The sequence below is a fragment of the Bradyrhizobium sp. USDA 4341 genome (assembly GCF_054063755.1).
In genome coordinates this window covers 56,843-111,366 of the sequence record NZ_JBSSGO010000002.1, presented here as the reverse complement: position 1 = coordinate 111,366, position 54,524 = coordinate 56,843, and the positions used below count along the sequence as shown (strand labels likewise).

60 protein-coding genes (2 of these 60 running past the window's edge) are annotated in these 54,524 nt (G+C 64.7%); 33 read left to right on the top strand and 27 right to left on the bottom strand.

The window, feature by feature from the left end:
* The 3 genes in view from ACVIGB_RS06250 to ACVIGB_RS06240 are tightly spaced (at most 11 nt apart) and all read left to right on the top strand, a layout consistent with a single transcriptional unit that may run on beyond the window.
* A protein-coding gene (locus ACVIGB_RS06250) for a xanthine dehydrogenase family protein molybdopterin-binding subunit (RefSeq protein ID WP_456725229.1) crosses the window boundary here: on the top strand, positions 1-1,323 show its 3' end. Its footprint begins 1,452 nt before the window's first position; 1,323 of the gene's 2,775 nt are visible here — the last part of the coding sequence; its start codon lies off the left edge, out of view; the stop codon is at positions 1,321-1,323.
* Positions 1,320-1,844 (top strand): (2Fe-2S)-binding protein, encoded by a 525-nt coding sequence (locus ACVIGB_RS06245; protein ID WP_456723371.1) that lies wholly within the window; start codon positions 1,320-1,322, stop codon positions 1,842-1,844. Before ACVIGB_RS06250 ends, ACVIGB_RS06245 begins: the two co-directional genes overlap by 4 nt.
* 11 nt (positions 1,845-1,855) lie before the next feature.
* Positions 1,856-2,473, top strand: a complete 618-nt coding sequence (locus ACVIGB_RS06240) for an Isoquinoline 1-oxidoreductase subunit (RefSeq protein ID WP_456723372.1) — start codon at positions 1,856-1,858, stop codon at positions 2,471-2,473.
* Positions 2,474-2,487: 14 nt separating this feature from the next.
* Here the strand turns inward: ACVIGB_RS06240 and ACVIGB_RS06235 are convergent, their stop codons facing one another.
* The 5 genes from ACVIGB_RS06235 to ACVIGB_RS06215 all read right to left on the bottom strand — a co-directional run bounded on the left by ACVIGB_RS06235 (position 2,488) and on the right by ACVIGB_RS06215 (position 6,299).
* The gene (locus ACVIGB_RS06235; RefSeq protein WP_016843021.1) at positions 2,488-2,637 is read right to left on the bottom strand and encodes a hypothetical protein; all 150 of its coding nucleotides are present in this window, start codon (positions 2,635-2,637) and stop codon (positions 2,488-2,490) included.
* A gap of 154 nt (positions 2,638-2,791) precedes the next feature.
* Positions 2,792-3,610 (bottom strand): tetratricopeptide repeat protein, encoded by an 819-nt coding sequence (locus ACVIGB_RS06230; RefSeq protein ID WP_456723373.1) that lies wholly within the window; start codon positions 3,608-3,610, stop codon positions 2,792-2,794.
* Between the two features lie 32 nt (positions 3,611-3,642).
* Entirely contained in the window at positions 3,643-4,329 is a 687-nt protein-coding gene (locus ACVIGB_RS06225; protein WP_456723374.1) for a substrate-binding domain-containing protein, read from the bottom strand.
* A gap of 5 nt (positions 4,330-4,334) precedes the next feature.
* Positions 4,335-5,039, bottom strand: a complete 705-nt coding sequence (locus ACVIGB_RS06220) for a GrlR family regulatory protein (RefSeq protein WP_456723375.1) — start codon at positions 5,037-5,039, stop codon at positions 4,335-4,337.
* A gap of 225 nt (positions 5,040-5,264) precedes the next feature.
* A complete protein-coding gene (locus ACVIGB_RS06215; RefSeq protein ID WP_456723376.1) occupies positions 5,265-6,299 on the bottom strand; it encodes a glutamine synthetase beta-grasp domain-containing protein in 1,035 nt (344 codons plus the stop codon).
* Between the two features lie 541 nt (positions 6,300-6,840).
* Here ACVIGB_RS06215 and ACVIGB_RS06210 point away from each other — a divergent pair.
* On the top strand, positions 6,841-7,041 hold the full coding sequence (locus tag ACVIGB_RS06210; RefSeq protein ID WP_456723377.1) for a DUF2735 domain-containing protein: 201 nt from the start codon (positions 6,841-6,843) through the stop codon (positions 7,039-7,041).
* A 90-nt stretch (positions 7,042-7,131) separates the two neighbouring features.
* On the opposite strand, the gene ACVIGB_RS06205 is transcribed toward ACVIGB_RS06210, so the two are convergent.
* Complete coding sequence (locus ACVIGB_RS06205; protein WP_456723378.1) at positions 7,132-7,443, bottom strand: MliC family protein; 312 nt, start codon at positions 7,441-7,443, stop codon at positions 7,132-7,134.
* A 127-nt stretch (positions 7,444-7,570) separates the two neighbouring features.
* Between ACVIGB_RS06205 and ACVIGB_RS06200 the strand changes: the two genes are divergently transcribed.
* Positions 7,571-8,314, top strand: coding sequence for a tyrosine-protein phosphatase (locus ACVIGB_RS06200; RefSeq protein WP_456723379.1), 744 nt, complete (start codon positions 7,571-7,573; stop codon positions 8,312-8,314).
* A gap of 100 nt (positions 8,315-8,414) precedes the next feature.
* Here ACVIGB_RS06200 and ACVIGB_RS06195 read toward each other — a convergent pair whose 3' ends face one another.
* Both ACVIGB_RS06195 and ACVIGB_RS06190 read right to left on the bottom strand, forming a co-directional pair.
* Positions 8,415-8,621, bottom strand: coding sequence for a hypothetical protein (locus ACVIGB_RS06195; protein ID WP_038375209.1), 207 nt, complete (start codon positions 8,619-8,621; stop codon positions 8,415-8,417).
* A gap of 134 nt (positions 8,622-8,755) precedes the next feature.
* On the bottom strand, positions 8,756-9,475 hold the full coding sequence (locus ACVIGB_RS06190) for an SGNH/GDSL hydrolase family protein (RefSeq protein WP_456723380.1): 720 nt from the start codon (positions 9,473-9,475) through the stop codon (positions 8,756-8,758).
* A gap of 125 nt (positions 9,476-9,600) precedes the next feature.
* Between ACVIGB_RS06190 and fabG the strand changes: the two genes are divergently transcribed.
* Genes fabG through ACVIGB_RS06175 form a run of 3 tightly spaced genes read left to right on the top strand, consistent with a single transcriptional unit; the run spans position 9,601 to position 10,791 of the window.
* Positions 9,601-10,281 (top strand): 3-oxoacyl-ACP reductase FabG, encoded by a 681-nt coding sequence (fabG, locus tag ACVIGB_RS06185; RefSeq protein ID WP_456723381.1) that lies wholly within the window; start codon positions 9,601-9,603, stop codon positions 10,279-10,281.
* Positions 10,282-10,330: 49 nt separating this feature from the next.
* On the top strand, positions 10,331-10,540 hold the full coding sequence (locus tag ACVIGB_RS06180) for a hypothetical protein (RefSeq protein WP_456723382.1): 210 nt from the start codon (positions 10,331-10,333) through the stop codon (positions 10,538-10,540).
* Positions 10,537-10,791: a ParE family toxin-like protein gene (locus ACVIGB_RS06175; protein WP_456723383.1), complete on the top strand. Its 255-nt coding sequence runs from the start codon at positions 10,537-10,539 to the stop codon at positions 10,789-10,791. Before ACVIGB_RS06180 ends, ACVIGB_RS06175 begins: the two co-directional genes overlap by 4 nt.
* A 92-nt stretch (positions 10,792-10,883) precedes the next feature.
* Here ACVIGB_RS06175 and ACVIGB_RS06170 read toward each other — a convergent pair whose 3' ends face one another.
* Entirely contained in the window at positions 10,884-11,228 is a 345-nt protein-coding gene (locus ACVIGB_RS06170) for a GrlR family regulatory protein (RefSeq protein WP_092113555.1), read from the bottom strand.
* A gap of 138 nt (positions 11,229-11,366) precedes the next feature.
* On the opposite strand from ACVIGB_RS06170, the gene ACVIGB_RS06165 reads away from it, so the two are divergent.
* The 3 genes from ACVIGB_RS06165 to ACVIGB_RS06155 all read left to right on the top strand — a co-directional run bounded on the left by ACVIGB_RS06165 (position 11,367) and on the right by ACVIGB_RS06155 (position 12,764).
* The gene (locus ACVIGB_RS06165; RefSeq protein ID WP_456723384.1) at positions 11,367-12,050 is read left to right on the top strand and encodes a DUF2161 domain-containing phosphodiesterase; all 684 of its coding nucleotides are present in this window, start codon (positions 11,367-11,369) and stop codon (positions 12,048-12,050) included.
* Between the two features lie 16 nt (positions 12,051-12,066).
* Entirely contained in the window at positions 12,067-12,366 is a 300-nt protein-coding gene (locus tag ACVIGB_RS06160) for a putative quinol monooxygenase (RefSeq protein ID WP_176531724.1), read from the top strand.
* 89 nt (positions 12,367-12,455) lie between these two features.
* A complete protein-coding gene (locus ACVIGB_RS06155) occupies positions 12,456-12,764 on the top strand; it encodes a hypothetical protein (protein WP_050401418.1) in 309 nt (102 codons plus the stop codon).
* A gap of 81 nt (positions 12,765-12,845) precedes the next feature.
* On the opposite strand, the gene ACVIGB_RS06150 is transcribed toward ACVIGB_RS06155, so the two are convergent.
* Together ACVIGB_RS06150 and ACVIGB_RS06145 are read right to left on the bottom strand one after the other, a co-directional pair.
* Positions 12,846-13,469 carry an N-acetyltransferase family protein gene (locus ACVIGB_RS06150; protein ID WP_456723385.1) on the bottom strand — a complete coding sequence of 208 codons (624 nt, stop codon included), beginning with the start codon at positions 13,467-13,469 and terminating at the stop codon, positions 12,846-12,848.
* A gap of 139 nt (positions 13,470-13,608) precedes the next feature.
* Positions 13,609-14,010: a PaaI family thioesterase gene (locus tag ACVIGB_RS06145; protein ID WP_456723386.1), complete on the bottom strand. Its 402-nt coding sequence runs from the start codon at positions 14,008-14,010 to the stop codon at positions 13,609-13,611.
* A gap of 148 nt (positions 14,011-14,158) precedes the next feature.
* Here ACVIGB_RS06145 and ACVIGB_RS06140 point away from each other — a divergent pair, with 148 nt between their 5' ends.
* The gene (locus ACVIGB_RS06140) at positions 14,159-14,947 is read left to right on the top strand and encodes a cobalamin-binding protein (protein WP_456723387.1); all 789 of its coding nucleotides are present in this window, start codon (positions 14,159-14,161) and stop codon (positions 14,945-14,947) included.
* Positions 14,948-15,052: 105 nt separating this feature from the next.
* Here ACVIGB_RS06140 and ACVIGB_RS06135 read toward each other — a convergent pair whose 3' ends face one another.
* Both ACVIGB_RS06135 and ACVIGB_RS06130 read right to left on the bottom strand, forming a co-directional pair.
* The gene (locus ACVIGB_RS06135; RefSeq protein ID WP_456723388.1) at positions 15,053-16,330 is read right to left on the bottom strand and encodes an ArgE/DapE family deacylase; all 1,278 of its coding nucleotides are present in this window, start codon (positions 16,328-16,330) and stop codon (positions 15,053-15,055) included.
* Positions 16,331-16,386: 56 nt separating this feature from the next.
* Entirely contained in the window at positions 16,387-17,079 is a 693-nt protein-coding gene (locus tag ACVIGB_RS06130; RefSeq protein ID WP_456725230.1) for a pyridoxamine 5'-phosphate oxidase family protein, read from the bottom strand.
* Between the two features lie 106 nt (positions 17,080-17,185).
* Between ACVIGB_RS06130 and pdxR the strand changes: the two genes are divergently transcribed.
* From pdxR to ACVIGB_RS06115, 3 genes are read left to right on the top strand one after another with little or no spacing between them, the layout of a single operon-like run.
* Positions 17,186-18,700: a MocR-like pyridoxine biosynthesis transcription factor PdxR gene (gene pdxR, locus ACVIGB_RS06125; RefSeq protein WP_456749117.1), complete on the top strand. Its 1,515-nt coding sequence runs from the start codon at positions 17,186-17,188 to the stop codon at positions 18,698-18,700.
* A gap of 46 nt (positions 18,701-18,746) precedes the next feature.
* Complete coding sequence (locus tag ACVIGB_RS06120) at positions 18,747-18,896, top strand: hypothetical protein (RefSeq protein ID WP_165445530.1); 150 nt, start codon at positions 18,747-18,749, stop codon at positions 18,894-18,896.
* A gap of 11 nt (positions 18,897-18,907) precedes the next feature.
* A complete protein-coding gene (locus ACVIGB_RS06115; protein WP_456723389.1) occupies positions 18,908-19,150 on the top strand; it encodes a DUF6719 family protein in 243 nt (80 codons plus the stop codon).
* A 54-nt stretch (positions 19,151-19,204) separates the two neighbouring features.
* On the opposite strand, the gene ACVIGB_RS06110 is transcribed toward ACVIGB_RS06115, so the two are convergent.
* The 4 genes from ACVIGB_RS06110 to ACVIGB_RS06095 form a co-directional block, all read right to left on the bottom strand.
* Positions 19,205-19,612, bottom strand: coding sequence for a hypothetical protein (locus tag ACVIGB_RS06110; RefSeq protein WP_092113536.1), 408 nt, complete (start codon positions 19,610-19,612; stop codon positions 19,205-19,207).
* A gap of 39 nt (positions 19,613-19,651) precedes the next feature.
* Complete coding sequence (locus ACVIGB_RS06105; RefSeq protein WP_456723390.1) at positions 19,652-19,810, bottom strand: hypothetical protein; 159 nt, start codon at positions 19,808-19,810, stop codon at positions 19,652-19,654.
* A 414-nt stretch (positions 19,811-20,224) separates the two neighbouring features.
* Positions 20,225-20,479: a hypothetical protein gene (locus tag ACVIGB_RS06100; protein WP_171947545.1), complete on the bottom strand. Its 255-nt coding sequence runs from the start codon at positions 20,477-20,479 to the stop codon at positions 20,225-20,227.
* A gap of 13 nt (positions 20,480-20,492) precedes the next feature.
* Positions 20,493-21,053: a CreA family protein gene (locus ACVIGB_RS06095; RefSeq protein ID WP_456723391.1), complete on the bottom strand. Its 561-nt coding sequence runs from the start codon at positions 21,051-21,053 to the stop codon at positions 20,493-20,495.
* Positions 21,054-21,276: 223 nt separating this feature from the next.
* Here ACVIGB_RS06095 and ACVIGB_RS06090 point away from each other — a divergent pair, with 223 nt between their 5' ends.
* From ACVIGB_RS06090 to ACVIGB_RS06075, 4 genes are all read left to right on the top strand, one after another.
* On the top strand, positions 21,277-23,043 hold the full coding sequence (locus ACVIGB_RS06090) for a L,D-transpeptidase family protein (RefSeq protein ID WP_456723392.1): 1,767 nt from the start codon (positions 21,277-21,279) through the stop codon (positions 23,041-23,043).
* Between the two features lie 83 nt (positions 23,044-23,126).
* Complete coding sequence (locus tag ACVIGB_RS06085; RefSeq protein ID WP_456723393.1) at positions 23,127-23,696, top strand: glutathione peroxidase; 570 nt, start codon at positions 23,127-23,129, stop codon at positions 23,694-23,696.
* Positions 23,697-23,859: 163 nt separating this feature from the next.
* Entirely contained in the window at positions 23,860-24,846 is a 987-nt protein-coding gene (locus ACVIGB_RS06080; RefSeq protein ID WP_092113527.1) for a polysaccharide deacetylase family protein, read from the top strand.
* Between the two features lie 11 nt (positions 24,847-24,857).
* Entirely contained in the window at positions 24,858-25,424 is a 567-nt protein-coding gene (locus ACVIGB_RS06075; protein WP_092125578.1) for a dihydrofolate reductase, read from the top strand.
* 114 nt (positions 25,425-25,538) lie between these two features.
* Here ACVIGB_RS06075 and ACVIGB_RS06070 read toward each other — a convergent pair whose 3' ends face one another.
* Positions 25,539-25,991 (bottom strand): DoxX family protein, encoded by a 453-nt coding sequence (locus ACVIGB_RS06070; protein ID WP_050401433.1) that lies wholly within the window; start codon positions 25,989-25,991, stop codon positions 25,539-25,541.
* A gap of 101 nt (positions 25,992-26,092) precedes the next feature.
* Positions 26,093-28,402: an NADP-dependent malic enzyme gene (locus tag ACVIGB_RS06065; protein ID WP_456723394.1), complete on the bottom strand. Its 2,310-nt coding sequence runs from the start codon at positions 28,400-28,402 to the stop codon at positions 26,093-26,095.
* Between the two features lie 222 nt (positions 28,403-28,624).
* On the opposite strand from ACVIGB_RS06065, the gene ACVIGB_RS06060 reads away from it, so the two are divergent.
* On the top strand, positions 28,625-30,622 hold the full coding sequence (locus tag ACVIGB_RS06060) for a hypothetical protein (RefSeq protein WP_456723395.1): 1,998 nt from the start codon (positions 28,625-28,627) through the stop codon (positions 30,620-30,622).
* Positions 30,623-30,765: 143 nt separating this feature from the next.
* Here ACVIGB_RS06060 and aspS read toward each other — a convergent pair whose 3' ends face one another.
* Entirely contained in the window at positions 30,766-32,541 is a 1,776-nt protein-coding gene (gene aspS / locus ACVIGB_RS06055) for an aspartate--tRNA ligase (protein ID WP_456723396.1), read from the bottom strand.
* Positions 32,542-32,748: 207 nt separating this feature from the next.
* Here aspS and ACVIGB_RS06050 point away from each other — a divergent pair, with 207 nt between their 5' ends.
* Entirely contained in the window at positions 32,749-34,221 is a 1,473-nt protein-coding gene (locus ACVIGB_RS06050) for a protein adenylyltransferase SelO (RefSeq protein WP_456723397.1), read from the top strand.
* 100 nt (positions 34,222-34,321) lie between these two features.
* On the opposite strand, the gene ACVIGB_RS06045 is transcribed toward ACVIGB_RS06050, so the two are convergent.
* Positions 34,322-35,311, bottom strand: coding sequence for a zinc-dependent alcohol dehydrogenase family protein (locus ACVIGB_RS06045; RefSeq protein WP_456723398.1), 990 nt, complete (start codon positions 35,309-35,311; stop codon positions 34,322-34,324).
* Positions 35,312-35,430: 119 nt separating this feature from the next.
* On the opposite strand from ACVIGB_RS06045, the gene ACVIGB_RS06040 reads away from it, so the two are divergent.
* From ACVIGB_RS06040 to ACVIGB_RS06030, 3 genes are all read left to right on the top strand, one after another.
* A complete protein-coding gene (locus ACVIGB_RS06040) occupies positions 35,431-36,330 on the top strand; it encodes a LysR family transcriptional regulator (RefSeq protein WP_456725231.1) in 900 nt (299 codons plus the stop codon).
* Positions 36,331-36,826: 496 nt separating this feature from the next.
* Complete coding sequence (gene chrA, locus ACVIGB_RS06035; RefSeq protein ID WP_456723399.1) at positions 36,827-38,050, top strand: chromate efflux transporter; 1,224 nt, start codon at positions 36,827-36,829, stop codon at positions 38,048-38,050.
* A 69-nt stretch (positions 38,051-38,119) separates the two neighbouring features.
* Positions 38,120-39,274 carry an acyltransferase family protein gene (locus tag ACVIGB_RS06030; protein WP_456723400.1) on the top strand — a complete coding sequence of 385 codons (1,155 nt, stop codon included), beginning with the start codon at positions 38,120-38,122 and terminating at the stop codon, positions 39,272-39,274.
* A gap of 78 nt (positions 39,275-39,352) precedes the next feature.
* On the opposite strand, the gene ACVIGB_RS06025 is transcribed toward ACVIGB_RS06030, so the two are convergent.
* Complete coding sequence (locus ACVIGB_RS06025; RefSeq protein WP_456723401.1) at positions 39,353-39,745, bottom strand: hypothetical protein; 393 nt, start codon at positions 39,743-39,745, stop codon at positions 39,353-39,355.
* Positions 39,746-39,990: 245 nt separating this feature from the next.
* Entirely contained in the window at positions 39,991-41,175 is a 1,185-nt protein-coding gene (locus ACVIGB_RS06020; protein ID WP_456723402.1) for an OpgC domain-containing protein, read from the bottom strand.
* A 653-nt stretch (positions 41,176-41,828) separates the two neighbouring features.
* Between ACVIGB_RS06020 and rnd the strand changes: the two genes are divergently transcribed.
* Positions 41,829-42,977, top strand: a complete 1,149-nt coding sequence (rnd, locus tag ACVIGB_RS06015; RefSeq protein WP_456723403.1) for a ribonuclease D — start codon at positions 41,829-41,831, stop codon at positions 42,975-42,977.
* A gap of 351 nt (positions 42,978-43,328) precedes the next feature.
* On the top strand, positions 43,329-43,532 hold the full coding sequence (locus tag ACVIGB_RS06010; RefSeq protein WP_021079877.1) for a cold-shock protein: 204 nt from the start codon (positions 43,329-43,331) through the stop codon (positions 43,530-43,532).
* 89 nt (positions 43,533-43,621) lie between these two features.
* Here the strand turns inward: ACVIGB_RS06010 and purN are convergent, their stop codons facing one another.
* Together purN and purM are read right to left on the bottom strand one after the other, a co-directional pair.
* On the bottom strand, positions 43,622-44,272 hold the full coding sequence (gene purN, locus ACVIGB_RS06005; protein ID WP_456723404.1) for a phosphoribosylglycinamide formyltransferase: 651 nt from the start codon (positions 44,270-44,272) through the stop codon (positions 43,622-43,624).
* Positions 44,269-45,342, bottom strand: coding sequence for a phosphoribosylformylglycinamidine cyclo-ligase (gene purM, locus ACVIGB_RS06000; protein WP_456749116.1), 1,074 nt, complete (start codon positions 45,340-45,342; stop codon positions 44,269-44,271). The genes purN and purM overlap by 4 nt, the downstream gene beginning before the upstream one ends.
* Before the next feature lie 160 nt (positions 45,343-45,502).
* On the opposite strand from purM, the gene ACVIGB_RS05995 reads away from it, so the two are divergent.
* From ACVIGB_RS05995 to ppx, 4 genes are all read left to right on the top strand, one after another.
* On the top strand, positions 45,503-46,045 hold the full coding sequence (locus ACVIGB_RS05995; protein ID WP_092113493.1) for a CDP-alcohol phosphatidyltransferase family protein: 543 nt from the start codon (positions 45,503-45,505) through the stop codon (positions 46,043-46,045).
* 88 nt (positions 46,046-46,133) lie between these two features.
* Positions 46,134-46,811, top strand: a complete 678-nt coding sequence (locus ACVIGB_RS05990; protein WP_456723406.1) for a chromosomal replication initiator DnaA — start codon at positions 46,134-46,136, stop codon at positions 46,809-46,811.
* Between the two features lie 132 nt (positions 46,812-46,943).
* Complete coding sequence (locus ACVIGB_RS05985) at positions 46,944-49,148, top strand: RNA degradosome polyphosphate kinase (protein WP_456723407.1); 2,205 nt, start codon at positions 46,944-46,946, stop codon at positions 49,146-49,148.
* Between the two features lie 12 nt (positions 49,149-49,160).
* On the top strand, positions 49,161-50,663 hold the full coding sequence (ppx, locus tag ACVIGB_RS05980) for an exopolyphosphatase (RefSeq protein WP_456723408.1): 1,503 nt from the start codon (positions 49,161-49,163) through the stop codon (positions 50,661-50,663).
* A 110-nt stretch (positions 50,664-50,773) separates the two neighbouring features.
* Here the strand turns inward: ppx and ACVIGB_RS05975 are convergent, their stop codons facing one another.
* Together ACVIGB_RS05975 and ndk are read right to left on the bottom strand one after the other, a co-directional pair.
* The gene (locus ACVIGB_RS05975; RefSeq protein WP_092113482.1) at positions 50,774-51,613 is read right to left on the bottom strand and encodes a TerC family protein; all 840 of its coding nucleotides are present in this window, start codon (positions 51,611-51,613) and stop codon (positions 50,774-50,776) included.
* 110 nt (positions 51,614-51,723) lie between these two features.
* Positions 51,724-52,146 carry a nucleoside-diphosphate kinase gene (gene ndk / locus ACVIGB_RS05970; RefSeq protein ID WP_050425938.1) on the bottom strand — a complete coding sequence of 141 codons (423 nt, stop codon included), beginning with the start codon at positions 52,144-52,146 and terminating at the stop codon, positions 51,724-51,726.
* A gap of 350 nt (positions 52,147-52,496) precedes the next feature.
* Between ndk and ACVIGB_RS05965 the strand changes: the two genes are divergently transcribed.
* The 3 genes from ACVIGB_RS05965 to ACVIGB_RS05955 all read left to right on the top strand — a co-directional run.
* Positions 52,497-52,760, top strand: coding sequence for a sulfur globule protein precursor (locus ACVIGB_RS05965; protein WP_092125576.1), 264 nt, complete (start codon positions 52,497-52,499; stop codon positions 52,758-52,760).
* Positions 52,761-52,982: 222 nt separating this feature from the next.
* A complete protein-coding gene (locus tag ACVIGB_RS05960) occupies positions 52,983-53,159 on the top strand; it encodes a hypothetical protein (protein WP_456723409.1) in 177 nt (58 codons plus the stop codon).
* Positions 53,160-53,269: 110 nt separating this feature from the next.
* Positions 53,270-54,524, top strand: partial view of an ABC-F family ATP-binding cassette domain-containing protein gene (locus ACVIGB_RS05955; protein ID WP_456723410.1) — the 5' portion only. 608 nt of this gene lie beyond the right edge of the window; only the first 1,255 of its 1,863 coding nucleotides appear in the window; it begins with the start codon at positions 53,270-53,272; its stop codon lies off the right edge, out of view.

The following is a 54,524-nucleotide window of genomic DNA, read 5'->3' as shown; positions in this document are numbered from 1 at the left end:
CTGAAGCAGAACGGCCGGACCATGACCGGCAATCCCTATATCGTGTCGGTGCGCACGTCAGACATCCTCGACAAGCTCGAGAAGCATCCGATCTGGCAGCAGCGCGCCGCGTCCAAGCTGAAGGCATCGGAGGGACAGCTGATCGGCACTGGCGTCGCCTGCGTCACCAAGGATTACGGCGCGGGCGCGGATTGCTCGCTCGGCCGGGTCGAGATCGATCCCGAGGGACGGATCGCGATCTTCTGCGATCACGTCGAGATGGGCAACGGCATCGGCACGGCGCTTGCCAACCGCGTTGCCGGCCATCTCGGCACCGTCGCCGACGAGGTCGCCGTCTCCCGGGTCGACAGTTACGACGCGCTCGGGCTCGTCACCTCGGGCGACCCCTACACGATGGATCAGAAGACCCAGGATCTCGCCGAGAAGAATCCGCGCTGGGTACCCGCGATCAGCTCGGCGACGAGTGCGTCGATCGGAGCCCATGTCGGCACGCATTCGTCGGCCGAGGCGGCGCGCGTCATCTTCCGCTTCGGCCTGTGGCCGGCCGCGCTCGAGCTCTGGCGCATCGGCAAGACCGATCCGCGGGCCCGGCAATGGGACAAAGCGCGCTGGAATGATAGCCAGCTCGTGCTCGACGATCTCGCGCCGCTGCCGCTGCCAAAGCTTGCCGCGACCGCGCATGCGCGCGGCTTCGTCACCGGCGCCGTGGCGCACAGCTTCTCGCGCTGGGCCTGGTCGCGCGCGCGCTTCCCGCTGTCCGGCGAGCAATACCGCGCCGAGATCGACGCGCTGGCGATCCGCCGCGGCCGCGGCAGGTTTGAGCGGATCGATCGCGTCAGCGTGAAATTCCCGCCGACCGACAACAACCGGATCGGCACTGCCTATACCTCGATGTGCGGCACGCTGGTCCGCGTCGAGATCGAACGCGCGACCGGCATCCTGCGGATCGCCAAGGCCTACAGCGTGTTCGAATGCGGCCAGGCGCTCGTGCCCGAGGTGGTGCTCGGCCAGTCGCATGGCGGTTTTGCCATGGGCGTCGGCTACGCGCTGCTCGAAACCCTGCCGCCGTTCGAAGGCGGACCCGGCAACGGGCAGTGGAATCTCGGCCAATACCTGATCGCGCGCGGCTCCGACCTGCCGCTGCACGATCTCGAGATCGAGATGCTGCCGCCGCTGACGCCGGACGAACCGCCGAAGGGCATGGCCGAGGTGGTGATGATCCCGATCGTGCCGGCGCTGCTCAACGCCATCAATGATGCCACCGGCCACCGCTTCCGCTCATTGCCGGTGACAACGAGCCTGCTCAAGGGAGCGCTTGCGTGACGACGCTCAACCTCACCATCAACGGCAGGAAGCACGGCCCGGTCGAGGTCCGCGACGACCTCTCGATGAACGATTTCCTGCGGGAAATGCTCGGCATGACCGGCACCAAGTTCGGCTGCGGCGCCGCGCAATGCCTGAGCTGCGCTGTCATCATCGATAATCCCGACGGCACGAGCTACACCAGCCCGACCTGCGTGGTGCCGGCGGCCAATTTCGACGGCATGGCGATCCGCACCGTCGAGGGCCACGCCAAGGACGGCGAGCTCTCCGCGTTGCAGCGCGCTTTCATCGACCACTTCGCGTTCCAGTGCGGCTATTGCACGGCCGGTTTCCTCAACGAAGGCCAGGTGCTGCTCGAACGGCTGGCGAAAACGCCGGTGGCGCGGGACCAGCTCGAGACAATCATCGCTGAAGCGCTCGACGGCCATCTGTGCCGCTGCACCGGCTACATCAAGTATCACCAGGCGATGCGCGACGTGATCCTCGCCGATGCCAAACGCTATCTGACGGCCAACAAATGAGCCCGCGAGCGATGACATCGGAAACCCGGTTTCGGATCATGGCAGTGCTGACGGCGCTCGCGACCAGCCTGTGTGCCGGCTATGCGGCGTCGGAGAGCGCAAGCCATGCCCTCGCCTCGCCGGAAAGCTTTGCCGGTATAGAGAATGTCGAGCAGCGCTCCGCGGCGATCTTCACCGAGCTCGGCAAGGTGCTGACCCATCCGCGCTGCACCAACTGCCATCCAGCCGGCGACAGCCCGCGGCAGGGCGACATCAGCCGCATGCACCAACCACCGGTCACGCGCGGCGCCGATGGCCATGGCACCAACGCCATGCGCTGCTCGATCTGCCACCAGCACGCCAATTTCGATCCCGGCCGGGTGCCGGGTCACCCGGAATGGCACCTCGCGCCGCGCGAGATGGCCTGGGCCGGCAAGACCATCGGCGAAATCTGCGCCCAAATCCGCGACCCCGCGCGCAATGGCGGCCGCAAGGTCGAGGATCTGATCGAGCATATCGGCAAGGACACGCTGGTCGGCTGGGCCTGGCATCCCGGCTTCGGCCGCTCGCCGGCACCCGGCACGCAAGCAGAGGCCGGCGCCTTGGTCGAGGCCTGGGTCAAGACCGGCGCGGCCTGCCCGCCGCCCTAGCCGCAACGTCCGAACTAGTGGCGCTTGAAGTATTGCACGTCGCGCTCGTGCTTCTCTGCCGCCGCACGCGACTTGAAGGTACCGAGATTGCGGCGCTTGCCGGTCTTCGGATTGACCTTGCGGGAATACAGCCGATACTCGCCGGAACGCAGCTTGCGGATCATGACATCGCCTCGCCAGTGCCTTTCGCACGGCAACGACATGCAACCGCGAGCGTTCCTAGAGCTTCGGTTCTGAGTGAACCGGAACCGAAGCTCTAGATTCTTGTTTGACGTGTTTTCTTCACGCGAACCGGTGTCCACTTCGCTCGAAAACGCTTTAGAAGCAGAGATTGGTCACGGCATTGCCGCGCTTGTCCTTGATCACGTACGGACAGCGGGCGCGCTCCAGCGCCTTCTTGGCATCTTCATCGCCGAGCGCTGCCGCCCGTTCGTAATAGGCTTTTGCCGCATCGCTATCCTTCGGACCGCCGCGGCCGGCCTGCACGAAGGCGCCCATCCGCTCCAGCGCGCCCGGATGGTTCTGCGCCGCCGCCCTCTCGAACAGCGCCCGCGCGCCGGCATCGTCCTGCGCGCCGCCCTTGCCTTCGGCCAGCATCATGCCGAGCTGGTATTGCGCCTCCGCATTGGTCTCGGCAGATTTCGCCAGCAATTCGCGCGCGCGTGCCGGGTCGGATGCTACGCTGCCGCCGAGGGCGGCGAGATTGCTGACGCCGCGCGCGTTGCCGGCCTGTGCCGCGCGCTCGAACAATTTGCGCGCCTGCGCCTCGTCTTTGGCGACGCCGGTGCCATTGCCGTAGAGCACGCCGAGCTCGACCATCGCCGAGGTCGAGCCCTTGTCGGCCGCCTTGCGCCAGGCCGACATTGCTTCCGCGGTCTGCCGGTTGGCGGCATAGGCACGGCCGAGCTCGTACATCGCGCGGCGCGACGATTTTGCCGCCACCGCGCAATACTTGATCGCGGTCGCGATATCGGCCGATGCAATTTCGGGCACGCCCTTCACGTCAGCCGGCTTGTCGGGATCGGTGGGATCGGCGGCAAGCCGGTCGCACAGCACGAGGTCGGCCGATTGCGCGTGGGCTAGCACAGGTGCGGCCAGCGCCACGGCAAGGACGATTGCAGGGAGAGGTCTGAACATGACTGGCAGGTTGCGTCTCGGTGTGGACAAATTCAAGGCTCGAGCCCGGTCTCGCGCAGCACCGGCGCGACATCGGCCGACGCCAGGTAACGCAGCAGATGATCGGCGGCAGCTGCGCGTTGTGAGGCGACCATGCGGCCCGCGGAAAACACCGCCGGCGTCTGCAAGCCTAAGGGAATTGGCCCGACCACCTCGATGCCAGCGATCTGCTTCAACTCGCTGATCTGCTGGATCGCAAGGTCGGCTTCGCCGCTGACGAGCCGTTCCGCGGTGAAGCCCGCCGGAGTGATCACCGCCCGGGCGTTGATCGCCTCCGCAATGCCGAGACGCGCGATCAGCTGCGCGAACAGGATGCCGCTGGCGCCGAGCCGCGAATAGGCCACCGCCCGCGCGCCGAGCAGCGCCGCCCGCAATGCGGCTTCGCTAGCGATGTCGGGATGCGCATCGCCTGCCCTCACGGCGACGCCGACATAGGAGCGTGCGAGATCGACAACACTTTCCCGCGCAACGCGGCCCTCGCCGGTCATCTCGTCGAGGCCCTCGCGGGTCAGGATCACGAGGTCGGCGGCCTCGCCGCCGCGCAGGCGTTCGAGCAGCGCCAGCGTCGGCGCGAAATCGGCATCGATCCGAACACCACTTGCCGCCTCGTAAGCCGCAGCAAGGCGCGCGACCGCGCCCTTCAGCGCCAGCGTCGAGAGCACGCGAACCGAATCGTCCATCCCGCTTACGCCCGCCGCATCAGCTTGAGCGCGGCCTTGAGGCGAAGGCTGCGCTTGCCGGCAAGCGCCGTCGCTTCGAGCACGGCGCCTTCCGCGTCGCAGGTACCGGCAAAGCCGATGCCGACCTCATGGCCGCCGAAGACCGGGTTCTCGCCCATCGCCGAGGTGTGCTCCTGATTGAGGATCTGCCCCTTCCAGCGGCCTTTCTCGGAGGTGTAGGTGCCCAGATAGTAGAAGAACGCATCGCCGCCAAGGATGCGGCCGTTGTTCAGCAGCATCACGCCGGTGAGGCTGCCGTCGACACCGTCAAGCAGCTGGATGTGGATCGAATAGAGCCCGTTGATAATGCCGCCCTCGCCAACCCCGCCTGCGATCGGGACTTCGTCCTCGGTGATCGGTGTCATCACCGACTGGAACGGCACGCCGGGTAATTCCTTCAGCTCGCCCTTGAAACGATAGAGCTCGCCATCGGGCCCGCCCCTGGCTATGAGCGTCGCGTCATCGGTGCCAGCCATCGCGCGGTAATTCGGATCGGGATTGTGGCGGACGGTCTGGATCTCGACCGCGACCTCGTCGCCGGCTTTCTGATAGGTGCCGATATGGGCGAAGGCCGAGTTGCCGCCGAGCATCTTGCCGTCGCCGACATACATCACGCTGCGGCCAAGGGCGCCGCCCAGCTCGAACCGGACCTTGTAAAACCCTTCAAACAAGCGCCGTGTCCCCGGCAGCCAAGATATGACCGTTGTCTAGCGCGGTTCATAACGCAGCGAAACCGCTTTCGGCGGCAAGCCCGCCGCAAAGACTGTCGCTAAAAACCAAAGGTCCGCCAAGGCAGTCGCCCTGGCGGACCCGATTGCGGTACCGGATGGCTCCATCCGGGTCCGGCAGCTGCTTGGTCCGCGGCCATTAAGCCGCAGCCATTTAGGCTGCAGCCATTAAGCCGCAGCCTTGGCGCCGGTCGGAACCTCGGAGATCGTCTTCAGGATCTGCGAAGCGATCTGGTAGGGGTCGCCTTGCGAGTTCGGGCGGCGGTCTTCCAGATAACCCTTGTAGCCATTGTTGACGAAGGAGTGCGGCACACGGATCGACGCACCACGGTCAGCCACGCCATAGCTGAACTTGTTCCACGGCGCGGTCTCGTGCTTGCCGGTCAGACGCTTGTCGTTGTCCGGCCCGTAGACGGCGATGTGATCCATCAGGTTCTTGTCGAAGGCCTTCATCAGGCTCTCGAAGTACTCCTTGCCGCCGACTTCGCGCATGTACTTGGTCGAGAAGTTGGCGTGCATGCCCGAGCCGTTCCAGTCGGTGTCGCCGAGCGGCTTGCAATGGAATTCGATATCGATGCCGTAGCTCTCGGTGAGACGCAGCATCAGATAGCGGGCCATCCACATCTGGTCAGCGGCGGTCTTGGAGCCCTTGCCGAAGATCTGGAATTCCCACTGGCCCTTCGCCACCTCGGCGTTGATGCCTTCGTGGTTGATGCCGGCGGCGAGGCAAAGATTGAGATGCTCTTCGACGATCTTGCGGGCGACGTTGCCGACGTTCTTGTAGCCGACGCCGGTGTAGTACGGGCCCTGCGGCGCCGGATAACCCTCTTCCGGGAAGCCGAGCGGACGGCCCTCCTTGTAGAAGAAGTATTCCTGCTCGAAGCCGAACCAGGCGCCTTCGTCATCCAGAACGGTGGCGCGCTTGTTCGAGACATGCGGCGTCTTGCCGTCGGGCATCATGACTTCGCACATCACCAGCACGCCGTTCTCGCGCGCAGCGTCGGGATAGCAGGCGACCGGCTTCAGCACGCAGTCAGAGCTGTGGCCTTCAGCCTGCTGGGTGGACGAACCGTCAAAGCCCCACAGCGGGAGCTGTTCGAGGGTCGGGAACGACGCGAATTCCTTGATCTGCGTCTTACCGCGCAGGCTCGGCGTCGGCGTATATCCGTCGAGCCAGATATACTCGAGCTTGTACTTGGTCATTGAACCTCTCTGTTGATGATGCAAAACCGTGAGGAACCGAAAGCCAGTCGGCCGCCGCACGCGTACCCGGCCACCATCGGCCGGCTCTTACTAAGCAATTAAAATGCCAGTCGCTGCACTGCGGCACCCGCCGGGCCCGCGGATGTCCACAGCGGACATCGCATTTTTAGCTGCGACAAAGCAGCGCAGCTGGCATGCGTCACGGTCAGCCAAAATCTTCTCTCAGCGCCCTCCGCCGCTCGTTTCTGCAGCAAATTCAGCTACGGCGTCCGCCGCCGATTAATGCGGCGGCAGCGCCATGTGACAGTTCGTGTCCAGCCATCGGGCGCCGAGCAACCATTGGCTCGGCCCAAGCGTTGGTCAGCTGCATCCTGCCTCGCAGGATGCAAACCGGGATTTGCACACGAATTAGACAGTTAATGACTGTTTCTTGGTCAACTTGCACACTGCCGGACCCGGGCCGATATCAAAATGACGGTAACGACACACGAATGAGTCGGGCGCACCATGGAGGCTCGCTCCGGCCAGAGGAGACTTTGACATGATTACGACGGGCCAAGATCAGGGATCGGCAACGATCTATCAATTCCCGGCTGGGGGCCGCGCGGCTCTCGGCGGACGCCGCTACGGCGAGATGCGGACGGGACGCGAGCTGGCCGCTGAGGTCGCGACCTCGGCTTGCAGCGAGAGCTGGTACCATCAGGCGGCCATCGACGATGCCAAACCGAGCCGCGATCACTGATGCCGACGCAACGCAAAGGCGTGGCGCAAAAACGTCAGACAGCAGCAGGGCAATAGGAAAGGGTCGGAACGAAGCGTTTCGGCCCTTTTTTTATGCCAGCTCGCAGGCCGTCACCGGCCGCTTCGCGTGCCGGAGCCTGGTCAATCCGGCCCGGGTGATCTCAAGCGTGACACCGCCGCCTCTGTAGCGCGTGCCCGTCAGCGACAAACGCTTCGTCAGTGTCACCGCCTTACCGTCGAGTTGCAGATGCGCGCGGGTGTCCCCGTTGAAGAATGCGGCAATGAATTGCGTGCCGTCGGCACAATGATAATTCCGGAAGGCGGACTGCGCCGGCGCTGCCGAGGAACCAAAAATCTCGAAAAGAATTGCGCCCACGAGAATGGCGCCTCCGCGATCAGTCATATTCTCCCCCCGAGAGGCCGGTTATAGACCTGTCTGCGCCCATACTCCTGCGCCAGGATTTCTGTGCCAAGATTCCTGCGCCAAGATTCCTGCGCCAAGACCTCATCAGCTGCAACAGGCCCGCCCGATGTCAGAAGCCCCTGCCCGTCACCTCAACCTCGCCGGCGCCAGCAATTTTCGCGACCTTGGCGGCTACCAGACGCGTGACGGCCGGACGGTGCGCTGGCGGCAGATCTTCCGCTCCAACCATCTTGCGCATCTCACCGAGCAGGACGTCACCGTGGTGCGCGGCCTCGGCGTCAAGAGCGCATTCGATTTCCGTGGCGTCGCCGAGCGCGCCGAGGCGCTGTGCAGCATGACCGACGTCACCGTGCATTCGCTTCCGGTCGAGCCGACGGTGGTTGCCTCGCTGCGCGCGATCGCCAGCCAACGTCAGCTCCTGGAAGCCGACGCGATCGATGTGATGCGGGATTCCTACCGCGGCTATGTGCAGGACAACACGCCGCGCTATCGCACGCTGTTCGCCCATCTGCTCGAGGACCGCGCCCCGCTGGTGATCCACTGCACCGCCGGCAAGGATCGCACCGGCTTTGCCTGCGCGCTGATCCTGCACGCGCTCGGCGTGTCCGATCAGGTGATCGCGGACGACTATCTCCTGACCAACCAGTTCTACAAGCGCGACCCGGCCCACAGCACCGAGCTGCCCGATGACGTCAAGCAGGTGCTCGGCACCGTTCGCGCGGCGTTTCTGGAGGCGGCGTTCGAGGCGATCGATGCCGACTATGGCGGCCTCGACGGCTATTTCCACGAAGGCCTCGGGCTCGGCCAGGCCGAGCGCAAGGCGCTTGAAGGCCGCTATCTGCAGACCTGATCAATTTACGCGAGATCGTTTTCGTGTGAAGCCTGTCCCGCACGTGATGCGGGATGGACACCGGTTCGCGTGATGAAAACGCGGCCAAACTGAAAACAGCTCAGGCCGCCGCGGCCTCGAGCTCGAGCTCCGCATCGAGGTCGGCAATCACATCCTCGAACGCCGAGATCGCCTGCTGAATCGCTGCGATCTGCATCAGCTCCCAGCTGCCCACTGGTCCGTTGCGGTTTTGCAGCGCCACCACGAGATCGCGCCGCTGCTCCTTAAGCTGAACGAGCGGTAAACCGTGATCCGGAAGATTTCCCATTCGCATAACCCCTACCTTGGCTAGAGTTCCGCTTCTAGGCAAAGGGTTCTGAAAACGACTTACGGAACTGCCGCAAATTTTATCCAACCGGCCCACCTCCGTAGTCTTACGTAGTGAGGCGCACGCGCGACGCGTCAGGATCCGGCGTCCTTGGCCGCTTTCAAGATCGTGTCGCACAGCCCACGGGCGAGTCGCTGCGTGCTTGCGTCGCTCTGGTGCAGTTGGTCCGGATCGGTCGGATCGATCATGCGCTCGAACGAGATGTTGTTATGCACGTGCCAATGCCGCATCAGCGCCCAGCGGTGAAAAACGCTGACACCCTTGAGCTCAGCTTTTTTCGAGATCAGCTTCACCATGTATTCCGAGAGCTCCGCCTTGTCATCCTTCAGCATGGCCGTGACATATTGCGGATCGATCAGCATGACGTCCATCTTGGTCCGATCGGCACACAGCAGATCGAGTCCCGCTTCGATCTTTTGCGCAACGGCATCGATGTTGTAGTCCTGCCGGTGGAAGACCGCGTTCGTTCCGACCTGCCAGATCACCAACGTCGGCTCGAGTTCGAAGATGTCTTCCTGAAAGCGATCGAACTCCTTGTCGGCCTCCTCGCCGCCTCGGCCGCGATTGATAACGTCGATCCGTGCATTGCCGTTGGTCGCTTGATCGTTCCGCAGGTACATTTCCAGCCAATAGGGATATGGCAGGACGTCCGCTCTGCCGGCTGTCGACGACGATCCCATCGCGACGATCTTGATCGGACCGCCCTTGGCGATTGCCTTGGCCAGGCACGGCAATTTGTATTTGAAGCCGATGACATCGGCAGGCAGGTCGGCAAACATCAAATTATCAACCATTTGAAATACTCGCTCGCTAGTGCCATCTCACGTTGTATATCTCGCCGCAAAACGGCCCTGCATTGCAAATGAAATCTGCCTGATCATAGTGAGCATTCAGCCTGATTGCGAATGCGGAGAGCGCCATGAACGGAAAAGCCATCGTCATCACCGGCGCGCTCGGCGCGCTCGGCAAAGTGGTCGCCGAAGAAGCCCTGGCGCGCGGCGCGCGCGTTGCCGGCATCGATCATGCGGCCTCGCAGCTTGCCGCGACGGCCGATCGTATCGAGCTCGGCGGCGTCGACCTCACCGACACCGCGCAGGCGACGGCCGCGATCGACAAGGCGGCGGCGCATTTCGGCCGGCTCGACGGGCTGATCAATATCGCAGGCGGCTTTACCTTCGAGGCGGTGAGCGACGGCGATCCCGCGACCTGGCAGCGCATGCACGCGATGAACGTGATGACCGCCTTCAACACGTCGCATGCGGCGATTCCGCATCTCACGAAATCCGGCGCCGGACGCATCATCAATATCGGCGCGCTCGGCGCGCTGCAGGCGGCGTCCGGGATGGGTCCGTACGCGGCATCAAAGGCCGGCGTGCACCGCCTCACCGAGTCGCTCGCCGCGGAGCTCAAGGGCAAGGTCACGGTCAACGCGGTGCTGCCCTCGATCATCGACACCGCCGCCAATCGCGCCGCGATGCCGAAGGCCGACATTTCGAAATGGGTGACGCCAAAGGAACTCGCCGACGTGATCCTGTTCCTCGCCAGCGACGCCGCAAGCGCCGTCACGGGCGCGCTGCTGCCGGTCAACGGGCGGGTTTAGACGCTTCGCCTTGTCCCGACGTCTTTTCGCTCGATGCGAGCAATGCTATATGTCTGGCATGACCACTGCCGAAGACATCGAGAAGGCCGTCGAACAGCTGGCTCCTCGCGAGCTTGCACGTTTTCGCGCCTGGTTTGAAACATTCGATGCCGAACGTTTCGATGCGGCAATCGAACGAGACGCAAAAGCCGGGAAACTCGACGCCCTTGCGGACGAAGCCTTGGCAGCGCATCGCGCCGGGCAGTCGCGCGACTTGTGAAGCACTCCGCTTCCCCGAAGTTTTGGGCTGCCTATCAGCAGTTGCCTGTCCCAATCCGGGAGCTCGCCGACGCGAACTTCGCACTGTTGAAGCGCAATCCGCGTCATCCATCTCTCCAGTTCAAGAAAGTCGGACGATTTTGGTCTGTTCGGGTCGGTTTGCGACATCGCGCGCTCGCGGTTGAAGCAGACGATGGATATCTCTGGTTCTGGATCGGCTCTCACGCAGACTATGACCGCCTGATCGGTTGATTCCGTTCCCGCGGAATCAAGGTTCGAAACACGCCGCCAGACCGGATGCTGCGCTTGCCAGCAAGCGCAGTGGCCACGACCGGCATCGCGCGTCAGTCGGCAACCAACAGCCGCAGCTTCGACCTGAAGCGGATGCTCTGCTTGCCGGCCAGCGCCATGCCGTCGCCCTCGGCGGTCTCGTCGGTGTAGGTGCCGGTAAAACCGATCGTGACCACCTTGCGTTCCCACACCGGGCGCTCGCCATAGGTCGGCGAATGCTCCTCGTTGGTGACCTCGCCCTTCCACTTGCCGTCGGCCGCGGTGTAGCTGCCGTGGGCGAAGAAGAACGAGTCACCGCCGCGCATCTGGCCATCGCGCAGCACCATGACGCCCTGGTTGCCGCCAGAGACGCCATCGAGAAATTCGACGGTGATGTGATAGAGGCCGTTCCGGATCATGAAAATGGTCGCGCCTTGTCCCGGCCCAACAATAGCCGCCCGGCCGTGCTTTGGGCAAATTCCATCGGCCTCAGCGGGCGCAATTCCGCGCTATGCTGGGACACCGAGTCGCGGCCGGATGCCGCAGGAGCCCGCCTGTTGGAAACCGCGCTTTATCTGCCCGTCAAACGCTTCCTCGAAAAGCTCGGCTTCACGGTGAAGGGCGAGATCGGCGGCTGCGACCTCGTGGCACTGAGCGGCGGCGATCCGCCTGTCGTCGTGGTCGGTGAGCTGAAGCTCGCCTTCAATCTCGAACTGATCCTGCAGGCGGTCGATCGCGCCGCCGCCGCCGACGAGGTGTGGATCGCGGCCAAGGTTTCGGCCCGCGGCAAGGGCCGCGAGAGCGACGCGCGGTATCGCAATCTGTGCCGGCGGCTCGGCTTCGGCATGCTCGGCGTCACCGACCGCGGAGACGTCGAGGTGCTGGTGCCGCCGCCGACTGCGGCACCGCGCCGCAATCCGAAGAAGCGCTCGCGCCTGATCACCGAGCACCGGAAGCGCAAGGGCGATCCAGCCATGGGCGGATCGACGCGCGCGCCGATCATGACCGCCTACCGGCAGCAGGCACTGGCCTGCGCCTGTGCGCTGTCGGATGGGCCCCGGCGGGTGCGCGACCTCCGCGCCGAGATTCCCGACGCCGGCAAGATCCTGCAGCATAATGTCTACGGCTGGTTCGATCGCGCCGAGCGCGGCATCTATGTGCTGACCGATGCCGGCCGTGCCGCGCTGAAGCGCTGGCCGCAGCAACCGATCAATGCGTCAGGGGCGGAAGCCGCCCCGTAACGGATTGGGGGAGATCATGATTGTCGTCACCGGCAGCGTCACCGCCCGCCCCGACTCGTTCGACGAGGTGCGGCGATTGAGCCTCGAACATGTCCATCGCTCGCGCACCGAGCCCGGCTGCATCTCGCATGCGGTCCAGGTCGACTGCGAGAATCCGCTCAGGCTGGTGTTTTTCGAGCAATGGGCCGACCGCGCCGCGCTGGCGGCGCATTTCGCGGTCCCCGCCTCACGCGATTTCGTCCGATCCCTGCAATCTCTTGCAGCCGCAGCGACCACCATCGAACTTTATGACGCTCACAAGATTGAGAGACTCTAGCTGCATGGCTGGATTGCCATCTCATATTCATATTGCAATGCAACATTGGGGACCTTACGTATCTCCCGCGATTCAAAGATGAGGCGGCGATGAGCGGAGACTGGAATACCAAGTATGGCACCCGGCGCGTGCGGCATGATCCGCCGACGCTGGAGGAGGCAATCTTCGCCGCCATCGGCATCACCGATGACGTGGAGGCCCAGGCCGAGATCGCGTCGTCGCTGATGGGGCTGCCCTATGAAGAGGTGCTGGCCGAGGTGAAGAAGACCGCGCGCGTCAGCGCCCGCACCGGCACGGCAACCCGCGTGATCGCCGGCGAACAGGGCGCGCAGCGCTCGGTCGTGGTCGAGCGCCGCGTGGTCCGCCGTCTCGCGCCCGCCAAGCGCACCGGCACCTGAACAACGACATCCGGTCACTCAAAGAAAAAGGGCAATCCGCTGAGCGGATTGCCCTTTTTGTGTTTGACGTAAGGTCTCGGCTCAAGCCGCCCGGCCCCAGCCGGACATCTGCATCACCATTCGCCAATAGGCGCGGTTCATGTCGACGATCACGCGCGCGGCCTCGACCGGCGTAACCGGTGCAGCGGCCGGCGCCGGTTCAGGCTGGTGCTGTTCGGTCAGGTCGATGCTGCCGGTGGACTCACCATGACGGAAGGTCAGCTGCGCACCAAACTTGGTGGCGAGCGCACGCATCGCGTCGTTCTGCGCGCCGGTGGTGATGCGCAGGCTGCTGTAGCCCTTGGCATGCGCCTCGGCGATCAGCTTGCGGAACAGGGTGCTGCCGACGCCCTTGCGCCGCACCGACCGCTCCACGCTGAAGGCGATTTCCGGCTGCGCATCCGGTGATTGCTCCGGCGGATGCAGCTCGGCCGCGCCGCGGACCACGCCATCCTCGAAATAGGCGATGATGACCGTGCCGTCGTTGGCGCAACGCTCGGCATAGCGGCGGATGAAACTGTCGTCGATGAAGCCATGAAAACGATCATGGCGGCTGGTACGGTCCAGTCGCAACAGGTGATCGCGCAGCAGAGGAAGCTCCTCCTGCTGGCTCAACGTCCGCACGGTGCCCTTGGCGGACGTCGGACGGATGGAATCATAGTTCATTTCATAACTCTCCTCTTGGTAGCCCTCGAGGAGGCGTCGAATCCCTAGCAGTCGCTATATTGTGCGCTGCACCATATAATTCAAGTACTGAGATTCATTTAAATAAACAATGCTGTGATTTGAAAATCACATCATCGCCTTAACATAATACCAGCTGGGTTTGCGTGACGACGGCGACCAGCTTGCCGTCCTCGGTTTCCAGCCTGGTCTGCCAGACCTGGGTCCGCCGGCCCCGGTGAACCGGCGTCGCCGTTGCGATCACGGTGGTCCCCTCCTTGGCCCCGCCGATGAAGTTGGTCTTGCTCTCCAGCGTCGTGGTGCCCTTGGCGTCCTCAGGCAGGTTGATCACGGTGGCGGCAGCGCCGACCGAGTCCGCGAAGGCCATCACCGCGCCGCCGTGGATCGTGTTGCGGAGGGTGCAGAGGTCCGGCCGCACCAGCATCTTCGCGACCACGCGATCCTGGCCCGCCTCGGTGAAGGTGACGCCCTTCAGTTCCGCAAACGGCATCTTCATCGACTGGATCTTTTCGAGCGGCGTCATGGGCTCTCCCTGCTTGTGCGGGCTTCTTCGAGATTGGTGCCGGCATGTTGGATTGCCTCATCGCGCCGGGCAATGACCTCCGAGGTAATGGTACGGATGACGTCATGGCCGTCGTGACAATCGCTGGCGAGTCCGCATACCGTTCTCGATGCGTGACTTCCCTCCCCGCCGGATCGCCTGTCTGACCGAAGAAACCGTCGAGACTCTCTATCTGCTCGGCGAGCAGGACCGCATCGTCGGCGTCTCCGGCTATGCGGTACGGCCACCGCAGGTCCGCCGCGAGAAGCCGCGTGTGTCGGCGTTCATCTCCGCCGACATCCCAAAGATCCTGGCGCTCGATCCCGATCTGGTGCTCGCCTTCTCCGATCTGCAGGCCGACATCGTCGCCGATCTCGTGCGTGCCGGTGTCGCCGTCCACGTCTTCAACCAGCGCGACGTCGCCGGGATCCTTGCGATGATCCGCACTTTGGGTGCGATAGTCGGTGCCGCCGAGCGCGCCGGGCAACTCGCGCAAGGCCTCGAACAACGGCTGGCCGCGATCGCGGCAACGCCGCGTCCGGCGCCGCGGCCAAAGGTCTACTTCGAGGAATGGGACAATCCGCTGATCAGCGGCATCGGCTGGGTGTCCGAACTGATCGAGATCGCCGGCGGCACGGACGCGCTGCCGCATCTGCGCACGCACAAGGCCGCCAGGGATCGCATCGTCACGCCCGACGCCGTGCGCGCGGCGATGCCCGACGTCATCCTGGCCTCCTGGTGCGGCAAGAAGGTCGTGCCCGACCGCATCCGCAAGCGCGATGGCTGGAGCGACATTCCGGCGGTGCGCAACAACCGCATCGTCGAGATCAAGTCGCCAATCATCCTGCAGCCCGGTCCCGCCGCGCTGACCGACGGGCTCGATGCGATCGTCAAGGCGTTGTGGGCGGAGCGCGCCTGAATCTCTCCGCCATCATTGCGAGGAGCGAAGCGACGAAGCAATCCATGTCTCGCACGTGGTGAGATGGATTGCTTCGCTTCGCTCGCAATGACGCAAACGGGGCAGCTACGCCTGCTCCACCCCGCACCATTCCGCGATGAACAGCGCGGTCGCCTTGGTCGACTTCCGCAGCGAGTCCAATTCGACATATTCGTTGAAGCCGTGCATCGCCGCACCGCTGGCGCCAAAGCAGAGGCTCGGGATGGCGTAGTTCAGGCCGTAGAAGCGCGTGTCGGTCAGCGCGGTGAAGGCGCGGTCTTCCACCGCCCCGCCATAGACCGCCTGATGCGCCCTGGCGAAGGCCGCTTCCGGCGCCTCGGAGTTCACCAGCTCATAGCCTTCCGATAGGAAGCCCGACCACTCCACCTGCGGCGGATTGTTGGAGAGGAAACGATGATCGCGCGCCGCGGCCGAGACGCAGGCCAAAATCTCCTTCTGACATTCGGCGATCGACCAGCCCGGCAGCACCGCGATGCGGCAGTCGACGTCGCACCAGGCCGGCACGCTGGAGGCCCAGTCGCCACCTTTGATGATGCCCGGGTTGAAGTTGATCGGATGATTGACGTCCTTGAAATGACGGTCGGCCTTGGCGCGCTCGTTCCAGGCGATCTCAAGCTTCTCCAGCGCGTGCACCAGGTGGTACGCCGCCATGATCGCGTTCGAGCCGGCACCGGCCTCGAACACATGCACCGGGAAGCCGCGCACCTTCAGGCGGAACCAGATCACGCCGACCTGCGAGCGGATCATCTTGCCGTTGGTCGGCTCCGGGATGAAGCAGGCATCGGCGCGGTAGCCGCGCTGCAAGGTCGAGAGCGCGCCGACGCCGGTGCTCTCCTCCTCGATCACAGACTGGAAGTGAATCCGCGCCGTCGGCTTCAGGCCGGCCTTCTTGATCGCATCCAGCGCGTAGAGCGCAGCGATGGTGCCGGACTTCATGTCGCAGGCGCCGCGGCCATACATCCTGCCGTCCTTGATGACCGGCGAGAACGGCGGCGTCTCCCACATCTCGAGCGGACCGGTCGGCACCACGTCGCAGTGGCCCTGCAGGATCAGCGATTTGCCGGCATTGGTGGCCGGGCGGTAGGTGCCGACCACCGTGCGCGCCTTGGAGAAATCATGCTCGATCGGGCCGAAGCCGCGCAAATCCTTCAGCTCGTCGAGATTGATGTGCCAGTCGTCGACCTCATAACCGCGCTCGCGCAGGAGATCGCCGATCATGTCCTGGCACGGCCCCTCGGCGCCGCGGGTCGAGGGGATCGCGATAAAGGCCTGCGTCGTCGCAAGCTGCGCATCGAATCCCTCGTCAACGGCAGCAAGGATTCGTTGTTGCGTCTCGGCAGTCATTCGGCAGCTCCATTGGGGGGCATCAGAAAGGGCGGGAGCCGCACCGTAACCCGATTTCACCCCTCCTTGTATTGCGCAAAATAGGCATCTCGCAATGCATCTTCGAGCAGACGGCCTTCCGAATAGCCATCGAGCGTCGCAGGTCGCGTCACGCCGTCGAGCAGCCGCGGACACGGCTCGGGCGCGCCGAGCACGGTGCGCACCGCAATGCGCTCGGCATAGATCGGCAACTCGTAATCCTCGTCGTCGTCGGCGACGCCCTTGGCGCGCACCTTTGCCGAGGCCTCCTCGATCTCCATCGCGATGAACGAGGTCGCCTTGATCTCCTTCTTGTTGCTGGCGCGCAGGCTTGCGGTGCGCTCGGGAAAGAAGCGGTCGACCATCGCAACGATCGCGCGCTCCTTCTCCTCGGGATCGGTGACGAGATAGGCGGTGCCGAATGCCATCACCGCGCGATAGTCGGCTGAATGGTTAAAGCCGCAACGCGCCAGCACCAGGCTGTCGAGATGGGCGACCGTCAGGCACACCCGCTGCCCTTCCGACTGGTTCTCCAGCATCCGGCTCGCGCTCGAGCCGTGCCAATAGAGCTTGGTGCCCTCGCGCCAGAAGAAGGTCGGCGTGCAATAGGGCTGGCCGTCGATCACGTAGGAGACGTGGCACAGCATCGAGGCGTCCAGGATCTTGTGCACGGTGGCGTGGTCGTAGAAGCCGCGGTCATGGCGGCGCTTGACCCGGTTGCGGGACGACATGGGGTAGGACGGAGTGGACGCGCCTTCGGTCACGGCAGTGCCTTTCGAAATCTGGAATCTGTCCAGAGTTGTAGCGGTCCATTTGGTCTGCGATAGTGCCAATTCCATGCGAAAAATTCCGACCAATTCCCGCAAGCCCGCGGCGCGCAAGCCCGAGCTGCCGCTCGACCTCACCGGCCCGCATGTGACCCCTGGCGCGGCCTCGCAGCAGCGGCTCTATCAGGCGCTGTGCCACACCATCGTCGGCGGCCTCGTCAAGCCGGGCGAGCCGCTGCCGCCGTCGCGCGCGCTCGCCAGGCAGACCGGCTTCCGCCGCAACGCTGTCACCACGGCCTATGAGCGCCTGATCGCCGACGGCTTTGCGGTGGCAACAACCGGCTCCGGCACCTTCGTCGCGGCGCGGATTCCGGCCCAGGCCACAGCGCCCCGACGCGCCAAGATCGAGATCGAGCCGCCGCAGCACAACGCGCTGTCGCTCGGCTGCACGCATATCGATGAGCGCGCGCTGCAGCGCTTCCGCGCCTTTGCCGGCCGCCGGCTGCGCGCCTTCGGCTCCGAGCATCTGCATTACGGCGATCCCCGCGGCAGCAGCGAGTTGCGCGCCGCGATCTCGGACCATCTGCTGTCGGCGCGCGGGCTGCGCTGCGATCCCGACCAGATCATGCTGGCCTCGGGCACGCTGCATGCGCTGCGTATCGTGTTAGGGGCGATCCTCAAGCCCGGCGACCAGGTCTGGTGTGAGGACCCCGGCTATCCGGCGGCGCGGCGCGCGATCGAGCATTGCGGCTATCGCCCGGTGTCGGTACCGGTCGATGGATCAGGCATGCGCATCGACAGGGGACGCGTATCCGCTCCCGTGGCGCGCGCCGCCTATGTCACGCCGTCGCACCAGTTTCCGCTCGGCGTACAGATGGCGATGCCGCGCCGGCTCGAGCTGCTCGACTGGGCCAGGGACGCCGGCGCCTTCGTGTTCGAGGACGATTACGACAGCGAGTTCCGCTATGACGGCGCTCCGCTGCTGTCGCTCGCCGGCATCGATCATCTGCGCCGCGTGATCTACATGGGCACGTTTGCAAAGACGCTGTTTCCGGGATTGCGGATCGGTTACTGCGCCCTGCCCGAAGCCTTGATCGGTCCGGTGACGGCGGCGCGTGCCGCGCTCGATCGTTTTCCCGGCACCCTGATGGAAGGCGCGGTCGCGGACATGCTGAACTCCGGCGCCTTCGCCGCCAACTTGCGCAAATCGCGCAAACTCTATCGCGAGGCGCGCGACGTCCTGGCGTCGACACTCACCCGTGCATCCCAGGGCGAGCTCACGGTTCCCGTGCCGTCGCAAGGCCTGCACCTCGTGGCGCGGCTCGATCCCGCGACCGATCCGCTGCTTGCCGCGCAGGCCAAGGCGGCTGCCGGCGTCGGCGGCTGGCTGCTCGCCGAGACCTATCATCGTGCACGCCCACTGCCCGGCTTCGTGCTGGGATTTTCAGGTCATCCGGTTCCGCAACTGCTCGCGTCGGCGGAACAATTGGCGAAGGCAACGCTGGCTGCGCTGCGCGCGACGCGCAAGATATCGGTGAAGCCATCCGCCAGGCCGCAGCGCTCTAGGAGAATCGCAACCACCTGACTAAGGTCGCCCGCGTTCAGTCAGTGTCCGCCTACGGAGATACCGGATGCCCAATCGCAACGTCCTGTATCTCGTGATCGGCGCGCTGGTCGTGATCGCAGGGATGCTCGGCTACAATCTGTATCAGGCAAAGAAGCAGCCTGAAGGCCTGCAGATCAATGTCGGCCCCGACGGGGTCAAGATCCAGAACAAGTGAAGGGGGCTGCGATGCCGCGCATTGGATTGGTCGCGCTGGTCAGCGCCGCAGCACTTGTCGCGATCATTCATTCCGCCTCCGCACAGACCGTCATGCGCGAGGCTGACATCGTCGACCTCCGGGTCGGTCAGCGCGTCCTGGTCGATGACGGCTCCTGCCCGGCCGGGCAGATCAAGCAGGTGATCGGCGCCAAGCTGAGCCAGAACGGCGTGGTGCGGACCCAAAGCTGCGTGCCGCGCCTCGCCAAAAAGTAAAGCGCCCCGCTGTCGCGAGGCGCCTCGTCCATCATTGCATCGGCAACACGCCGCTCAGTTCGAGATCGGCTCGAACATGCATTGCAGCGTCGGCTTGGCGATCTTGGTGAAGGTCGGGCCAATCTCGTTTTGCTTGGACGGCGGCACCCAATCGGTCTCGATGGTCGGCACGCCGGTCTCGCTGATGCCACGTAGCAGCGCCTGGCGCAGATCGGGATCGTCCACCGTCGCGGCAGCATGGTCATGCAGGCAACCGCACACCGCCTCGGGATGCGCCCAGCGCCCGAGCATATGCGGCGCGCACTGGCGCACGAACTCGTCGCGCGGTTCGGGCACCCGGTACAGCGACCGGATCTGTATCGAGTCGAGCGGAAGTTGGGATTGGGCCTGCGCGGAACCTGCCAAGAGACTCATCAAGGCGAGTGATGCCAGGATCGCGGCGGAACAGATACGGAGCAACATGGGGAGCCTTTACCGGCAGTTCTGTTTGTCGCGTCGCGCTCAGTTGGCCTGCGCCATCACCATCGGGGCCGAGGTGACCACCGGCGGGCCGTTGTAGGAGAAGGTGCCGATACCGGGCAAACCATTGTCCGGGGTACCAGCCATCGACGAACCGGCCATCACGAAAGCGAAGGCGAGGATCAGGCTCATGGTCCGCATCTGGCAGTCTCCGTCATTGCTGTTCGGCGTCCGGCGCCGTTGTGTTGACGGTTTGATAACGATCTGCGGTTTCGGGAGTTCTGCGGAACAAGCTGAAAATGGTTTCGTCGGCCGGAGAATTGTTTCGTCGGCGGGCAGCTCACGAAACATTGGCCGGAAAACGCCAATGTTTTCAGTGAGAGTGCGACGCCCATGAGCGTGTTCAAAATTTCGCGCGTCGGAAGCCGCCCGGCAGTTGCACGCCCGGCGGATTATGCGTGCAAATTGAGCGGGCTACCGCGCTTTCTTAACTTTCCTCTGCTGAGACAGGAAGCAGCGGTGTGAACCGGCCGGTGGTTCGGCCGACTCATCTGGGCGCCGTGCAACCATCTCGGCGGTGGCACGTTGTCGTGATTCCCGATCCAACGAAGGATGTCAGTCGTGGGTAATGGCAACATCGGTGTTGGCAATCAATCCGCAGCCAGCAAATCCGGCCGGCAGCAACAGATGACGGCTGCGATGCCGCAGCAGGGCGCCTATGTGATGGGCGACAATGAGTGCGCGCAGCAGAAGCTGGTCCGCCTCGTCGGCTGCCACGACCCAAACGCGCGCCCCGACCTCAGCATCGGCGCGAAGCAGTTCCGGCAAATCAAACGCTAGCTCGCCCGCCGCTTCAGCCGCCCGGGCCAAGCCCCTGCTCCCGCTACTGAATGAACTCGCCGCACTTCTGCACGGCGGTGCTGTCGGTCGCGCCCCAAGGCATGATCGGCACCGACGACGTCGAGTTCTTCGGCGAGCCCTCGATCAGCTTGTCGGAATAGACCATGTAGACCAGCACGTTGCGCTTGGCGTCGCAGCCGCGCACGATCTGCATCCGCTTGAAGAACAGCGACCGCCGCTTGCTGAACATGTCGTCGCCCTGGCTGAGCTTGCTCTTGAAACGGATCGGCCCGATCTGCCGGCAAGCCAGCGAGATATCGGAGACTTCCTCGGCAAGGCCAAGCCAGCCCTTGAAGCCGCCCTTCTCCGGCACCGTGAAGTGACAGGCGACGCCCTCGACCTCGGGGTCGTCGACGCCATAGGTCGCAAGCTTGTCGTTGGGGCTCACCCATTTGAACACCGTCGAGCGACGAAAGATCAGGTCCGGCTCGTCGGCCGCGGCCGCAGGAACTGCCTGCCCCAAAGCCAGCAACATCAGCAGCGCCGCGCAGCCCCATCGAGACGACAATCGCACGTCACACAAGCTCACATTTCTCGATGTCATTGAGGTCTCCGCGGGGTGGATCCCGCCTATGTAGTGCGCAAACGCCGCACAGGAAGGCGTTGACAGTTCGGTGATCAGACCGGGCGCTTTAACCTCCTGTGAGGCTTTTTTGCTACTCTTTCGTCGAAAAATCGCCCCTCACGGAAGGGTTAGATCGCTTGCGCTGGTGAACGCGTTCGGCGTCTGCGACAACCAACAGATAGTTTGGACTGGGATTCGGAATATGCGCGCAAGCGGACGTCGGATTTCGATTTTTGAGTCTGCGAATGGGCGGTTCTGGCAGTTTGCAATTTTGACGGCGGCCGGCACCGTGGCCGCCTCCTCGCAGGCCGATGCAGCCCTGTTCTACTGGAACCGTGACTCCGGCTATTACGGCGATGTCGAGCCGATGCCGCCGCAGCAGCCCCGGCCGAAGCCGAAGCGCAGTACGGCCAAGAAGAATCCGGCGCTCGAGAAGGACGCCGGCCGCAAGCCGCAGGGTCCCCTGATCATCTCGGTCTCGATCGACCAGCAGCGGGTCAGCATCTACGACGCCAACGGCCTCTATGCCGAGAGCCCGGTATCGACGGGCATGAAGGGGCATTCGACCCCGATGGGTGTCTTCAGCGTCATCCAGAAGCAGAAATACCACCAGTCCAACATCTACAGCGGCGCGCCGATGCCGTACATGCAACGTATCACCTGGTCGGGCATCGCCATGCACGCCGGCGTGCTGCCCGGCTATCCGGCCTCGCATGGCTGCATCCGCATGCCGATGTCGTTTGCGGTCAAGATGTACAACTGGACGCGGATGGGCGCCCGCGTGTTCGTCACGCCGGGCACGATCTCGCCAGAGAATTTCTCGCATCCGCTGCTGGTGACGCAGAAGGTCATCCCGCAGCAGCCGGTTGCCGACGAAGTCCTGAAGATGGATGCGCCGCTCGGCGTGAAGAGCGACAAAGGTGCGGACAAGCAATCCAGTCTCGACTTGCGCAGCAGCGTCGGCCATGCCGCGTCGCCCGAGTCGCTGCGCGACAATACCCACACCGCCGACGCCAGCGGCGCGATGCCGGCGGCAAGCGCGTCGGCGACGATGTCCGATGCCTCCTCCTCCACCGCGCGCGACGCCATTGCGGAGAAGATCGCGGCTGACAAGTCCGAGACGACGGCGACCGAGACGGCCGCGGCCGACAAGCCGGCCGAGACCAATTCGGCCGCTGACGACAGCAGCGCCGCCACCGACGACAAGACCGTCGGCGAAGTCACCGGCAGCACCGACACGCCGAAGTCCGAGGTGTCCGCAAGCGACCCGGTGAAGGCGGAAGCCAAAGTCGACGAGCCCAAGCCGGACGCCGCCAAGCCTGGCGTTGCCGAGGCACCCAAGGCCGACGCATCGAAGACTGATGCGGCCAAGGACGCCGCCAATGCGGCGAATGCGGTCAAGACGGCGGACAAGCCCGCCGAGGCCGCAACCGCCGCTGATACCCCCGATGCCAAGCAGGACGCGGCCAAGGATCCGGCACGGCTGCCGGGCATCGCCAAGATCGACGTGTCGAAGCGCGCCGGCCAGATCGCGGTGTTCATCAGCCGCAAGGATTCCAAGCTCTATGTGCGGCAGAACTTTGCGCCGCTGTTCGAGGTGCCGGTGACGATCGCGGCAAGCGACCGGCCGCTCGGCACGCATGTGTTCACCGCGGTAGCCGACAAGACGGATGCGAACCTGCTGCGCTGGTCGGTGGTGACGCTGCCGACCCGCAACGCCGCCCGCATCGACGTCGAGGAGCGTGCCTCGCATCGCCGCAAGCTGGCGGCCGCAGCGCCGGCCGAGGTCAAACCGCAGCCGGCGACCGACACCCCGGCCGAGGCGCTCGACCGTATCTCGATTCCGGCCGACGCGATGGCGCGGATCAACGAAGCGCTCGGCACCGGCGGATCGATCATCGTCTCCGACCTCGGCGTGAACCAGGGCGAGACCGGCGAAGGCACCGACTTCATCCTGCCGCTGCGCTGAGTGCGACCTATAACGCCTTCTTGAAAGCTTGCGCCTGCCCGCTGGATTATGATGTCAGCGACATCTGTTCCGGGGACGAGACTATGATGGACCGCAGGACACTGATCGTGGCGGCGTTCGCCGCGGCCGCGGGATCCCGTGCGCTGCATGCGGAGCAGCCGGCGATGAGCCGGATCACCGCCTACGCCTTCTCATTCCCGGCACTCTCTGGCGGCGACATTCGCCTTGCCGACTATACCGGCCATCCCCTGATGATCGTGAACACGGCCTCGCTCTGTGGCTTCACGCCGCAATATGCCGGCCTGCAGCAATTGTGGACCGAATTCCGCGATCGCGGCTTCGTCATCATCGGCGTGCCCTCCAATGATTTCGGCGGCCAGGAACCCGGCGGCCCGACCGAGATCGCCGAGACCGCGCAGCATCAATACGGCGTCACCTTCCCGATCGCGGCGAAAGCCGTGGTCAAGGGCGCCAACGCGCACCCGTTTTACCGCTGGGCGGCGGAGGCACGGCCGAAGGACGTGCCGCGCTGGAATTTCCACAAATACCTGATCGGCCGCGACGGCTATATCGCCGACGTCTTCCCTGAGTCGGTCACGCCGGACGACACGCGCATCAAAACCGGGATCGCACGGGCACTGGCGGCGGCCTGAGAGGTGGCGGTAATCCCCGGAATTAACTGGGATTTCGGACAGGGCCCGCCACGTTCATTGCCTTGGCGTCGGCACTGTGACTAGGGTACGATCGGTTTGGGGGTGAAGCGGCCTTGGTTGCGGCAGTGCCGGCACCGGGAGCGCGATCAGCAGGGAACACGCCATGCGCATTGCGGCAGGTCTGATTTTCGCAGGGACCGTATCGTTGCTCGCGTCGAGCGCAGCTTGGTCGCAGACGCCGCCCGCCAAGGGCGCCGCCGCGGCACCGGCGGCCGCAGCTCCAGCGCCTGCCGCCGCTGCACCGGCGCCCGCCGCAGCGGCCGCTCAAGTGCCGCCGAAGCAACCGCCGCAGCCGGCACGCGCCGCCTGCAACAATCCGAACGCGCTCGGCGTCGCCCGCACCGTCGAGATCGACACCACCGGCGGTCCCGGCTTCGGCTTCGAGCATTTCAAGCAGCTCGACTTCCTGCGCGACCATGAGGTGGTGCTGACCTTCGACGACGGTCCGTGGCCGGCCAACACGCCGGCGGTGCTGAAGGCGCTCGCGGATGAATGCACCACGGGCATCTTCTTCCCGATCGGCAAGCACGCCACCTATCACCCGGAGATCCTGCGGCAGGTCTATGCCGCCGGCCACACCGTCGGCTCGCACACCTGGTCGCACGAGAATCTGAACAACAAGAAGCTGACCGAGGATCAGAAGAAGGACGAGATCGAGCGCGGCCTGGCTGCGGTCAAGTGGGCGCTCGAGACGTCGCCCTCGCCGTTCTTCCGCTTCCCGGCGCTGCAGCATCCGCCGGAGATGGTCACCTATCTCGGCAACCGAAACATTGCGATCTTCTCCTGCGACCTCGACTCCTTCGACTTCAAGTCGAAGAACTCGCAAGCCGTGATCGACACCGTGATGAAGAAGCTCGCCAAGCTCGGCAAGGGCATCATCCTGATGCACGACTTCCAGAAGCACACCGCGGAAGCCCTGCCGACGCTGCTGACGCAGCTCAAGGCCGGCGGCTACAAGGTGGTGGCGATGCGCGCCAAATTCCCGGCGACCGTGCTGCCGCAATACGAGCAGGAGCTCGCCAAGGACGTCAAGCTGCCGACCGTGAGCTCGCGGCCGGTGAACAGCGTCGTCACCACCGTCGATCAGTAGCCGCGCCGGCGATCGCTTCTGTGCCAGCGTTGCGTATTGAGGGCTTTGTCATCGTCTCGGCCGACGGCCGGCTGGCGAACTCGCACAACGTGATGCCTGACGATCTCAAGGTCGAGGGCGACAAGCGGTTCTTCACCGCAGCCCTCGACCGCGCCGATCTCGTCGTGCATGGCCGCCACTCCCAGGAAGAACAGCCGAACGCACCGAAACGGCGCCGCCTGATTCTGACCGGCAAGGTCGGGGCCATCGCACCCGATCCTGACAATCCGAAGGCGCTGTTGTGGAATCCCGCCGGCTGCCCGTTCGAGGCCGCGAGCCGCGAGGCCGGCGTGACCTCGGGCATGGTCGCGATCATCGGCGGCCCCGGCGTATTCGGCATGTTCATGGACCGCTACGACACGTTTTGGCTCTCGGTCGCACCGAAGGTGCACATCCCCGACGGCGAGCCGTGCTTTCCCGGCGTCCCTGCCCGCACCCCGCAGCAGGTGCTGTCGGCGCACGGCCTTCACGCCGGTGCGCCGCAACTGATCGACGCCGCGCAGGACGTCAGCGTCACACCGTGGCGGCGCGTGGGTTGAAAGCGGCGATGCCCGTAGGATGGGTAGAGCGAAGCGAAACCCATCACTTCCAACCTGCGGCACGATGATGGGTTTCGCTTCGCTCTACCCATCCTACGTAGCTATGCTGCCGCTCTACACGTCCCCATAAGCCGGGTCGTCGCGGCGCGGGCCGCGGCCGTAGCCGGCGATGATGAACAGCGCGCCGATCAGCGACAGGTTCTTCAGCGCGTCGATCAGGGTCTTGGCGTTGTCGGGTGCCGGCTGATTCCAGAAATCATGGAAATAGAAGGTCGTGAAGCACACGAAGATGATCAGCAGGATCGCGAAGAACCTTGCCAGCACGTTCACCGCGATCATCAGCCCCGCGATGATCTCGAAGCCGCCGATCGTGATCGCCAACAGCTGCATGAACGGCATGCCGACGAAGGTCTCGATCTGCTGCGTATAGGGCGCGACGATGGCCGGGATCGTCACCTTGGCCGTGAGCAGATCCGCCGTCGCCTGGATGCCGAACAGCTTGCTCGCCCCCGAATAGAGGAACAGCACGGCGAACAGAATGCGCCCGAAGGTGATGAACGCTGGCATGGGTCGGCCTCACTGGATGGCAGAAATCGGACGAAGCAGGCGGAGCGAGTATGGCCGCCCCGCCTGCTTCGATCAAATCGAATCCGTCTGACGTCTCGTGCTCAGCCGAACAGCGTCGGCTGCGCGCGGCCGGCGCGCTCCTGGGCCTCGACCGCGGCAACCGCGGTCATGTTGAGGATGCCGCGCGCCGTCACGCCGGGAGTGAGGATGTGCGCCGGACGCGCCGGACCGATCAGGATCGGCCCCACCGGCAACGCGTTGGCCAGCGACTTGATCATTTGGTAGGCGATGTTGGCGGCATCGAGGTTCGGCATGATCAGGATGTTGGCCTCGCCTTCCAGCCGCGACTGCGGCAGGACGAGCTTGCGCGCAACCGCCGACAGCGCGGTGTCGCCCTGCATTTCGCCGTCGGCCTCGATTTCCGGATGCTTGTCCTTCAAGAGCTGGGTGGCCCGCCGCATCTTGCGCGAGGAGTCCGTATCATAGCTGCCGAAGTCGGAATGTGACACGAAGGCGACCTTCGGCTTGAAGGCGAAGCGCTGAACGTGGATCGCCGCGAGCGATGCGACTTCCGCCAGTTCCTCCGCGCTCGGGTTCGGCCGCACCTGGGTGTCGGCGAGGAAATGGGCGCCGGTGGACGTGATCATCAGCGCCAGCGCGGCATAGTCGCTGACCCCCGGCAGGAAGCCGATGATCTCGCGGACATGGCGCAGATGGCTCATGTAGCGGCCCTCGACGCCGCACAGCATCGCGTCGGCCTCGCCGCGCGACACTGCCAGCGCCGCAATCACCGTATTGTTGGTGCGGACCACCGTCCGCGCGGCCTCCGGCGTCACGCCGCGACGCCCGGCGACGTCGATGTAGGACTGCACGTAGGAACGGTAGCGCGGATCGTCCTCGGGATTGACCAGGTCGAAATCGCGGCCGGCCTTGATCGACAGGCCGAAGCGCTTGATCCGGGTTTCGACCACGGACGGACGGCCGACCAGGATCGGCCGCGCCAGCTTTTCCTCGAGCACCACCTGGGTCGCGCGCAGCACGCGCTCGTCCTCGCCCTCGGCGTAGATCACGCGCACCGGCTGGGTTTTCGCTTTGGCAAACACCGGCTTCATGGTGAGGCCGGAGCGGAACGCGAAGCGTTCGAGGCTCGCGGCATATTCGTCGAAATTGGTGATCGGCCGGGTCGCGACGCCGGACTCGATTGCGGCCTTGGCGACGGCCGGTGCGATGCGCAGGATCAGCCGCGGATCGAACGGGCTCGGGATCAGCGAGCCCGGGCCGAACCCCTGCGTCTCGCCGGTGTCGAAACCATGGGCCACCGCATCCGACGGCGGATCGCGCGCGAGTTGCGCGATCGCATCGACCGCGGCATGCTTCATCGCCTCGTTGATCGCGGTGGCGCCGACGTCGAGCGCGCCGCGGAAGATGAAGGGGAAGCACAGCACGTTGTTGACCTGGTTCGGATAGTCCGACCGGCCGGTGCAGATCATCGCGTCGGGACGCGCCGCGCGCGCCTCTTCCGGCATGATCTCCGGCACCGGATTGGCAAGCGCCATCACCAGTGGCTTGTCGGCCATCTGCTTGACCATCTCAGGCTTCAGCACGCCCGGCGCCGACAGCCCGATGAAGATGTCCGCGCCCGGAACGACGTCGGCGAGCACGCGCGCGTCGGTCTTCTGGGTGTAGACCGCCTTCCAGCGGTCCATCGTGGTGTTACGGCCCTCATAGACCACACCGTCGATGTCGCAGACGAAGATGTTCTTGCGCTGCGCCCCCATCGAGACCAGCAGATTGAGCGTCGCGATCGCGGCAGCGCCCGCGCCCGAGCAGACGATCTTCACGTCGGACAGTTGCTTGCCGTTCAGCAGCAGCCCGTTGACGATCGCGGCCGCAACGATGATGGCGGTGCCATGCTGATCGTCGTGGAACACCGGGATCTTCATGCGCTCCTTGAGCTGCGTCTCGATCTCGAAGCACTCCGGCCCGCGGATGTCCTCCAGATTGATGCCGCCGAAGGTCGGCTCCAGCGCCGCGACGGTCTCCACCACGCGCTCGATCGTATTGGCGTTGATCTCGATGTCGAACACATCGATGCCGGCGAATTTCTTGAACAGCACCGCCTTGCCTTCCATGACGGGCTTGGAGGCCAACGGGCCGATATTGCCGAGCCCGAGCACCGCCGTGCCGTTCGAGACCACGGCCACCAGATTGGCGCGGGCGGTCAGCGTGGCCGCCTCGGCCGGGTTCTTGGCGATCTCGGTGCAGGCGGCGGCCACGCCCGGCGAATAGGCCAGCGCCAGGTCGCGCTGGTTGGCAAGCGGCTTGATCGCCTGGATCTCGAGCTTGCCCGGCCGCGGCAGCCGGTGATAGGCGAGCGCGGCATTATGGAGTTCTTCAGACGATGACGACATGCGTGCTTCCCGCGTTTCCGGCCCAAATTTCTTGTTTCTGTGCTAATCCAGGCAAAAGTCAGTTGTCCGGCAAATCGAGCCGGATGTGAAGCATGTCCCGCCGCTTGGATGCAACATCGGATACTATCCCCGTCAACAGGCCCGGGCGGGCCCGTTCATCGATGCTGCACCTTCCGACCGCCGATTGGCAATTTTTTTCCTTGATGATCCGGAGTTGACCGAATGAAGAAAATTCTGCTCGGCCTGGTCGCCGTCGCAGTCGTCGCGGCCGGCGGCTACTTCGGTTTCGACTTCTATGCCCAGCGCCGGGTCACGCGCGACGTCGAGGCCGCCTTCGAGCAGGTCCGTGCCGCCGGCGCCAAGGCGAGCCACGGCAAGATCGCGTTCGACACCAAGAGCCGCACCCTGACGATTTCGGACATCACCGCCGAGTCGGGGACGCAATCCCCGGTCAACGTCAGGATTGCCAACCTCACCATGACAGGCCTCGGTCAAACCGACGCGGGCCGGATCTCCGCTGACAATATCACATTCAATGATGTCGAGATCGGCGCGACGGGGCCGACGCCGACCATCGCCATCCTGACCTACAAGGCGCCGCGGATCACGGTGAAGGACTATTCCGGTCCGGCCGGCCTGCCCCAGCTTCCGGCCTCGTCCTCGATCTTCGAGCTGTACCGGTTCGCATTCACCCAGCTCGCGAGCATCAACGCATCGTCGGTGACCGCGCCCACCTTGACCGGAACGATGACCTTCAGCGCCGCCGCAGATGTCGGCGACGGCGCCGGTGGCGAATTCGCCTATTCAGGCCTTGCCATCGAAAACATGAAGAACGGAAAGATAGGCACCAACAAGATCGACAAGGTCGCGTTCACCATCAACTCGCAGGCGGCGGGCAAGGCGCTCAAGACGACCGGCGATCTTGCGAATATGGTCGCGACCGATATCGACGTCGGCGCGATGGCGGCGATATTCGATCCGGCCAAGACCAACGACGACCGGGACTACCGGGTTCAAGGGCACGTTTCCGCCGGCCCCTACGTGATCACCACCACGACCACGCCTCACCTCAACATGCGGATCGATGGCATGACCATCGACGACGTCAGGGTCAACCCGTCAAAGATGCAACTGCCGGCGCTGCTGGCAATGGTTCCGCCACCGGGCAGTCCACCGCCGTCTCCGGCCCAGGCGCGCGAACTGCTGGAGAAAGTCGCCGGCCTCTATTCGGGTGCCAGCATCGGAAATGCCGAGCTGCATGGGCTCTCGGTTGAGACTCCGAAAGGCCCGCTCAAGCTTGCCTCGATGCGGTTCAACTTCGAACACGGCAAGATCGGCGAGCTTGCGGTCGAGGGACTTGATGGCAATGCCCCGAACGGTCCCTTCAAGGTCGGACGTTTCGCGCTGAAGTCGCTCGATGTCGCCAGCTTCATCCTGCTCTCGGCGCAGTTCGCCGCGCAGAAGCCGTCGCCTGAACAGGCGCTCACGCTGTTCCCGCTGATCGAGGGTGTCGAGATCAAGGGTGTCACCTCGCCCTACAAGGCCACCGGCAAGCCGGTCAACATCGACGTCTTCAGCCTCGACTGGGGCCAGTTCGTCGGAACGATCCCGAGCAAGCTGCGGCTGGTCGCGAAGATGGCGGCGCCGCTGGATGCGGCCGATCCGCAGCAACAGGCACTCGTCGCCGCCGGGATCGACCGGATGGCCGTCGATGCCGATCTCGGCGCGGTCTGGACCGAGGCGTCACGTTCGTTCGCGCTCGAGCCGGTCAAGCTCGACATGGCGGGCCTGTTGAACACGTCGGCGAAGGTCACGCTCGCCAACGTGCCGCGCGAGGCATTCTCGACCAGCGCCGCGGAATCCCTGGGCGCGGCCGCGCAGATCGAGGCCGGCACGATCGAGCTGACTGTCCACGACCTCGGCGTCATCGATCTCGCCATCGCCCAATACGCGCGCACCCAGAATGTCAGCCGCGACGAGGCGCGCAACGCGGTCCTCAGCACCATCAAGGCGCAGGGCCAAGCGGTCAGCGGCGGCAGTGCCGATGTCACGGCTCTCGTCACCGCCATCAGCCAGTTCATCGAGACGCCGGGACAGACGCTGGTGATCAAGCTGACCCCGCGCGCGAAAGCGCCGGCGCTTCAGCTGATGCAGCTGCTCAAGACCGATCCACAGTCGGCGCTGGCGCAATTCCGGATCGAAGCCTCGACGGGGTTGTGACGCGCTCGCTCCATCCCGTAGCCCGGATGGAGCGAAGCGTAATCCGGGAAAGATGTCGCCGCAGGAGAGACCGCCCCGGATTTCGCTTCGCTCCATCCGGGCTACGTACTCGACAAGAGCGGAGCTAGGTAATCTCTCCGCCGTCAGCTCTTCGCCGGCAGGTTGGTCCGGATGTGCAGCTCCTTGAGCTGCTTCGGCGTTGCTTCCGAGGGCGCGCCCATCAAGAGGTCCATGGCCTGCTGGTTCATCGGGAACAGCGAGATCTCGCGCAGATTGTTGGTGCCGCAGAGCAGCATCACGATGCGGTCGAGGCCGGCCGCCATGCCGCCATGCGGCGGTGCGCCGTACTGGAACGCACGGTACATGCCGCCGAAGCGGTCGATGACCTCCTGCTCGCCGTAGCCTGCGATCTCGAACGCCTTCACCATCGCTTCCGGCTTGTGGTTGCGGATGCCGCCCGAGGCGATCTCGTAGCCGTTGCAGGCAATGTCGTACTGGAACGCCTTGATCGTCAGTGGATCCTGCGTCTTCAGCGCGTCGAGGCCGCCCTGCGGCATCGAGAACGGGTTGTGCGAGAAGTCGACCTTCTTGTTCTCCTCGTCATACTCGTACATCGGGAAGTCGACGATCCAGGCGAGCTCGAAACGGTCCTTGTCGATCTGGTTCAGCTCTTCACCAAGCTTGGTGCGCGCGAGACCTGCGAACTTCCAGAACTTCTCGGGATCGCCGGCGACGAAGAAGGCGGCATCGCCCTCCTTCAGGCCGAGCTGATCGCGGATCGCGGCCGTGCGCTCCGGGCCGATGTTGTTCGCCAAGGGACCTGCGCCCTCGCCGCCCTCGCGCCACATGATGTAGCCGAGGCCGGGTTGGCCCTCGCCCTGCGCCCACGAGTTCATGCGGTCGCAGAAGGCGCGCGAGCCGCCGCCGGTGCCGGGGATCGCCCAGACCTGGTTCTTGGGATCTTCTAGCATCCGCGCGAACACCTTGAAGCCGGAGCCGCGGAAATGCTCGGAGACTTCCTGCATCACGATCTTGTTGCGCAAATCAGGTTTGTCGGAGCCGTATTTGCGCACCGCTTCCGCGAACGGAATTCGCGGCCAGTTCTTCGTGACCGGCTTGCCCTTGGCAAAATCTTCAAAGATGCCGGTGATCACGGGCTCCATCGCCGCGAACACGTCATCCTGGGTGACAAAGCTCATCTCGACGTCGAGCTGGTAGAACTCGCCCGGCAGGCGGTCGGCGCGCGGGTCCTCGTCGCGGAAGCACGGCGCGATCTGGAAGTAGCGGTCGAAACCCGACATCATCAACAGCTGCTTGTACTGCTGCGGCGCCTGCGGCAGCGCGTAGAACTTGCCGGGATGAATGCGCGAGGGCACCAGGAAGTCGCGCGCGCCTTCCGGCGACGACGCCGTCAGGATCGGGGTCTGGAATTCGAAGAAGCCCTGCTCCTTCATCCGCTTGCGCATGGAATCGACCACCGCGCCGCGGGTCATGATGTTCTGGTGCAGCTTCTCGCGACGCAGGTCGAGGAAGCGGTATTTGAGCCTGATGTCTTCAGGATATTCCTGCTCGCCGAACACCGGCAGCGGCAGCTCGGCCGCGGGGCCAAGCACCTCGATCTCCTTGATGTAGATTTCGATCAGGCCGGTCGGCAGTTCGGGATTGTCGGTGCCGGCGGGACGGCGGCGCACCTTGCCGTCGATCCGTACCACCCACTCCGAGCGGAACTTCTCGACCTCGGCGAACGCCGGCGAGTCCGGATCGGCCACGCACTGGGTGATGCCGTAATGGTCGCGCAAATCGACGAACAGCACGCCGCCATGGTCTCGGACACGGTGGACCCAGCCTGACAGCCGGGCCGTCTGGTCGATATCGCTCTCTCGGAGCGCGCCGCATGTGTGTGACCGGTAGCGATGCATATTCGTTCCAAAACTGATGTCGGAGGGTCGAATCGCGACAGGGCCAAAATGCCCTGTCCGAAGTTGCGGAGGGTTTACCCGACGAGGCCGGGTGCGGCAACCAAGGGAACGGCCGGTTTTGCCCCGAAACCGCAGATTTTACGCCGATCCGGCGCCAAGTGGGCGCTGACCGTTTGCCTATTCGCCCCGCAGGCCTATCTTCCCGATATGACCATCCATTTCCCCTTCCAGAACACCTATTCGGCGCTGCCGGCGAACTTTTTCGCCCGCGTCGCGCCGACCCCGGTGGCCGCCCCCCGGCTGATCAAGCTGAACCGGCCGCTCGCGGTCCAGCTCGGGCTGGATCCGGACCTGCTCTCGACGGCGGAGGGCGCCGAAATCCTCGCCGGCAAGCGGCTGCCTGACGGGGCGGACCCGATCGCGATGGCCTATGCCGGCCACCAGTTCGGGCACTTTGTGCCCCAGCTCGGCGATGGCCGCGCCATCCTGCTCGGCGAGGTCATCGACAAGGATGGCGTCCGCCGCGACATCCAGCTCAAGGGCAGCGGCCCGACCCCGTTCTCCCGCCGCGGCGACGGCCGCGCCGCGCTCGGTCCGGTGCTGCGCGAATACCTCGTCAGCGAGGCGATGTTCGCGCTGGGCATCCCGACCACCCGCTCGCTCGCCGCCGTCGTCACCGGAGAGCCCGTGATGCGCGAGACCGCGCTGCCGGGCGCGGTCCTGACCCGCGTCGCCGCGAGCCACATTCGCGTCGGCACCTTCCAATTCTTCGCCGCCCGCGGCGACACCGACGGCGTGCGTGCGCTGGCCGACCATGTCATCGCCAGGCACTATCCCGAGCTGAAGGATGCCGCCCAGCCCTATCACGCGCTGCTCGCCGGCGTCGTGGCGCGGCAGGCCGCGCTGGTCGCGCGCTGGCTGCTGGTCGGCTTCATCCACGGCGTCATGAACACCGACAACAGCTCGATCTCGGGCGAGACTATCGACTATGGCCCGTGCGCCTTCCTCGACGCCTACAACCCGGCGCAGGTGTTCTCCTCGATCGACGAGATGGGCCGCTACGCCTATGCCAACCAGCCGCGCATCGCGCTGTGGAATCTGACCCGGCTCGCCGAATGCCTGTTGCCGCTGTTCGACGGCGAGCAGGAGAAGGCCATCGAGCAGGCGCAAGTGATCCTCGGCGAATTTCCGGAGAAGTTCACCGCGGCCTATCAGGCCGGGCTGCGCGCCAAGGTCGGCCTGTTCACTGCGCGCGACGGTGACGAAGCGCTGATCCAGGATCTGCTCGACGCGATGGCCAGGAACGCGGCCGACTTCACGCTGACCTTCCGCCATCTCGGCGAGGCAGCCAGCGGCGACGCCGCCGACGTCCGCGCGCAGTTCACCGATCCCGCAGCATTCGAGGAATGGGCCGGCCGCTGGCGCGCCCGCCTCGCGCTGGAACAGCACAGCGCGGCCGAGCGCAAGGCGGCGATGAACACCGTCAATCCGGCCTTCATCCCGCGCAACCACCGCATCGAGGCTGTGATCCAGGCAGCCGTCAACAGCGACGACTACGCGCCGTTCGAGGAGCTGCTGACGGTGCTGGCAAAGCCGTTCGAGGACCAGCCGCAATATGCGGCCTACGCCGATCCTCCGCTGCCCGAGCAGATGGTGACGCAGACGTTCTGCGGGACGTGAGCCCAAGATTTGTAGGATGGGTAGAGCGCAGCGAAACCCATCATCGGTGTTCCGGCCGGTAGATTTTGATGGGTTTCGCTGCGCTCTACCCATCCTACTCTCACACCGTCACCACGATCTTCCCGAACTGCACGTTCGACTCCAGATACCGGTGCGCCTCCACGATCTCCTCGAACGGAAACGTCCGCGCGATGATCGGCTTCAGCGCGCCGTCGGCAAGCCCGTCGAGGATGAACGCCTTCGCCGCTTCGAGCCGCGCCGGATCCTGGACAATCTCGTGCACCCGGTAGCCGCGCAGGATCAGGCTCTTGCTCAGCACCGTGAACAGCGGAAACGGCGTCGGCGCCTCGCTGAGCCCGCCATACTCGATCAGGATGCCGCCATGCGCCATCGCTGACGTCAGCGGCATGAAGACGGGGCCGCCGACCGGGTCGAGCACCACGCGAACGCCGTTCGGCCCTGCGATCTGCTCCAGCCTCGATTGCAGGTCTTCCTCTGCGGACGCGATCACATGCGCAGCGCCAGCGTCGCGCAGGGCCTGCGCCTTGGCTGACGTGCGCGTCACCGCGATCGGGATCGCACCGATACGGTTGGCGATCTGGATCGCGGCGAGCCCGACGCTGCTCGATGCTGCCGTGATGACGACGAACTCCGCACGGGCAAGCTTCGCAATATCGATCAAGGCGCCATACGCCGTGAGGTATTGCATCCACACCGCGGCAGCTTCCTGAAAACCCAGCGCCGGCGGATGCTTGACGACGAGTACGGCCGGGAACGTTGCGAGCTCGCCATAGGCCGGCCAGCGCGCCATCGAGATCGGCGGCACGATGCTGACGGCATCCCCAAGCGCGAAACCGCCGACCCCCTCGCCGATCGTTTCGACAAGGCCGGCGGCCTCGAGACCGAGGCCGGACGGCAATGTCGGCGTCTCGATATAGGTCCCCCTCCGCATCAGCGCCTCGGCGCGGTTCAGTCCGAGCGCCTTGATCCGGATCCGGATCTCGCCGCGCGCCGGCGGCGCGATCGCCACATCCTCGATCCGCAGCACCTCAGGACCACCATGTTGATGAAAACGAACCACGCGAGCCATCGGCAACACTCCAAAGCAGTTGAATTGCAAAACAGTTCAATTGAATGAGCTATGCCAGGGCCAGTTCTGCAGATAAATCATCCCGCAGACTGAACAGTCAAAACTGAGGGTTTCGAATGATGGACCGCCTGACCAGCATGGCCGTGTTTCTCAGGGCGGTCGATCTCGGCTCCTTCGCCGCCGCCGCCGAGGCACTCGAGATGTCCGGCCCGATGGTCGGCAAGCATGTCCGCTTCCTCGAGGAGCGGCTCGGCGTCCGCCTGATCCATCGCACCACGCGGCGTCAGAGCCTGACCGAGTTCGGCCAAGCCTATTACGAGCGCTGCCGCGCGGTGCTCGCCGAGGCGGAAGCCGCCGACGCGCTCGCTTCCGATCAACTGTCCGAACCGCGCGGACGGCTCAAGGTGACGATGCCGGCGCTGTTGGGCCGGCACTGCGTGGCGCCGCTGCTGCTCAAGCTGGCGCAGAAATATCCTGCCCTGGAGCTCGATCTCTCGTTCGGGGATCCGGTCGCCGACCTGATGGACGGCGGCTACGATTTTGCGATCAGGACCGGTGATCTCGACGAGCAATCCAGTGTGATCGCGCGGCGCATCGCGTGCCAGCGCATGGTGGTGTGCGGCTCGCGCGCGTATTTGAAGGCGCACGGCCGGCCGCGCGCACTCGACGAGCTCGGCCAGCATCAGGCGATCGTCTATCGCCGCCTCGGGCGCGCGCGCCCGTGGCTGTTCCCGCGCGACGGCCAGCCACCGCGCGAGGTCTGGCCCGCCGGGCGGCTCCGGCTCGACGATCTCGAAGCCATCGCCGACGCCGCGGCGCGCGGCATGGGGCTGGCGTGGCTACCCTCCTGGCTGGTGCGCGAACGCCTCGAGCGTGGCGCGCTGGTCCGCGTTCTCGGCAACGAAGGGGAGCTTCCCTACGATTGTCATGCGTTGTGGCTGCCGACGCCGCGACTGCCGCTGAAGGTCCGGCTTGCGGTCAACGCGCTCGCGGCCGCGCTGCCGAAGCTCGTGGCCTAGCGCGAACGCATTGTGCCGCGACACCCGTCGTGAGCGTTAACTCACCCTCCACCATGCCGGGAGGCTCGCGGCGGTAACCATAAGGCTTAACAGCGCGTCAACGCTCCCCCAACAAGTCTAATTGTTTCTAATGGGGGAGAATGACCCGTGGACGCATTTGCATTCGAATTCATGGGACTGGCGATGATCGCGCTGTGTCTCGTCGTGCTGGCGATGCCTGCGGCACGGCGGCCGTCTAAGAACATCGGATATGAGTGAGGCGCCGGAGTCGAAACTGGCACCCGCCACTTCATGCGCGCGTTCTCTACCGGGTGAGGCCAAGATGACCTCGAATGTCATCCTCGTCTCCGCCGTCGTTTCGGTGGTTACCCTCAGGGATGATCTTGCATTTGGCCCAATAATTTTGGCGCGATAATACCGCGCCTGGACGCCATTGAATGGCGATATGCTTGCCCTGATGAGTCCTGGCGCGGGACGCAAGTCAGGGAATTGACGCTTGAACGACACCGACGTCCAGCAGCCCCACGCACCGCCCTCCGCCGCGAGCTCAGCTCACTCGCCGCTGGAGGTGTTGTTAATTTTCCTCAGGCTCGGCGTGACCTGCTTCGGCGGTCCGATCGCGCATATCGGTTATTTCCGCGACGAGTTCGTCACCCGCCGGCGCTGGCTTGACGAACAGGCCTATGCGGATCTGGTCGCGCTTTGCCAATTCCTGCCGGGCCCTGCGAGCAGCCAGGTCGGCTTTTCGCTTGGCCTGATGCGCGCTGGCTATCTGGGCGCGCTGGCGGCCTGGACCGGCTTCACGCTGCCCTCGGCGATTGCGCTGGTGCTGTTTGCCTTCGGCGCCGGCGGATTGAGCGGCCCGGCCGGCACCGGCCTGGTGCATGGCCTCAAGCTGGTCGCAGTGGCGATCGTCGCCCAGGCGGTCTGGGGCATGGCGCGCTCGCTTTGTCCGGACCGCGCGCGCGCATCGATCGCGACGGTCGCGGCACTCGTCATCCTCGCGAGCTCCTCGTCGATCGCGCAGATCGGCGCCATCGTGCTCGGCGCCGTCGCCGGGCTGTGGTTCTGCCGCGCGCAACCGGTCAACGGCGTCACGCACATCGCGATGCCGGTGTCGCGCCGCGTTGGCCTCTGCGCACTGATCCTGTTCCTTGCCCTGCTGGTCGGGTTGCCGCTGCTCGCCCGCGCATGGCCCGGTCTCGGCCTGTTCGAGGCCTTCTACCGCTCCGGCGCGCTGGTGTTCGGGGGCGGCCATGTCGTGCTGCCGCTGCTGCGCGAAGCCGTGGTGACGCCGGGCTGGATCGGCGACGACGCGTTCCTGACCGGCTACGGCGCCGCGCAGGCCGTGCCGGGCCCGCTCTTCACCTTCGCCGCCTATCTCGGCGCTGTGATCGGCGGCGTGCCGGGCGCGATCACAGGCCTCCTCGGCATCTTCCTGCCGGGACTTCTCGTCCTGCTCGCGGCACTGCCGTTCTGGGATGGCTTCCGCAAGCGGCCGTCGGCGCAGGCGATGATGCGCGGCGTCAATGCCGCCGTGGTCGGCATCCTCGGTGCCGCGCTCTATGATCCGGTCTGGACCAGCAGCGTACAGCGTCCGCTCGATTTCGGCATCGCGCTGGCTGGCTTCGTTCTGCTCACGGCATGGCGCGCGCCGCCGCTCGTGGTGGTCGTCCTTAGCGCGGCCGCCGGCATCGCCACGGGGCTCCTGCAATCGTGAACACCGCCCAGGCGTTCGGCCGGCCGGATTAAGAACGCCTTCATGCCTCGCCGCCATGATCGGGGGCGTATGCCGAGCGTAGCCAAACAACCGGATCCGACCCGGGCTCCCGTGCTGGACCTGCTGCGGCTCGCCGCGGTCGGGGCCGTGATCCTGTACCATTACGGCTTCTGGGGCACCGCATCGCACGGCGTTCAGAAGGTGGCGATGCCGTACCTCGCCCCGGTCGCCCAGTACGGCTTCCTCGGCGTCCCCGTATTCTTCGCGATCTCTGGTTTCGTCATCGCCTATTCGGCCGAAGGCCGCACGCCGGTCGGTTTCGCGATCGCTCGCTTTAGCCGGATCTATCCGACCTTCGTCATCTGCATGACGCTGACCTTCCTCACCACGCTGCTGCTGGGCCGCACCTATTTCCACGTGACGTGGGGGCAATGGCTGGCAAACCTGTTCATCGCAGCGCCGATGCTCGGTCAGCCCTACATGGACGACGCCTACTGGTCGCTGGTGATCGAGGTCGTGTTCTACGTCTGGGTCGCACTGTTTCTGGCCTGGGGCATTTTCCCGCGGAAGATCGACACGATCATCCTGGCGTGGATCGCCATCACCTTCGCCAACGAGCTGACGCTGGACGTTCCGCTGTTCGAGAAGCTGTTCATGGCCGACGACAGCGGCTTCTTCGCCGTCGGGCTCCTGATCTACGAGCATTACCGCGGACGGCGCGACACCAGGCTCTACAGCCTGCTGACGCTGGCGATGGGCACCGCGACGTTCCAGGCCGTGCACAAGCTGGAACGGCTCGGCGTCCACACCCATGGCAGCTTCGATCCGCGCGTCGTCACCGTGATCTGCATCGTCTCGCTCGGCATCGTGTTCGCCGCCACCCGGATCAAGTCGGTGCCGCTGCCGGACAGCCTGGTCAGGGCCGTGGGCGGCATCACCTATCCGCTCTATCTGCTGCACCTGCAGCTCGGTTACGTGCTCCTGCTCCTGATGACGCCAACGCCGGGCGCGCTTTCAACCGCGCTCGTGGTGGCAAGCATGGTGGCGCTGGCATGGTTCGTCTGGCGCTTCCTCGAAAGCCCGGCGCATTATCTCGTCAGGGACAGGCTCACGATGCTGGCCTCACGCCACGGATGGCCGTCGCGCATTCGCGCGGGCGAAGGGCGGATCAATCCGGGCCACATCGCCGCGCCGGTCGAAGCCGGACGGATTGCCAATCACTGATGCGCCCGACAGAACAAGCGCCGACATCGCGCACATCCAGTCGGTGCTAGGCTGTGAATTGCAGAGCAGTCGCGCCCATCATCCTGTCAGCGATAACGCTGTCTCAATCTGGCTGTAAGCTTCCGGTCTTCTCGCGCGCTCCCGGGCGATGAAATCGGCGTGTCGCTGCGCGAAGGCGGCGACCTCCTGCAGCGTTTCCGGATACGGCTCGCCAAGGCTCCAAAACAGGAAGCCATGTCGGACGAGCGCTTCGACCTTGTTCCATTGCCTTTCGTTGGAACGCTTTGGCGGCTTAAATTTGCGTGCCAGGCCGATGCTTGGGCCGCCGCACTCGGGGCACGGTAGTACGGCTTCGGTGCGGCTCGTGCGTTTGAAGCTCTTGCGGCATCGAAAGCAAGCATAAGGGTGAAGGTAGCTCGATTGGACAGGTCCGCCCTTTTGAGCCGGAGGAGGTGAGACCACCTGGGTCATCCTGTTAGCCTAGCCACGTTCCCAACATGTGTAAATCAGGCCGTTTGTCGAACGACGGCCTCCACATCGCTCGCTGGTGACGGCCCCGGCGGCGTCGAGATGCGGTGGACGCCGATGTCACGACTGACGAGTGTGGCTGAGGCGGACCGTGGAGTCGTGTGGCCCTGGCGCTCTCGCCCCTGCAGCACACTCGGCGCTCTTGCTCTTCCGGACCGCGCGGAAGCGCCTCGTCCAGGAACACCAATCTAGTTCGGTCGCCCAATCTTCCGTCGAAGCTCTGCATTTGTCACATCGACGAACAAATTCGGAATGTCGTCGGCGCGGTGCAACAGCCACGCCGCGGCGATCATGATCGCGATTCCGGCCGCGCTCACCACGAGCTGTGCGATGACCGCGCCGCTGTATTGGGTCAAGACCCAATGGGCGGAGAACGAAAGCAAGACCCCGAGGCAAAAGATCGGAAGCGAATGCTCGCCGCACAAGGTCAGCGGACGCAATGATCGGGATTTCAGCGGCGGCCAGTCCCGCGGAATCAGGCCATGGACAACGACCGCGAGCGCGAGGAAGTGGGTCAAGCGCAACATATCCAGATCCGTTTTGTCGATCGGGTAGATGAACTTCATCATCCATCCCGGTATGAACATCTCCAGCGCATGGAAATGCCACGTCATCACGATCAGGAACGCAAAGATCAGCCAGGCAATCGCTACCGCTGCGACGATCCGCGACTGGATGAGTCTGGCGATCTGAGACAATGCGCCCACCCCACACCACTGGCCGAAGACAAAGAGCAACTGCCAACAAAATGGATTGAAGTACCACGCTGTGCCCGGCGGATAGGAGGCGATGTTCCAATCGAACCATCGCGCCAGCACGTAGAGAACGATCGAAGCCAGTAAGGTGAGATTGGGACGACGCACCAAGGCCCAGATGACCAGTGGGGACGCGAGCAGCAAGACAATGAACAGCGGCAGCACGTCGAGATCCACGGGCTTGTATCGCAGGGTGAGTGCCTGCCCGATCAGGATATCTGGATGCTGCAGAAAATTGAAAACGTTGAATTCGTTTTCATACATCGGATTGTCGAGCCGTCGGGAGGTTCTCGCGACCTGGGCCGTGAAGATCAGGAACAGCATGATATGCGCCACGTAGATATGCGCGGCCCGCGTCCACAGCCGCTTCGCTGCGGACAGCAAGAAACCTGAAGCGATGATCGGACCGTATATGAAACCGGCAAGGTAACCCGAGATGAAAACGAAGAACTCCGCAGCGTCGCTGAAGCCGTAGTTGCGCAGCGTAATCCAGCCGATGGCTCCATCATTGGGGATGTGATCGAGAAATATCATCCACAACCCGAGCCCTCTGAACAGGTCGAGCCGAACATCGCGTTCGATCGTTTCATCGATCTGGTGCGCGTGGTGGAGCTCCATCGGGACGATCCTCACTCGGCTGCTTCTGAGATCGCGATAGCTGCACTCGTCGGAGTCTTGATTCGCGTCGGGCTGGAATGCGTTAGCCGACGGCAAATCCGGGTCGACAGGCGAAGATCATAGACATCCTTATACTCCCGCGTGACATCACCGTCCAAGTGCCGCACCCGCATGCTTGACGTTTGTCGGGTGAGCCGCATTCGTCTGCCGGAGTGGAGGCTGACAAAGCATCGCGACTCGCGGGGGTGTGTTCGGCGGCATCCCGTGACGAACTTGGACGCTTAGGTCGGGCCGACCCGGCGCATTCGGTCAGAGGCGCATGACTCACAGGCCGCGCAACATATTCAGTGTCGTCCCGGCCTAGTGCGCAATTGCGCACGGGAGCCGGACCCATTACCCCCAATGCCCATGGCCGCACGAGGCCGGGACCGCGATCCCCCGACCGACGAATTTCGATGGTTATGGGTCCTGGCTTTCGCCGGGACGACGGATGGATTCGTGGTGCAATCGGGCCGAAAACGCCCGCGAATCGCGGCCAATCAATTCAAAAATGCCCTGTCCCTCACCCCGCGCAAGGCCAAAATCCCTGCAAGACCCTTGACATAGCTGCCCTTTCGGCAGAACGCGTGGTGTCAAGCCGTCATGGACTGTTCATGGATCTGATTAGCACGACCCCCGACCTCGCCGCCGCCTGCGACCGGCTCGCCAAACACAAGGTCATCACCGTCGACACCGAATTCCTGCGGGAGACGACCTACTATCCCCTGCTCTGCGTCGTGCAGATGGCTAGCGCGGATGAAGCCGTCGTGGTCGACGCGCTGGCGCCCGGCATCGACCTCAAGCCGTTCTTCGATCTGATGTCGAACGAAGCCGTGCTGAAGGTGTTTCATGCCGCGCGGCAGGACATCGAAATCGTCTGGCACCTCTCCGGCACGATCCCGCATCCGATCTTCGACACCCAGGTCGCGGCCATGGTGCTCGGCTATGGCGACAGCATCGCCTATGACCAGCTGGTCGATCGCGTCACCGGCCACCGCCCCGACAAGACCCACCGCTTCACCGACTGGTCGCGCCGCCCGCTGACCGAGGAGCAACTGCATTACGCCGTCTCCGACGTCACCCATCTGCGCGAGGTGTTCGCGGCGCTCGACGCCGACTTGAGGAAGCGTGACCGCAGCGACTGGGTCAGCGAGGAGATGGAGATCCTGACCTCGCCGAAGACCTACGACTTCCATCCCGAGCGCGCCTGGGAGCGGCTCAAGACCCGCGTGCGCAAGCCGCGCGAACTCGCGGTGCTGATCGAGGTTGCCGCCTGGCGCGAGCAGGAGGCGCAGAGCCGCGACGTGCCACGCTCGCGCGTGCTCAAGGACGACGCGGTCGGCGACATCGCCACCCATGCGCCGACCTCGCTGGAGAAGCTCGGCAATCTGCGTTCGCTGCCGAAGGGTTTCGAGCGTTCGAAATGGGGCGCCGACATCATCGCCGCGGTGCAGCGCGGGCTGGCCCGCGACCAGGCCACGCTCCCCAAGCTGGAAAAACCGAGAAACAATTCCAACGGCGCGGCGACCGTCGAGCTGTTGAAGGTGCTGCTGCGCATGACTTCGGAGCGCCACGGCGTCGCCAGCAAGGTGATCGCCACCGTCGACGACCTCGAACAGATCGCGGCCAGCGATGAGGCTCAGGTCGGCGCCCTGCACGGCTGGCGACGTGAACTGTTCGGCGAGGCGGCGCTCAAGCTCAAGCACGGCCAGCTCGCACTCGCGATCGACAAGGGCCGCGTGGTGCGGGTGGATCGGGGCTAGCGCACGCCATTCGCTTGGTGCACGCGAAGTTCCGACGCCTTCGACCGTCGGCCAGTGGCCGAACGCGCCGGGCCGGAGTTCAGCCGGCACAGGCTGAAGTTGCGTCACGCAAAACCAGCGCGCTTGCTAAGGCGCAGATTTCGTGTTGCAATCCCTTCACAATCGGATTGCGGCCGTTCGACTGTGCGTTTCACGACGTTGATAGCCAAGGCTTCGAGAGGCGAAACTTCGGACTTGAAGACCTTGGATATAGAGACCCGGGAATTGAACAGACAGCGGAAAGCCCGCTTGTGGCGTGGCACGTGGAAAACGTGGCCGCGTCTTTTTTATGTCTAGACTGGGAGAGAGACGATGCCGAAGGGTACCGTCAAATGGTTCAACCCGACCAAAGGTTACGGGTTCATCAAGCCGGCCGTCGGCGACAAGGATGTGTTCGTCCACATCTCGGCGGTCGAACGCGCAGGCCTCAGCACATTGAACGAGAACCAGACCGTCGAGTACGAGCTGGTGGAGAACCGCGGCAAGGCGTCGGCAGAGAACCTCAAGGTTCACTGAACGTCGCTGCTGGCGGAATTCATCTTGACACCTCCCCCGGCCGCATCACCCGGGGGATTGTTCTCGGGGATCTCTCGTGCAACCGGGCGCTAAGGCGCCGGCGCGATCAGCGTGCTGTCGGTTGCGGCGCTGCCTTGCGTCCTGCAGACGTCGCCTTCGAGCTTGAGCCGGCCGCTCGCCAGAAGCCGCAGCGCCTCCGGATAGATGCGATGCTCGATCGTGATCACGCGTGCGGCGAGCGTCTCCGGCGTGTCGTCGTCCGCCACGGTGACCGCACCCTGCATGACGATCGGTCCGGCGTCGGTCTCCGGGATCACGAAATGCACCGTCGCGCCGGACAGCTTGACCCCCGCCCGCAAGGCCTGGCCGTGCGGATCGAGGCCGGGAAAGCAAGGCAGCAGCGACGGATGGATGTTGAGCATCCGCCCGTACCAGTGCCGGACGAATTCGGCGGTGAACAGCCGCATGAAGCCGCCGAGGCAAATCAGCTCGACTTGGCTGTCGTCGAGCGCCCGCTGCAGCATCGCCTCGAAGCCGGCGCGGTCCTTGCCGAACGGCTTGCTCTCGATGACGACGGTCGGAATGCCGCTCGCGGCCGCCTTCTCGAGCCCGGGAGCGTTGGCGCGGTTGGAGATCACGGCGACGATCTCGGCCGGAAAATCCGCAGCCTTCGCAGCCTCGATCAGCGCGGCCATGTTGGAGCCGCGGCCGGAGATCAGAATGGCAACCCGGCGCTTCATCGCGAGAGATCGAGGTGACCGTGATAGACTACGCGATGCTCGCCACTGGCCTCGATCACCTCACCGAGCAGCGTCACGGTCTCGCCGCCGGCGGTGAAGGCCTCGGTGACCGCATCGACCGCATCGGCCTTGACGATCGCGATCATGCCGATGCCGCAGTTGAAGGTGCGCAGCAGCTCGAGCTCGGCGATGCCGCCCTGCTCGGCCAGCCATTTGAACACCGGCAGCACCGGCAGCCGCGCCAGATCGATGCCGACGCCGAGATGCTTCGGCAGCACGCGCGGGATGTTGTCGGTGAAGCCGCCGCCGGTGATGTGGGCGAGCCCCTTCACCGCGCCGGTCTCGCGGATCGCACGCAGGCAGGATTTCACATAGAGCCTGGTCGGCGTCAGAAGCGCCGCACCGAGCGTCATGACCGGTGCGAATGGCGCCGGCGCATCATAGCCAACGCCGGACTGCTCGACGATCTTGCGCACCAGCGAATAGCCGTTGGAGTGCACGCCGGAGGACGCCAGGCCGATCACGGCATCGCCCGCCGCGATATCCCCCGTCGGCAGCAGGGTGCCGCGCTCGGCCGCGCCGACCGCAAAGCCGCCGAGGTCGTAGTCGCCGTCCTTGTAGAGGCCGGGCATCTCGGCGGTCTCGCCGCCGATCAGCGCGCAGCCGGATTCGCGGCAACCCTCGGCAATCCCGGCGACGATCTGCGCGGTGGCCTCCGGCTGGAGCTTGCCGCAGGCGAAATAGTCGAGGAAGAACAGCGGTTCCGCGCCTTGCACGACGAGGTCGTTGACCGACATCGCGACCAGGTCGATGCCGATGCCGTTGTGGATGCCGGTCTCGATCGCGATCTTCAGCTTGGTGCCGACGCCATCGGTCGCGGCCACCAGGACCGGATCCTTGAAGCCGGCGGCCTTGAGGTCGAACAGCCCGCCGAATCCGCCGATTTCGGCGTCCGCGCCGGGCCGTGCGGTGGCCCGCACCATCGGCTTGATCAGATCGACCAGACGATTGCCGGCGTCGATATCGACACCCGAATCCGCGTAAGTGAGCCCGTTTTTGCGCTCGGTCATGCCCAATTCCAGATGATAAGGGGCTGGTTACGAGGAATTCCGCCCCCGCGCAATGGCTCGCGGCAATGCTGTCGCGATACTATGTAGATAACACCCGGCCGCCGCGCAAAAGAGCCGGATATCGAGTAAAATCAGGCTTCTAGCCGGGAAGCGATTCAAGTTGAGCATTCCGAATATCATCACCCTCGGCCGCATCATCCTGGTGCCGGTGATCGTCTGGGCCATCGTATCGAGCCAGATGGAGATCGCGTTCGCGATCTTCGTGATCGCCGGCGTCTCGGACGCGGTCGACGGTTTCCTTGCCAAGCGCTTCAACATGGCGAGCGAACTCGGCGCCCTGCTCGACCCGCTCGCCGACAAGGCGCTGCTGGTGTCGATCTATGTCGCGCTCGGAATCTGGGGCGCGGTGCCGCGCTGGATCGTGATTCTCGTGGTGTCGCGCGACATCATGATCGTCTCCGCCGTGATCGTGTCATGGTTGTTCGACAAGCCGGTCGAGATGAAGCCGTTGATGGTGTCGAAGCTGAACACGGTGGCACAGGTCGCGTTCGCGGCCCTGGTGCTCGCCTCGCTCGGTTTCGGGTTTCAGCCGCACCCCTACGACCTGATCCTGATGGGTCTGGTCACGATCTTTACTTTGGGTTCGGTGTCCCTCTATCTCGTGGAGTGGGTGCGGCACATGAGCACGATCGAGGCTCGGTAGCGCACGATCCCGAAAAGTGGAAACCGGTTTTCCAGCGACAAACGCGAAGCGTTGGCGCATGCTAAAATGAAGTGGTTTGGAGACTTGCGTGGCCGGTAGCGTTCAACCTCGTCAATTGGCCTTGGCCCTGCCGCACGAGGAGAAACTGACCCGCGACGATTTCCTCGAGGGGCCCGCCAATGAGGCTGCGCTGGCGCTGATCGACGGCTGGCCCGACTGGCCGAACCGAATCATGCTGCTGGTGGGGTCCGAAGGCTCCGGCAAAAGCCACCTCGCCGCGATCTGGGCCGAGATCGCCGGCGCGCGCTCGACCGCGGCGCATGCGCTGACCGCCGACACGGTGCCGATGGCGCTCGCGACCGGCGCGCTGGTGGTCGAGGACCTGAGACCGTCGGATTTCGACGAGCGCGCGATGTTCCATCTGATGAATCTCGCACGCCAGGACGATGCCTTCGTCCTGATCACGGCGCGCGTGCCGCCGTCGGCGTTCGAGATCGAGCTGCGCGATCTGCGCTCGCGGCTCCGCGCGGTGCCGACGGTGACGCTGCTGCCGCCCGACGACCACCTGTTCCGTGGCCTGATCGTCAAATTCTGCGCCGACCGCCAGATGAGCGTGGACGAGCCGCTCGTCAGCTACCTGACCAACCGGATCGAGCGGTCTTATACCGCCGTCCGCCAGGCGGTCGAGCTGCTCGACACCGAGGCGCTGCGGCTGGGCCGGCCGGTGACCCGGGCGTTGGCGGCGGAGCTGCTGCGCGATGCCTGACCGTCCCCGCGGCTTGACGGCGCAGGCAGGCGGAACATCAATGTCATCGAAACGTCATCGCAATATCACATGTTCTGTGCGGCCCTCGGCTAGACCGCTCCGGCCCCCTGCCCCGAATTGGACCAGCACTTGATGGACTCGGCACAAGCACCTGAAATCAAAGAGAAAGAGGCGGAGCTTCCGTCCGTTCCCGCGGTCGCGACCAGCCCCGAGAGATTCATCAACCGGGAGCTGTCCTGGCTGCACTTCAACCGCCGGGTGCTCGAGGAAGCGGTCAATCTCGGCCATCCCCTGCTGGAGCGGGTCCGCTTCCTGTCGATTTCGGCGAATAACCTCGACGAGTTCTTCATGGTCCGCGTCGCCGGCATCAAGGCCCAGGTCCGCGAGGGTATTGCCGAGCGCAGCCCGGACGGCCTGCTGCCGGCCGAGCAGCTGGTGATGATCAACAAGACCGTGTCGCAGCTCGCCTCCGACCAGCAGGCGATCTGGAGCGACCTGCGCGAGCTCCTGTCCAAGGTCGGCATCCAGCTGGTCGACGGGCGCGACGTCACCAAATCCGAACGCACCTGGATCGAGGATCACTTCCTCCACAACATCTTCCCGCTGCTGACCCCGCTGGCGATCGACCCGGCGCATCCGTTCCCGTTCATCCCGAACCTCGGCTTCACGGTCGCGTTGCAATTGTCGCGGATCGCCGACGGCAAAGCGATGAACGCGCTGATCCGCATGCCCGGCAAGATCGACCGCTTCATCCGCATTCCCTCGACCAAGGAAGGCGCGCCGGCTCGCCTGATCACGCTCGAGCAGGCCACCGGTCTGTTCATCGGCCGCCTGTTCCCCGGCTACACCGTCAAGGGCCAGGGCGCGTTCCGCATCATCAGGGACTCCGAACTCGAAATCGAGGAAGAGGCCGAAGACCTCGTTCGCCTGTTCGAGACCGCGCTCAAGCGCCGCCGGCGCGGATCGGTGATCCGGCTCGAGATCGAGGCCACGATGCCCGAAGAGCTGCGCGTCTTCGTGCAGCACGCATTGTCGGCCGCGGACGATGAAGTGATCCTGGTCGACGGCGTGCTCGCGATGAACGAGCTGTCGCAGCTCACCCGCCTCAATCGCCCTGACCTCGAATTCCCGCCCTACGTGCCGCGCCATCCCGAGCGCGTGCGCGACCATGGCGGCGATATCTTCGCCGCGATCAGGCAGAAGGATCTGGTGGTCCATCACCCCTACGAATCCTTCGACGTCGTCGTCCAGTTCCTGCAGCAGGCGGCGCGCGATCCCGACGTGGTCGCGATCAAGCAGACGCTCTATCGCACCTCGAACAACTCGCCGATCGTGCGCGCGCTGGCGGATGCCGCCGAAGCCGGCAAGTCGGTGACCGCGCTGATCGAATTGAAGGCGCGCTTCGACGAGGAGGCCAATATCCGCTGGGCGCGCGACCTCGAACGCGCCGGCGTGCAGGTCGTCTACGGCTTCATTGAGTTGAAGACGCACGCCAAGCTGTCGATGGTGGTGCGCCGCGAGGGCGGCAATCTCACGACCTATGTGCACACCGGCACCGGCAACTATCATCCGGTCACCGCCCGCATCTACACCGACGTCTCCTACTTTACGTCGGACCCGATCATCGGCCGCGACGTCGCGCGGGTGTTCAACTACATCACCGGTTATGCCGAGCCGAGCGACATCGAGAAGATGGCGGTGTCGCCGCTGACATTGCGCAAGCGGATCATCGAGCACATCCACGGCGAGATCGCCCACGTCAAGCATGGCCGGCACGGCGCGATCTGGATGAAGATGAACGCGCTCGTCGATCCCGACATCATCGACGCGCTGTACGAGGCCTCGCAGGCCGGCGTCTCGATCGAGCTCGTGGTGCGCGGCATCTGCTGCTTGCGGCCGGGGCTGCCCGGATTGTCGGAGAACATCCGCGTCAAATCGGTGATCGGCCGGTTCCTGGAACACGGCCGAATCTATTGCTTCGGCATGGGCCAGGGCCTGCCGAGCGCAAAAGCTGCTGTGTATATCTCGTCCGCCGACATGATGCCGCGGAACCTCGACCGCCGCGTCGAGGTGCTCTGTCCGCTGCAAAATCCCACGGTGCATCAGCAGGTTCTCGAACAGATCATGGTCGCGAACCTGAAGGACACCGAGCAGAGCTGGCAATTGTTGCCGGATGGGTCCTCAACGCGTATGAAGGCCGCGAAAGGCGAAGAGCCGTTCAATCTGCATGACTATTTCATGACAAATCCGAGTCTGTCCGGCCGTGGTAAGTCTCTCAAGGAATCTTCACCGCGCCGTCTCACGCGTCGCAACGAGCGTCAGCAGCCATCGTCTTAAGGGGGCCTTACGGTGAAGCGGCCGCGGAAGCGCGCTTCCAGCGTCGCTGTGATCGATATCGGCTCGAACTCGGTTCGTCTCGTGGTTTACGAGGCGATGGCGCGCAGCCTCATCACCATCTTCAACGAGAAGGCGCTGTGCGGGCTCGGACGTGAGGTGCAGAGCACCGGCCTGCTCGCAACCGACGCCGTCAACAAGGCGCTCACTGCGCTGCGCCGCTTTCGTGCGCTGTGCCGGATCCAGCAGGTCGGCCGCGTCTACGCGATTGCGACCGCGGCCTGCCGCGATGCCAAGAACGGTCCGGACTTCATCGCCAAGGCCGAGCGCATCTGCGGCGCCAAGATCGAGATTCTGACCGGACCGCGTGAAGCGAAGCTGTCTGCGCTCGGCGTCGTGTCGGGCGTGCACAATCCGAACGGCATCGTCGGCGACCTCGGCGGCGGCTCGCTCGAACTGATCGACGTCAAGGGCAACCGCGTGCGCAGCGGCGTGACGCTGCCGCTCGGCAGCCTTGCGCTGCAGGACCTCTCGAACAAATCGCTCAAGCGCGCCGAACGCATCGTCAAGAACGAACTGCTCGGCGTCGCCCAGCTCAAGACCGGCCGTGGCCGTACCTTCTACGCGGTCGGCGGCACCTGGCGCGCGCTGGCGCGCATCCACATCATCCAGAGCGGCTACCCGCTCAAGGTGATGCACGGCTATTCGATTCCGGCGGCGGACGCGCTCGACTTCGCGCAGCGGCTGCGGCGGCTGGCGGCCACCAATATGCTCGCCAATATCGAGTCGGTCGCCGATGCACGGCGGCCGCTATTGGCCTACGCCGCACTCGTGCTCGAATACATCATCCGCGCCGCCCAGCCGAAGACCATCGTGTTCTCGACGTTCGGCGTGCGCGAGGGCCTGCTCTACGAGATGCTGCCGCAGGCCGAACGCGCCAAGGACGGGCTGGTCTGCGCCGCGCAGAACCTCAACCAATTGCTGTCGCGCTCGGCCCGCCACGCCCAGGAGCTGACCGCCTGGACCGACCGGCTGGTGCGCGTCGTCAGGCTGCGCGAGACCGAGGAAGACCGCAGGCTGCGTCACGTCGCCTGCCTGCTCTCCGACATCGGCTGGCGCGTGCATCCCGATCATCGCGGCGAGGAAACCCTCAGCCTGATCATGAACGGCAATTTCGGCTCGATCACGCATCAGGGCCGCGCCTTCGTTGCGCTGTCGGTGTTCTATCGCTACGCCGGCCTCAGCGAGGAGAACGAGCCGCCGCCGCAGATCCGCGCGCTGGTGACGCCGGCGATGGACGAGCGCGCGCGCGTGCTCGGCGCCGCGTTCCGTGTCGCACATCTGATCACGGCGGCGCGCACCGGCGTGCTGCCGGCGACGCATTTCCGTACCCAGGGCCGCAAGCTGATGCTGGTGTTCGAGCATCGGATGGTGGATCTGGTCGCCGATCGCGTCGGCAGCCGCTTCAAGCAATTGGCGCGGCTGCTCGGGCGCGCCGGCTCGATCGTGCGGCGTTAGACGTCGTCGGTTCTGATTTCAGTCAGAACCGACGACGTCCAGCCCTCTAGCTTTGAGGCGTTTTCCTCACGCGAACCGGCGTCCACCTCGCTCGAAAACGCTACGGGACCTCACGCCGCCTTGGCAGCGTGCTTGGCCTTGCGAAGCGCGTGACGGCGCCAGAGCGATCCGATGACCAGCACCACGACGATGCCGAGCACGGCGAGCGTGATCTCGCCGCCGTTGCCGCCATGGGCGAATTGCGGCGACATGCCGACCGAGGTCAGCCAGGAATCGAGCCTGGCACCGAGCGGTCCGGCGAACAGGGCATTCAGCCTGGGATGCACCGCCGGATCGGTCGCGATGACGTCGCCCGCGATCCAGCCGAGCAGCGCGGCGCCGGCCCAGACCAGGATCGGCAGCTTGGAGAGCAGCGCCATGATCAGCGCCGCGCCGGCAACGATCAGGGGAACGCTGATCGCGAGTCCGAGCACCAGCAGCGGCACGCTGCCATTGGCGGCAGCGGCGACCGCGATCACATTGTCGAGGCTCATCACGATGTCGGCGACGACGACGATCTGAACCGCGGCCCACAGATGCGAGGCCGTATGCACGCTGTCCTCGTCCTCCTGCTCCGGCACCAGGAGCTTGGCGGCGATCACGATCAGCGCCAGTCCGCCGACCAGCTTCAGGTAGGGAAGCTCCATCAGGCTGGCGACGATGCCGGTGAAGATGACACGCAGCAGCACTGCCGCGGCGGCACCGAGAATCATGCCCCACAGGCGCTGGCGCGGCGCGAGCCCGCGGCAGGCCAGCGCGATCACGAGCGCGTTGTCGCCCGACAGCAGGACGTTGATCCAGATGATCTTGCCGACGGCGACCCAGAAGGTCGGGGTCGCCATCTCGTTCTTGAACTCGGTGAAGAACGCGCCGATGTACGCCGGATCAAAGATCTGCCACAGCCAGTCCACAGCGAGTCCTATTCGGCCCTGCGGCCGCCCCTGGCGGCGGTGGTCCGCCGCTCCCAGTTCACGTCGACGCGGTCTCCTCAGGAGACCGCGTCACTTTCTGTTGTTCGGCCTTAGCCGACGATCTCGTTGCCGGCGAAGAACTGCGCGATCTCGATCACCGCGGTCTCCGGCGCGTCCGAACCGTGCACCGAATTCTCGCCGATCGACTTCGCATAGAGCTTGCGGATGGTGCCTTCGGCGGCCTTCGACGGATCGGTCGCACCCATCACGTCGCGATACTTCAGGATGGCGCCCTCGCCTTCCAGCACCTGGACCACCACGGGGCCGGAGGTCATGAAGTCGACCAGTTCGCCGAAGAATGGACGCGCCTTGTGGACGGCATAGAAGGTTTCGGCCTGGCCGCGGGTCATCTGGATGCGCTTCTGCGCCACGACCCGCAGGCCGGCCTTCTCGATCACCGCATTGACCGCGCCGGTCAGGTTGCGCTCGGTGGCATCGGGCTTGATGATCGAAAAGGTGCGTTCAATCGCCATGATTTCGTCCTTGTAAACGGTGGCTGGGAGTTGCCGGGGCTTATATCGGCGCGATGGGGTAACGGCAAGCGACCCTGTGACGCGTTAGCCTTTAGTTTTGATGGATTTTCACGACAAAAACCGTCGTCCGGGCGGTCTCCGGACAGAGACAGGCTCGGGCAACTTACCGCGATTTCACTTAGGTGAACCCATTCTGACAGCGCCGTGTCGCTGCCGTTCAGCTGCGGCCGCCTAGGCTCAGCCCCGATCGGACGCCTTGCTGGCCCCCCATCCGCAAGCCTCACAGGACGTCTCGGGAAACGATGTCACCGCGGGCGCGTCATGCGCGCCCATACCTCGAGGAGACGATCATGTTACGCAAATTATCGCTCGCTGCCGTTGCCGCAATTTCGCTCGGTGCCGCCGCGCTCGCCCCGACCTCCGCTTCAGCCTGGGGTGGTTGGCATGGCGGCTGGCACGGTGGATGGCACCACGGCTGGTGGGGCGGCCCGCGCGTCATCGTCGGAGGTCCGGCCTACTACGGCGGATATGGCTACGGTGGCGGTTGCTACGTGCGCCGCGTCGTGCCGACCCCGTGGGGTCCCCGCTGGCGCCTGGTCAATCGCTGCTACTGATCCATCTGTTCTGTCGACTGCTCCCCTGACTTGCTTTCGCCCCGGCCTTGCGCCGGGGCTTTTTGTGCCCGCTAGGGAACCCGGCCGCATGATGCGCCCTACTACCTCAAGGCAAGAGTAAGGCGGAACGGAAACCAAATTCGGGGGTCGCGACTTGTCATGGCAACGATTACGCGAATACGCGAGGTGGAACTCGCCAAGAGACATACCAAGAGAAATGCCATGACAATGATCCAGACCAAGAACGATCCCGATCAGATTGATCGCAAGACCTGCCGTTACATCTGCGATGCCGTGGGTGAGCGGCTCCAGCAAAGCATGCGGCCAGAACCCGCACTGTCGTCCCGCCTGCAGCAGCTCCTCGAGGAGATGCAACGCCGGGACAATGAGCGCCATTAGATATATGGTGGGCTGACCAGCAGCCCAATTGCGTTTTTTGCAACAGCCGTCGGGAGAGATTTTACAGATAGACGGGTTGCGTTTGGCAGCGGGTCCGGTGACAACGCTGCATGCTCTCCATCACTGACATTTCAGTCCGGATCGCCGGGCGGCTGTTGATTGATCACAGTTCTGTGCAAATCGTGCCCGGCGCACGCGTCGGATTTGTCGGCCGCAACGGTGTCGGCAAGTCGACGCTGTTTCATGCCATCCGGGGCGAGCTCCCGACCGAGAGCGGCAGCATCGCGCTTCCGCCGCGCTGGCGGATCGGCAGCCTCGCGCAGGAAGCGCCCGACGGGCCCGAAAGCCTGATCAACGTCGTGCTGAAGGCCGACCTCGAACGCGACGCGCTGCTGCGCGAGGCCGAAACTGCGCACGACCCGCATCGGATCGCCGAGATCCAAACCCGGCTGGTCGACATCGACGCCCACTCCGCCCCGGCCCGCGCCGCGGCGATCCTCTCCGGCCTCGGCTTCTCGACATCAGACCAGGCACGGCCGTGCGCGGAATTCTCCGGCGGCTGGCGCATGCGCGTGGCGCTGGCGGCGACGCTGTTCTCCGCGCCCGATCTCCTGCTGCTGGACGAGCCGACCAACTATCTCGATCTCGAGGGCACGCTGTGGCTCGAGAACCACCTCGCCAACTACCCGCGCACGGTGATCGTGATCAGCCACGACCGCGATCTCCTCGACACCTCGGTCGATCAGATCCTGCACCTCGATCGCGGCAAGCTCACGCTCTACAAGGGCACCTATTCCTCATTCGAGGAGCAGCGCGCCGCGCGTGAATTGCTCGACGCCAAGCACGCCAAGCGGCAGGCCGATGAGCGCAAGCGCCTGCAGGACTTCGTCGACCGCTTCAAGGCCAAGGCTTCCAAGGCGCGGCAGGCGCAGTCGCGCGTCAAGATGCTGGAGCGGATGAAGCCGATCACCGCGTTGGTAACCCAGGACGTTCGCGAGATCTCCTTTCCGGCACCGGAGAAGCTGCTGTCGCCGCCGATCATCGCGGTCGATGACGTCTCGGTCGGCTACGAGCCGGGCAAGCCCGTGCTCAATCGCGTGACGTTGCGCGTCGATCCCGACGACCGCATCGCGCTCCTTGGTTCCAACGGCAACGGCAAGTCGACGCTGGTCAAGTTGCTGGCAGGCAAGCTCGCGCCGTTCGCGGGCAGGATCACGCGGGCGGACAAACTGTCGGTCGGCTATTTCGCCCAGCATCAGGTCGACGAGCTCAACCTCGACGGCTCGCCCTACGATCACATCCGCAAGCTGATGCCCGAGGCGCCGGAGAGCAAGGTGCGCGGCCGCGTCGGCGCGATCGGCTTCT

Excerpts from the sequence above, each read along its gene's own strand:
- ACVIGB_RS06240 (WP_456723372.1), top strand. The coding sequence starts at position 1,856 with ATGACATCGGAAACCCGGTTTCGGATCATGGCAGTGCTGACGGCGCTC.
- ACVIGB_RS06235 (WP_016843021.1), bottom strand. The coding sequence starts at position 2,637 with ATGATCCGCAAGCTGCGTTCCGGCGAGTATCGGCTGTATTCCCGCAAG.
- ACVIGB_RS06230 (WP_456723373.1), bottom strand. The coding sequence starts at position 3,610 with ATGTTCAGACCTCTCCCTGCAATCGTCCTTGCCGTGGCGCTGGCCGCA.
- ACVIGB_RS06225 (WP_456723374.1), bottom strand. The coding sequence starts at position 4,329 with ATGGACGATTCGGTTCGCGTGCTCTCGACGCTGGCGCTGAAGGGCGCG.
- ACVIGB_RS06215 (WP_456723376.1), bottom strand. The coding sequence starts at position 6,299 with ATGACCAAGTACAAGCTCGAGTATATCTGGCTCGACGGATATACGCCG.
- ACVIGB_RS06210 (WP_456723377.1), top strand. The coding sequence starts at position 6,841 with ATGATTACGACGGGCCAAGATCAGGGATCGGCAACGATCTATCAATTC.
- ACVIGB_RS06205 (WP_456723378.1), bottom strand. The coding sequence starts at position 7,443 with ATGACTGATCGCGGAGGCGCCATTCTCGTGGGCGCAATTCTTTTCGAG.
- ACVIGB_RS06200 (WP_456723379.1), top strand. The coding sequence starts at position 7,571 with ATGTCAGAAGCCCCTGCCCGTCACCTCAACCTCGCCGGCGCCAGCAAT.
- ACVIGB_RS06195 (WP_038375209.1), bottom strand. The coding sequence starts at position 8,621 with ATGGGAAATCTTCCGGATCACGGTTTACCGCTCGTTCAGCTTAAGGAG.
- ACVIGB_RS06190 (WP_456723380.1), bottom strand. The coding sequence starts at position 9,475 with ATGGTTGATAATTTGATGTTTGCCGACCTGCCTGCCGATGTCATCGGC.
- fabG (WP_456723381.1), top strand. The coding sequence starts at position 9,601 with ATGAACGGAAAAGCCATCGTCATCACCGGCGCGCTCGGCGCGCTCGGC.
- ACVIGB_RS06180 (WP_456723382.1), top strand. The coding sequence starts at position 10,331 with ATGTCTGGCATGACCACTGCCGAAGACATCGAGAAGGCCGTCGAACAG.
- ACVIGB_RS06170 (WP_092113555.1), bottom strand. The coding sequence starts at position 11,228 with ATGATCCGGAACGGCCTCTATCACATCACCGTCGAATTTCTCGATGGC.
- ACVIGB_RS06160 (WP_176531724.1), top strand. The coding sequence starts at position 12,067 with ATGATTGTCGTCACCGGCAGCGTCACCGCCCGCCCCGACTCGTTCGAC.
- ACVIGB_RS06155 (WP_050401418.1), top strand. The coding sequence starts at position 12,456 with ATGAGCGGAGACTGGAATACCAAGTATGGCACCCGGCGCGTGCGGCAT.
- ACVIGB_RS06150 (WP_456723385.1), bottom strand. The coding sequence starts at position 13,469 with ATGAACTATGATTCCATCCGTCCGACGTCCGCCAAGGGCACCGTGCGG.
- ACVIGB_RS06145 (WP_456723386.1), bottom strand. The coding sequence starts at position 14,010 with ATGACGCCGCTCGAAAAGATCCAGTCGATGAAGATGCCGTTTGCGGAA.
- ACVIGB_RS06140 (WP_456723387.1), top strand. The coding sequence starts at position 14,159 with ATGCGTGACTTCCCTCCCCGCCGGATCGCCTGTCTGACCGAAGAAACC.
- ACVIGB_RS06135 (WP_456723388.1), bottom strand. The coding sequence starts at position 16,330 with ATGACTGCCGAGACGCAACAACGAATCCTTGCTGCCGTTGACGAGGGA.
- ACVIGB_RS06130 (WP_456725230.1), bottom strand. The coding sequence starts at position 17,079 with ATGTCGTCCCGCAACCGGGTCAAGCGCCGCCATGACCGCGGCTTCTAC.
- pdxR (WP_456749117.1), top strand. The coding sequence starts at position 17,186 with ATGCGAAAAATTCCGACCAATTCCCGCAAGCCCGCGGCGCGCAAGCCC.
- ACVIGB_RS06120 (WP_165445530.1), top strand. The coding sequence starts at position 18,747 with ATGCCCAATCGCAACGTCCTGTATCTCGTGATCGGCGCGCTGGTCGTG.
- ACVIGB_RS06115 (WP_456723389.1), top strand. The coding sequence starts at position 18,908 with ATGCCGCGCATTGGATTGGTCGCGCTGGTCAGCGCCGCAGCACTTGTC.
- ACVIGB_RS06110 (WP_092113536.1), bottom strand. The coding sequence starts at position 19,612 with ATGTTGCTCCGTATCTGTTCCGCCGCGATCCTGGCATCACTCGCCTTG.
- ACVIGB_RS06105 (WP_456723390.1), bottom strand. The coding sequence starts at position 19,810 with ATGCGGACCATGAGCCTGATCCTCGCCTTCGCTTTCGTGATGGCCGGT.
- ACVIGB_RS06095 (WP_456723391.1), bottom strand. The coding sequence starts at position 21,053 with ATGACATCGAGAAATGTGAGCTTGTGTGACGTGCGATTGTCGTCTCGA.
- ACVIGB_RS06090 (WP_456723392.1), top strand. The coding sequence starts at position 21,277 with ATGCGCGCAAGCGGACGTCGGATTTCGATTTTTGAGTCTGCGAATGGG.
- ACVIGB_RS06085 (WP_456723393.1), top strand. The coding sequence starts at position 23,127 with ATGATGGACCGCAGGACACTGATCGTGGCGGCGTTCGCCGCGGCCGCG.
- ACVIGB_RS06080 (WP_092113527.1), top strand. The coding sequence starts at position 23,860 with ATGCGCATTGCGGCAGGTCTGATTTTCGCAGGGACCGTATCGTTGCTC.
- ACVIGB_RS06070 (WP_050401433.1), bottom strand. The coding sequence starts at position 25,991 with ATGCCAGCGTTCATCACCTTCGGGCGCATTCTGTTCGCCGTGCTGTTC.
- ACVIGB_RS06065 (WP_456723394.1), bottom strand. The coding sequence starts at position 28,402 with ATGTCGTCATCGTCTGAAGAACTCCATAATGCCGCGCTCGCCTATCAC.
- ACVIGB_RS06060 (WP_456723395.1), top strand. The coding sequence starts at position 28,625 with ATGAAGAAAATTCTGCTCGGCCTGGTCGCCGTCGCAGTCGTCGCGGCC.
- aspS (WP_456723396.1), bottom strand. The coding sequence starts at position 32,541 with ATGCATCGCTACCGGTCACACACATGCGGCGCGCTCCGAGAGAGCGAT.
- ACVIGB_RS06050 (WP_456723397.1), top strand. The coding sequence starts at position 32,749 with ATGACCATCCATTTCCCCTTCCAGAACACCTATTCGGCGCTGCCGGCG.
- ACVIGB_RS06045 (WP_456723398.1), bottom strand. The coding sequence starts at position 35,311 with ATGGCTCGCGTGGTTCGTTTTCATCAACATGGTGGTCCTGAGGTGCTG.
- ACVIGB_RS06040 (WP_456725231.1), top strand. The coding sequence starts at position 35,431 with ATGGACCGCCTGACCAGCATGGCCGTGTTTCTCAGGGCGGTCGATCTC.
- ACVIGB_RS06030 (WP_456723400.1), top strand. The coding sequence starts at position 38,120 with ATGCCGAGCGTAGCCAAACAACCGGATCCGACCCGGGCTCCCGTGCTG.
- ACVIGB_RS06025 (WP_456723401.1), bottom strand. The coding sequence starts at position 39,745 with ATGACCCAGGTGGTCTCACCTCCTCCGGCTCAAAAGGGCGGACCTGTC.
- ACVIGB_RS06020 (WP_456723402.1), bottom strand. The coding sequence starts at position 41,175 with ATGGAGCTCCACCACGCGCACCAGATCGATGAAACGATCGAACGCGAT.
- rnd (WP_456723403.1), top strand. The coding sequence starts at position 41,829 with ATGGATCTGATTAGCACGACCCCCGACCTCGCCGCCGCCTGCGACCGG.
- ACVIGB_RS06010 (WP_021079877.1), top strand. The coding sequence starts at position 43,329 with ATGCCGAAGGGTACCGTCAAATGGTTCAACCCGACCAAAGGTTACGGG.
- purN (WP_456723404.1), bottom strand. The coding sequence starts at position 44,272 with ATGAAGCGCCGGGTTGCCATTCTGATCTCCGGCCGCGGCTCCAACATG.
- purM (WP_456749116.1), bottom strand. The coding sequence starts at position 45,342 with ATGACCGAGCGCAAAAACGGGCTCACTTACGCGGATTCGGGTGTCGAT.
- ACVIGB_RS05985 (WP_456723407.1), top strand. The coding sequence starts at position 46,944 with ATGGACTCGGCACAAGCACCTGAAATCAAAGAGAAAGAGGCGGAGCTT.
- ndk (WP_050425938.1), bottom strand. The coding sequence starts at position 52,146 with ATGGCGATTGAACGCACCTTTTCGATCATCAAGCCCGATGCCACCGAG.
- ACVIGB_RS05965 (WP_092125576.1), top strand. The coding sequence starts at position 52,497 with ATGTTACGCAAATTATCGCTCGCTGCCGTTGCCGCAATTTCGCTCGGT.
- ACVIGB_RS05960 (WP_456723409.1), top strand. The coding sequence starts at position 52,983 with ATGACAATGATCCAGACCAAGAACGATCCCGATCAGATTGATCGCAAG.